The organism is Ralstonia sp. SET104 (assembly GCF_003851545.1).
Lineage (GTDB): Bacteria > Pseudomonadota > Gammaproteobacteria > Burkholderiales > Burkholderiaceae > Ralstonia.
The window spans coordinates 1-57,049 of record NZ_BHVX01000006.1; the positions used below are offsets into that span (position 1 = coordinate 1).

Sequence of the window (57,049 nt, forward strand, 5' to 3'; positions counted from 1 at the left end):
GCCGTTATGTATCGCGCTCAGCCTGGGCAGAGCACGACCTCAACAGTTTATTCAGACATAGCCATAAGAAATGGGCGCCGCATTGCTGCTGGCGCCCATTTGACGTTCTGCGCGGCTGATTGTGGAGCGCGTCTCGCCGCGCCGCAACCTGTTCGCTCAGGCAGCCACGGCTTGGCTCACGACGTCGCGCAGGGCGGCGCGTGCGGCTTCCAGGGCTTGCGCGCGGGCGTCTGGGCCCATCGCCAGGCCTTCCGCGCGCACGAACTGCACGTCGGTGATGCCGAAGAAACCGAACACTGCCTTCAGATAGGCTTCCTGGAAATCCAGGCCGGCGGCCGGTCCGACTGAATACACACCGCCGCGCGTCGACGCGACGATGACCTTCTTGCCACCTGCCAGGCCAACCGGGCCGTTGGCTGTGTAGTTGAACGTGCGGCCGGCTTGCGCCACACGGTCGATCCAGGCCTTGAGCTGGCTCGGCACCGAGAAGTTGTACATCGGCGCGCCGACCACGATCACGTCGCTGGCGAGCAGTTCGTTCACCAGCGCTTCCGAGCGGGCGTGCTCGGCGCGGGTGGCGTCGTCAAAATCATCGGTGCCCGTGGCGCGGAAGCCGGCGGCGATGGCGCCATCCAGGTGGGGAATGGCTTCGACCGACAGGTCGCGGCGGACGACGCTGGCGCTGGGGTTTTCGCGGCGCAGCTCGTCAACAATGGCGGCGCTCAGCAGGCGCGAGGCCGAGGCGTCACCGAGGATGCTGGAATCAATGTGAAGGACTTGCATGGTGTCTCTCCAAGAAAAAGGTGGGTTGCTGCAAAGATAGTGCGGCGCAGCAAGTTCCAGTAGTGGGTCAAATCGGCACACATCGTTCTATAAGTGAGACAATGCGCCAACTCTTTGGAGAGCGGCCATGGAAGACCTGAACGACCTCGTCCTGTTTGCCAGTGTGGTGACACACGGTAGTTTTTCCGGTGCCGCGCGGGCGCTGGGGATTCCCAAATCGCGTGTAAGCCGCCGCGTGGCCGATCTGGAAACGCGTTTGGGTGTGCGGCTGCTCCAGCGTTCAACGCGGGCCGTGCACGTGACGGACGTAGGTTCGGCGTTCTATACGCATTGCGAATCGATGACGCAGGCCGCGCGCGCCGCCTTCGAGGTGGCCGAGCATGCGGGCGAAAAACCTTCGGGCCGCTTGCGCGTGAGCTGCCCAGTGGGCGTGGCACACGTGTTTATCGCCCCGGTGTTGTCGAAATTTCTGCACGCACAGCCCGACGTGCGGCTGGAACTGGACGTGACGAACCGCCGTGTCGATGTGATTGGTGACGGCTACGACGTGGCGCTGCGCGTTCGCTCGACGCTGGACGATTCCAACCTAGTTGTGCGCAGCTTTGGCGTGAGCGATCAGGTGCTGGTGGCCAGCCGGTCGTTCGTGGCCGAGCACGGCCCGTTCGAGACACCGGAATCGATGCACGGCGTCATGGGCGTCGGCATTGGCGGTGCGGCCGGCGAGCGGACGCGCTGGCGTCTGACCGCACCGGAAGGCGGCGCGGTCGATATCGACTACATCCCAGCACTTGTGACGGACGACTTGTACCTGATCGGGCAGACCACCCTGGCGGGCGTCGGCGTTGCGCAATTGCCGTTCAACCTGTGCGCAGAGCCGGTTCACGATGGCCGGCTGGTCGTGTTGCTGCCGGAATACCGCCTGCCGGCGCACCAGTTTCACGCGGTGTTTCCGTCCCGCCGGGGGCTTGTGCCGGCTGTGCGGGCGTTCATCGAGTTCTTGGCCGAAGAGCTGCCTGATATGACGGCAAACGTCGGCCGGTGTTATGAGGACATTGTCCGAAAACCAGATCGTTGACTCTGCAACGAATGCGAATCGGCAGTATCATCAACGGCTTCGCTTTTCCCATTGGCACGCGGGCATGCGTGCCTCGAGCGGCATTCGCGCACATTCTCATGTCTTCCCGCCCCAGCATTGAACCGCCCCAGCCCGATACGCCCGCCGCGCACACCGCGCCCATTGTTGCGCCCATTGCGCCGGTATCCAGCCCGCTGGATACGCCACCGGTGGCCGAGATTCCCGTGATGGCAGTGATGGGCGGGCTGATGCTTGCCATTCTGCTGGGCGCGCTGGAGCAAACGATTGTGGCCGTGGCGTTGCCGGTCATTGCGGGCGAATTCAACGGTTTCGCGCTGATGGCGTGGTTGGTGTCGGCGTATCTGGTGGCGTCCACCGTTGTCACGCCCATCTACGGCAAGCTGAGTGACCTCTACGGCCGCCGCGCCATGCTGACGACGGCCATCATCCTCTTCGTGCTGGCTTCTGTGGCGTGTGCACTGGCGACCAGCATGCCGATGCTGCTGTTTGCGCGCGTGTTGCAGGGGCTGGGCGGCGGGGGGCTGATCTCGGTGTCGCAGGCGACGATTGCCGATGTGGTGCCGCTGCGCGAGCGTGGGCGCTACCAGGGCTACGTGAGCGGCATGTGGGCCATGGCCAGCCTGGCCGGCCCCGTGATTGGCGGCTATCTGACGCATTACCTGTCGTGGCGCTGGATTTTCTGGATCAACCTGCCGCTGGGCATCGTCGCGCTGTTGGTCGTGCGGCGCACGCTGCGGCATCTGCCGGTGGCGCACCAGCGTCGCCCCATCGACGTGCCGGGTGTGGTGCTGTTTGCCGTGGGCCTGACGGCATTGCTGCTGATGATTACCCGCGTGGGGCAGGGCGCGCCGCTCGCGCAGCCGGAAAACCTTGGTCTGCTGGCGGGAGCCGTGGTGCTTCTGGGTGCGTTCGTCTGGCAAGAGAACCGCGCTGTCGAGCCAATCATTCCGCTGTCGATGTTTCGCGTGCGCACGGTCACGATCTGCTGTCTGGCGTTGTTCTTGTGCTTCTTCCAGTTGATCGCCACGTCTGTGCTGATGCCGTTGCGCTTCCAGATGGTGGCCGGCGCCAGCCCTGATGCGGCCGCCCTGCGCCTCGTGCCGCTCACGCTGTCGATTCCGTTGGGGGCCTTTATTGCTGGCAAGTGGATGACGCACAGCGGCCGCTACAAGCCGCTGATGCTGATCGGCGCATGCGTGGTGCCGTTTGCCGTGGCTTCGCTGGGGTTGCTTGATCCGCACAGCGTGTTGCCATTGACTCTGGCGATGATCGTGCTGGGCCTGTCGATTGGCGTGCAGTTCCCGACCGGGCTGGTTGCCACGCAAAACGCCGTGCCGCCGCAGACAGTGGGGCTGGCCACGGCACTCACGGCGTTCTCGCGCCTGCTGGGCGGCGCGGTGGGCGTAGCGGTGCTGACCTCCGTGCTGATTGCGCTGCTGCGTCAGGCGGCACCCGAAGCGCAGGTGGCAGCCGGCGGCGATGTGCTGATGGATCTCTTCCACGCAGCGCTTGCCAGCAGCGGTGCCGATGCACAGGCCCTGCAGCGCGCGGGCGAAAGCGCCTTCCGGCATCTGTTCTTCTTTGCTGCTGCGGTGTCGGTGGTTTCGCCGCTGCTGATCATGCGGCTGGAAGAGAAGGTGCTTCGCGGCAAGGTGTCGCTCGCAGAGGCCATTGAGTAACGCGCAGGCGCGCTAGCTCGTGGCAGGCGCCAGCGCGCGCCGCCGAGCGCGTCGCGCCACGCTGCCCTCATACAGCGCCCAGCGTAGCGTGGGCGCCACGGCACGCATGGCAGCCGACGCAAAGGCCGCCTGCAGCGGCGGCCGCTCAAGATCAAGCATCTGTATTGCCCACGGCGGCAGCAACTGGATGCCGGCATCGAGAAACAAGCGCACTGCCGGACGCAGCCCCGGGCGCGGCGCCTGCCACGTCGTCAACACCTCCACCACCGTGCGCGTGCGATCGCTGACCACCAGCTCGGCGCGCATTGCATTCAGGTAGGCCTGGATGGCTGCTCGCGATTTCGGCACCTCGCGCGCGCCGAGCATCTCGGCCACCAGTGCGGTCTCTTCAAAGTAGCGATCCTGCTGTGCGCTGCTCAAGTTGTTGTCCACATAACGCAGATAGCCTGCCAGGAAGCTCGACATCTCGGCCACGTGCACCCAGGTGAGCAGATCCGGATCGTTGGCCGAATAGGGTCGGCCATCGGGCGCGGTGCCTTGCACGCGGTCGTGGATCGTCTTCACGCGCTCGATGAGCGCCAGTGCATCGCGCCGGCTGCCGTATGTGGTGCCGGCCACGAACTGCGCGGTGCGGCCCAGGCGCCCTTGCAGGTCTTCGCGAAAGTTGGAGTGGTCCCACACGCCCGCCAGCGCGCGCGGGTGCAGCGCCTGCAACAACAGGGCGCTGATGCCACCGGCCATCATTGCCGGAAAATCGGCGTGTACCTTCCAGCAGATTGCATCGGGGCCAAACAGGCCGGGGTCGCCGGGCGGCGAAGCAATGTCGAGAGTGAGGCTGCCGGTCGCACGCGTGAGGCCGCGGACCTGGTTGGCGATGCGTTCGCGAATTGCGACGAGGAGGGTGGGCATGGTGCCGAAAGCGCCGGAAGGCACGAGGCAAGGAAGCGCTCATTTTACCGAGCCGCGCCGGGCCGCACCGCGCCAGCGTGATGACAGAACGCCGCATGGTTGGTTGCATCCGCAGGACCATTTGTTGCGACTGCGTGTCTATCAGCGGCCCCTAGAATGAAGAACAACTGCACGAGAACGCCATGTCCATGACCTTCCACCGACATACCGCCTGGCGGGGCCCGGTTGCCCTGCTGGTTTTGATGGTTGGCCTCTGCCTGAGCCCCGTCTTGCGCGCGGCAGACAACGCCCAGGGCCTGCGCGACAAATACCAGAGCGTGGCGCCCGAACTGGCTGACAACCCGTTCCACCGCCCGCTGGCGCTTGAATCCACCGAGACGCCCAACCTGCTCAAGGGCGACATCTACAGCGTGGTCGACTATCCGTTTGCCACCGTCAGCAGCGCGCTGAGCGACGCGGCGCAAGGCCCCGGCAACTGGTGCGACGTGCTGATCCTGCATCTGAACATCAAGTACTGCCACGCCGTGCCCAGCACCAGTGGCACCGTGCTCGACGTAAACCTCGGTCGCAAGATCGAGCAGTCCTTGTCCAGCAGCTATCGGCTTGTGTTCAACTACCGCCCCGTCGCCAGCAGCGCAGACTACTTCCGCGTGGAACTCAACGCCGCATCCGGCCCCTTCAGCACGAAGGACTACCGCATCATGCTGGAGGCGGTTCCTGCCCCAGCAGGCGGCAATCACACCTTCCTGCATCTGACGTATTCGTATGGCTACGGCACTGCCGGCCGGCTGGCCATGCGCACGTATCTGGGCACAGTGGGCAGCGACAAGGTGGGCTTTACGAAGACAGCGGAATCGTCAGCCGCCGCACCTGAATACGTGGGCGGCGTGCGCGGCCTGCTTGAGCGCAACACGATGCGCTATTACCTCGCCATCGATGCCTATCTCAAGGCGCTGTCTGCGCCGCCGGACAAGCGCCTGCAGCAGCGCCTGAATACGTGGTTCAACGCCACTGAGCAGTACCCGCGTCAGTTGCATGAAGTGGAGCGGCAGGACTACCTGCAGATGAAGCATCACGAAGCCGAGCGCCAGCAGACGGCGCAATAGCGCTTCAGGCGGGCCGGTAGACCTTGGCGAAGCGCTGCGCCTGCACGACGCCGTAGTCGCCGGGGGCGTATTGGAGTACCCAGTCGCCGGCCTGACCGTGCAGCACATCGCCGGCTTCGGAGCGCGCCATCGAAAACGCTTCGCTCATCTGCTTGGCCAGCACAACGCTCGGGCGGTTGCGGTAGGCACCGGCTTGGCCGTGCGTGAGCGATGCATCGGCGGGGGCGTACTTCGCGTTGAAACGCTCGCGCGAGACCACCCAGCGGTCGCCTGTGGAGCCGGTGATGAGCGCATCGCCGGGGGCGTAGCGGTTGGGGCCTTCCAGGCTCATCAGCTCGCCGTGGGCAGCGGCAAAGTCGACGTGGACAGTCTCGTCCTTGATGAAGGGGCGGGCGGCGGTGTCCGTGCGCAGGTCGACGTGTTGCAGGGTGGGCATGAGGCGGTGCGAAAGCGATGAAAGCCAGATCAGGCGAAAGGCCGTAAGCGTACCGCGAATAGGTTGAAAGCGCGTTGAAAGCGCGCTGAGAGCGCGCGAGAAACGTCTTAGTGCCGGGCACTGGGTGCCCGGCGTCTTCATCAAGCTGTCAAGCCGCTTGTTAGTTGATCGCAGCCCGCGAGGCAGCAAGCCCCGCGGGCCGGATCAGCGTGCCTTCCCCGTGTGCACTATGTATCAGCGGTCGTATTCGACCGAGGTGGTGAATGTCAGGTCGAACGGATCGGACCACAACAGATTGGTGAATGAGAAGTCTGATGTGCCCGTCCAGCCCGCCACCGACGGGAAGGCCGCACCCTGGTCGCCCGGCACATTGACCGTGAGCGTGGTGCCTGCCGCTGCCGGTTTGGCACGTGCTGAGCCGTTGACGAAGACGGTTTGGGTTGTCGTGGCGCGAATCTGCGCGTCGGCACGCCTCACGAAGGGCACGCCGGCCTTGGCCGTCCACGTGACCGGCAGCGTGGTGCCGCCTGCAAACGTAGAAGCCGTGCCCGGGGTCTGGATGTCGCGCGTGGCTTGCGAGACGTCCTGCCACGTGTACTGACGCATCGCGATGGGCGCCGGTGCCGGCGTGCGCAGCCGCACTTTGTAGGTCTTGGCCGGCGCAGCCTGATTGCCGTTCTGGTAGATGGCAATCTGATATTCGCTGAATGGCGTGATGGTCGCCAGTTCGGTCGCGCTCAACGGGGGATTCGACCACGCGGTGTTGGCCGTGGGCCAGGTGAACGCGCCGTCGTTGGCCGGATCCTGTGCCACGCCTGCCAGCCGGTAGTTATTGCGGCAAGCGCCTTGCTTGGGCAACGCGGCAAGCTGCGCAATTGTCTGGCCAGAGGCAATCTGCGCGCGGATATTGAGCGTGTTGCATGTGCCGGCAGACGGCTGGAGGAACACCCCGTTGCGCAGGCCAGGGCCGGTGACGATCCCAAAGTCGACCGGCGCATTGGCGTTGTCCACCGTGCCGACCGACATGGAGATCGAGCTGACAAAGGCGTTGGTGCCTGTCATCGGCTTGGCCGTGTTCAGCCAGTCGAACTTCTTGGCGTTGGCGTTGATGCTGGAGAGCACGGCGCGCTGGTTGCCGACCACGCGCCAGCCGTTGTCGCCGCTGGCGCGGGCAGCCGGGACCACGGCAATCTGCGCGATCTGCTGCATGCCGTCGCGGATGCCGTCGGCGCGGGTCCAGGAGAACTTGATCCACAGCCTATCGACGACACCCTGGCCGTTGGCAATCAGGCGGATGATTTCCGGCGTGCTGAAGCTGGCGTTGTTCATGGCATCGTCCGCCACAATGCCGGGCGTGCCGCTGCTCGACGGGCCGAATTCCTGGGCCACATTCAGGCCGTTGCTGAGGTAAGTGGCGGGCACGCCTGTGCTCAACGAGCCGGCCGGCACATCGTCCACGACAATCTGGTGGCAGGCCGCTGGCGCGTTGCTGCTCGTGCGCGTGGCGGCTGTGGAGCCGCTAAAGCACTGGTTGAACGCGGTCTGCAGCGCGGCCAGGTCGGTGGCCGTCGGCAGGTTGGAAACCGTTGTGCCGCCGATGGTCGCGGTGCTCGGCAGGCTGGAGGCATCGCTGGCTTGCGGCGCCACGCCTTTGGCAAGCTGCAACTGCACGGGCGTGTCGCTCGACGCGCCGGCCACCGAGCTGATCTGCACGCTGCCGTCGGGCAGCACATTCACCTTCACCTGATCGAGCAGGCGGTCCAGCCCCGGGCCGCCGGCTGTCAGTGGGCCGGAGATCAGGTTCACCCCCGTGTTGCCCGTGGCCGCCAGCAGATTGGCCAGCGCGGCGGAATACGCTGCCACCGTGCTGGAGACGGCCTGCGCGGTCACCTTGCTTTGCAGCAGGCTCGTGTTGTTCAGGAGCGTGCCGGGGTTGTCGCCCACGATGGTGGCGGCAATGGCGTTGGTGATGGGCGTGATGTTGATCGTCTGCGTGCCCGCGGTGGCGGACAGCGCGATCAGCGTGGCTTGTGAGTCGGCCACGTTGCCCAAGGCAGACAGCACGAACGGTGCCGTGAGCCCCGTCACGTCGCATTTGAAGGCCCCCGTGGTGGCGTCAGCCGGACAGTTGCCCGATTTGCCATTGGCGTCCATCAACGTGACGGTGGCGCCCTGCATGGCGGCACCCGTGGCGGCGACGCCGCTGACGGTCTGTGTCGTCAGGCCGCCACCGCCGGATGATCCGCCGGTGTTGCTGCCGGAATCGCCGCCGCCGCATGCGGACAGGGCGAGCGTGGCCAATGCGAGTGCAATGGGCGTGAGTTTCATGAAGATCCTCCGTGGGGTGTTGTGGGTGTGCCGTCTGTGCGGCAACGTGGCTCTGCACGGAGATTCTGAAAGGCGGCCTCGTGGCCGGCATCATTCATTTGGAGGAAATGTTCCCCAAAAAGAGGGATGTTGATGCATGCAAGCGCGTGTTACGTTCGCGCACACAATATGCCCGGCGCCGACCACCACGGCGAGCGCGACGGGCGACATGGCCGGACAGCCATCCTTCGGGGGAGGGAAGTGTGCTCAAAGACCAGCTCATTGGTGATCTGTACGAAGCCGCGGTGACACAGGATGGTTTCCTGGACGTGTTCCATGACGTCACCGAAGCCCTGGGTGCCAACGTGTTCCACATGTTCAGTTGGGACGCCGCTCGCAATGCGCCCCATCTTTCGACGTACTCCCCCGGGAGGGGGTGGGACGAGGTCATTGCCCTCTACGACCAGTATTACGGTGCGCTCGACCCGCGTCGCGAGCATGTTCAGCGTGCTGCCATCGGCGAGTTCGCCTTCTGCCAGGACTACGTGTCCGATGCATACGTCGAGCGCAGCGAGTTCTATCAGGACTATCAGATTCCGTCGGGCTTTCGTTACCTGATGGGCGTGCGCTTGGCGCGCCCGGGCGGCAGCGACATCCTGCTCGGCATGTTGCGTGCAACCGGGCGCACGCCGTTCTCAGAGGAAGACCGCTTTAACGCCGTTAGCATGACCGGCCACCTGCAGCGCACGATCAACCTGTGGCAAGACACGCGCGTGCTGCATCGCGATGCCGCCGTTGGTGCGGAACTGATGGAACAGCTTGGCCTGGCCGTGTTCGCACTCGGGCGCGATCAGCGTGTGCTGTTTGCCAACGCGCAGGCTGAAGCGCTGCTGCGCGCGTCGACCTGTTTGCGGCTCGAACACGGGCGGCTGTGCGCCACGTTTGCGGCCGACAACGATGGCCTGCAGGCCGCATTGGCGCGCGTGGCGAAGTCCCGCAGGGGCGAGAGCTTTGCCGTACGGCCGGTGCTGGGGGCTCCGCACGAAATCTTCCTGGGGATCTCACAGTTGCCGGCCAACGCGGCGCACGCGGCGTTTGGCGATGCTGCGATGCTGGTGACAGCGCGCCGCCGTGGCGATGCCGCGCCTGTCACGGCGATGCAGTTGCGCCAGGTCTTTGGCTTGTCGGCTGCAGAGGCTGCAGTGGGCGAAGCGCTGATCGCCGGCAAGACGCCCGACGAATACGCCGCCAACGTCAATGTCGCCATGTCGACGGTGCGCTCGCAACTGCGTGCCATCTTTGAGAAGACCTGCACGCGCTCGCAGGCGGAAGCAGTGGGCGCGATGCTGTGGGTGCTGTCGCAGCAGAAGCAGTTGGGCTAGGCGTGCGTCAGGAACGCACCGGGCGGAAGAAACTGCGCTCGTCGCTGGTGATGTAGCGGACGTAGCCGGTGATCCTGGCGTGTGGCGTGTGGCGTGTGCACTTGGGTAGATGAGCGCATGAGCCTGAACGTCCGCCCGCGGTCCGGTCAATGCCGGGTGTGCGGGTGGCGTGCTCAGTAGTACCGCAGCTCTGTCGCTTTGCCGTGGAAGACCTTGTACGAGTAGATCGTGTAGGCCACGATGGTTGGCAGCACGATGGCCACACCCACCAGCATGAACTCGAGCGACTCCGGCGCGCTGGCGGCTTGCCAGATGTCGAGCCGATCCACCACCAGGTAAGGGAACAGGCTGTAAGCCAGGCCATTGAAGGCCAACAGAAAGATGGCTCCGGTGCCGACGAACGGCGCCCATACGAGGTGCTCGTCGCCGCGGGCGATCTGCTGCGGCAGGCGGCGCAGCACCCAGTCGATCAGGCCGAACAGTACGATCGTCACCAGCGGCACAGGCGCCAGCAGAATGATGTTCGGCAGTGCAAACCATTTGTCGAACACACGCGTGCTGACCCACGGCGTGGCCAGCGACACGGCGGCCACGCCCAGCGCGGTAAACCACAGGCTGCCGCGTGCCCACTGCACTGCGCGCAGTTGCAGCGCGCCTTCGGTTTTCATGATGAGCCACGTGGCGCCCAGCAGCAGGTAGCCCGCAATCAAACCGCCTGCGGTGCAGATCGCAAAGACAACGTTGGCCGCGTCGTACTGGAAACCCGTGATGTACAACCCGAGCATCAGACCTTGCGCCGCGGTGGCAATGACGGAGCCCGCATAGAACGCGCGGTTCCACCACGGCTTGTGGTGCGCGCGCGCCTTGACGCGAAAGTCGAATGCCACGCCACGCAGGATCAGCCCGAACAGCATGATGGCGACGGGCAGATACAGCGCGCCCAGAATCTCGCCATGCGCGGCGGGAAACGCCACCAGCAACAGCCCGACACCAAGCACGAGCCAGGTTTCGTTGGCATCCCAGAACGGTCCGATGGACGCGATCATGGTGTCTTTCTCGGCGTCGTCTGCGCGGCGCAGCAGGATGCCGACGCCGAGGTCGTAGCCATCGAGGACAACGTAGGCCAGCACGGCAATGCCCATCAGGGCCATGAACACCACCGGCAGCCAGCCGGCGGGTTGGGTGAGGTCGGGGAGGGTGTTCATGCTTGGGCTCTGGCGGCGGAAAGTTGCGAGGCGTGTGTGCTGGGGATGTCTGCGTCGGTCGGGTCAATGGCGCCGCCGGCCTTGCGGGCCAGGTAGAACACCACGCCGATATACGAGGCGATGAGGAAGGCGTACAGCGCGAGATACATCGCCAGCGTGCTGCCGATCATCCTGGCGGGTACCGAAGACGCAGCCTGCGCGGTGGTCAATACGCCGTAGACGAGCCACGGCTGGCGGCCGATTTCTGTGACGTACCAGCCGGCGACCACCGCCACCCAGCCGGAGAACGTCATTGCCACCAGTGCGCGCGCCAACCCGCGCGGCAATTCGCCACCACCACCGTTACGAAAGAGGCGCCAGGCGCTTGTCCACGACACCGCCAGCATCAGCAGCCCCACGCCCACCATCAAGCGGAAGGCGAAGAACACCGGCAGCACGGGCGGATGCTGGTCGAATTGGTCCAACCCGCGCACCTCGCCGTCGAGCGAGTGTGTGAGGTACAGCGATGCCACCTTCGGCACCGCGATCTCGTAGCGGTTGCTGCGCGTGGCCGCATCGGGAATGCCGAACAGCACGGCTGGCACGCCACGCCCGGTCTGCCAGATGCCTTCCATGGCGGCCAGCTTGGCCGGCTGATGTTCCAGCGTGTTCAGGCCGTGCGCATCGCCGGCGGCAATCTGCAGCGGGATCAGCATGGCCGCGAGCATCACACCGGTTTTGAGTGCGGCGCGCACGTCGGCACCCCGGTCGTTGCGCAGCCAGCGGTAAGCGGACAATCCGGCCAATAGAAACGACACTGTCAGCCCCGAGGCCAGCAGCATGTGCGTGAACCGATACGGAAACGACGGGTTGAAGATGATTGCCAGCCAGCTTTGCGGATGCGCGCGCCCATCGATCATCACGTAGCCGGCGGGCGTCTGCATCCACGAGTTGAGCGCGATGATCCAGAACACCGAAATGGTCGTACCCAACGCGACAAGGAAGGTCGCCAAGGTATGGATACGCTGGCTCACGCGGCCCGTGCCGAACAGCATGATCCCGAGAAAGCTGGCCTCTAGAAAGAACGCGGTCAGCACCTCATAGGCCAGCAGCGGCCCGGCGATGTTGCCGACGGTATTCATGTAGCCCGGCCAGTTGGTGCCGAACTGAAAACTCATCGTCACGCCCGACACCACGCCCAGCGCGAACGTCAGTGCAAAGACTTTTACCCACAAGCGATACGCGGCCATCCAGGCCTCGTCGCCGGTTTTGCGATAGCGCAGCTTGAAGAACAGCAGCACCCATGCGAGCGCGATGCTGATGGTGGGAAAGAGAATATGGAAGGTGATGTTGGCGCCGAACTGGATGCGCGCCAGGACAACAGGATCGAGCGACATGGTTCTTCTTGGGAGCGGACTACTTTGATTTGCCGCCAACGACAACGGCAAGCTTGTTCTTCATTTCCAGCAGCTTGTGCACCTTGGCACCCATCTTCATGAGCTGCTGCAGGGATTCGGCGTCCAGCTTCTGCACGTCGTCAAACCAGTTGGTCATGAGCGTGATGAGCTGGTACATCTCTTTCATGCGCGCCTGGGCATGGCGGTCATCCGGGTCGGTGGGGGATTCGAGCATCACGTCGCGCAGCAGCGACAGCGTGGGGTCGATCTCGCGCTTGCGGCGCTCTTCGGCCAGCGTGCGGAAGATCGTCCAGACGTCGTCGGGGGCCGAGAAGTATTCGCGCCGGTCGCCCGGCTTGTGCGACAGGCGCACGAGCTTCCACGACTCGAGCTCTTTCAAGCCAATGCTCACGTTCGAGCGCGAGAAGCCCAGCGCCTCGGCAATCTCGTCTGCGTTGATCGGCTCGCGTGCTGCGTAGAGCAGGGCGTAGATCTGCCCCACGGTACGGTTGATGCCCCAACGGCTGCCCATCTCGCCGAAATGCAGAACGAAGCGCTGTTTCAAGGGGGAAAGTTGCATCGTTTTGATTTTTCTCAATCTTCATGAATTTCTGAAAGTTTAGGCGGGCTTGCCGGGCTTGGGATGTGACGTGCTGTCGCACTGCAGCATGCGCGTTAAATTGCAAAAACCCCGTCGAACGCACATGGAGATTGTGCTGTCTTCGCCTACTATGCCTATGCAGCAAAGTCCCTCAAAAAACCTGCTCGCGATCCTGCTGCGCGGCCCGAGCTTGGCATTGCGATGCTCACCGTACACCTGTACGGCTGCGCGTCTCGTGCCAACCTCGGGTCGCTCGCTACGGATCGAGATCGGGTTTCAAGAACGCACATTTCTTTGGAGCGCAAACATGGCCTCACACGGTTTGATTGCCTGGCTGATCATCGGTGCAGTGGCTGGCTGGCTGGCCGGCATCCTGGTCAAGGGCGGCGGCTTTGGCATCTTTGTCGACATCGTGGTTGGTATCGTCGGCGCGTTCATCGGCGGATGGCTGGCCGGTGTGCTGCACATCTCGCTGGGCAGCGGCTGGATCGGCTCGATCATCACGGCGGTGATCGGCGCGGTGATCCTGCTGTTCATCATCCGGCTGATCAAACGCGCATAGCGCGGCACGTGCAGCGCCCACACACGGCGGTGGGTGCGCGTGCCATCCACCCGCCGGATTCCAACGTGCACACCATCACCTAGACTGGTTGAACCAAGGGCAGCTGCGCCGCGCCACAAGCGCCGGCGCAGCAGGTACACGCTAACCCAGCGAGGCCACCATGTCTGACCAGTTCATCACCGCGCCGCAAGAACTCTACGAAGGGTTCGAGATTCACGTCGTGCCAAGCCCGACGCGGACAAACTCCACGCGCTACACCTACACCGGCTACGTGTGCCACCCTGGCGCCGATCCGCAATTGCCGGGCCATGTCGTGCCTTTTCATGCTGATGGCGACGACACCTTCCGCAGCCCGGAAGAGGCCATGGAAGAAGCCGTGCACGTGGCGCGCAGCATCGTTGACGGCACGCATCCGGATCTGTCGGTGCTGTCGATCGTGACGCACGGCTACTGACTTCGAAGCCTGGTCAGGCAGCTTCCCTTCCGTTGAGTCGGCACACGTGATGTGCCGGTCGCCATTGGCTGTGGCCGACGCATTTGCTGTGCCGCACCATTCCGAATCGCGCCTGCACCGAAACCGTGCGGCGCGGTGCTCGCGCATGAGGCATGCGCGCCAGCCGCCTTCTGTTCAGTTTTCTGCAAACCCAGGCAGCACAAGGCTTTGCAAGCCTGGCATGCCTGTTGCATAGCACCATTGCGCGGGTCAAAGGCGATTCGCGCACTTCGTGGTGAAGGCCCTGGTGATCAGGGTGACTTGGACAACGGCGTCCCAGACCCTGGCTAGTACAGCCGGGTTCTCGGACGCCTTTTTTTTTCGCGGCCCCTGAGTGGAATTCAACATGACCGGCAAAGCCACCCGAATCGATCTGTTCAGCCTGCGCACGCCGCAGATGCGCGCCTTTCATCTGACGTGGCTCGCGTTCTTTGTGTGTTTCTACGCATGGTTTGCCTGCGCGCCGCTCATGCCGGTGCTCAAGGGCGAGTTCCACCTCACGCCAGGGCAGATCGCCAACATCAACATCGCGGCGGTGGCGGTGACGATCCTGGTGCGGTTGATTGTCGGCCCGCTGTGCGACCGCTTCGGCCCGCGCAAGACCTATACCGGCTTGCTGCTGCTGGGCGCCATCCCTGTGCTGGGCGTGGCGCTGGCGCAGAGCTACGAGACGTTCCTGTTCTTCCGCCTGGCGATTGGTGCGATTGGCGCGAGCTTCGTCATCACGCAGTACCACACGTCGGTCATGTTCGCGCCCAACGTGGTGGGCACCGCCAATGCGGCCGCCGCCGGTTGGGGCAACGCGGGCGGCGGCGTGGCGCAAGGCACGATGCCGCTGCTGCTGACTGCCATTGTGATGATGGGCGTGACGCAGAGCATGGGCTGGCGCCTGGCCATGGTGGTGCCGGGCGTGGCCATGCTGATCGTTGCCGCGCTGTACTGGCGCTATACGCAGGACTGCCCCGAAGGCAACTTCAGCGCGCTGCGCGCTGCGGGCAAGAGCATCGAAGGCGGCAAAAAGGGCGGTTGGGGCAGCTTTGTGACCGCTGCGGGCAACTACCGCGTGTGGCTGCTGTTCATTACCTACGGCGCGTGCTTTGGCGTGGAGATCTTCATCCACAACATCGCCGCTACCTACTACGTCGATCACTTTGGCCTGTCGCTGTCGGGCGCGGGCATGGCTGCGGCCAGCTTCGGCCTGCTGGCGCTGTTTGCCCGCGCGCTGGGCGGCATCGTGTCGGACCGCGTGGCGGCCCGGCGCGGCCTGGATGCCCGCACTCAACTGCTGTGCGTGCTGATGGTGGGCGAGGGCCTGGGCCTGTTCGGTTTTGCTCACGCGGGCAGCGTGCCGGTGGCGATTCTGGCAATGCTCGGTTTCGGCCTGTTCACCCACATGGCGTGCGGTGCCACGTATGCACTGGTGCCGTTTATCGATCGCCAGGCGCTGGGCGGCGTGGCCGGCATCATCGGCGCGGGCGGCAATGCCGGTGCGGTGGCCGCGGGCTTCCTGCTTAAAGGCATGGGCGACACGCAGGCCACGCTGTCGGTGCTGGGCGTGTTCGTGGCGATCTCGGCCATCTGCGCCATCGCCGTGCGCTTCTCGGCAGAACACAAGGCGCGCGAACAAGCGCTGTACGACAACACGCTGGCGGCCGCCGGCAACGCCTAAAGCAGTCAAGGAGACATCACCATGACCATGAAGATCGTCGTCATTGGCCACGGAATGGTGGGCCACAAGTTTCTGGAAAGCCTGCTGCACGCGCCGGGCCATCACCTGCAAGTGACGGTGCTGTGCGAAGAACCGCGCCCCGCTTACGACCGCGTGCACCTCTCGGAATTTTTCTCGGGCAAGACGGCGGAAGACCTCTCGCTGGTCACTCCGGGTTTCTTCGACCGCGATGACGTGGTGCTCAAGCTCAACGCCAGCGCTACCGCCATCGACACGGTGGCCAAGCAAGTTACCGTGTCTACCGGCGAGGTACTTTCGTACGACAAGCTGGTCATCGCTTCTGGCTCGTCGCCGTTCGTGCCGCCGGTGCCGGGCCGCGACCGCAAGGATTGCTTCGTCTACCGCACCATCGAAGACCTGCAAGCGATGGCCGAATGCGGCCAGCGCGCCAAGACCGGCGTCGTGATCGGCGGTGGCCTGCTGGGCCTGGAATGCGCCAAGGCCCTGCGCGACATGCACCTGCAAACACACGTGGTCGAGTTTGCCGGCCGCCTGATGGCCATGCAGGTGGACGACGGCGGCGGCCGCATGCTGCGCCGAAAAATCGAAGACCTGGGCGTGACCGTCCACACGCAAAAGAACACGGTGGAGATCGTTGACGGGGAAGACGGCACGCACCGCATGAAGTTTGCCGATGGCACGCACCTGGACGCGGACATGATCGTGTTCTCCGCCGGTATTCGCCCGCGTGACGAACTGGCACGCGCGTGCGGCCTGGAAGTGGGCGAGCGCGGCGGCATCGTGATCGATTCGGAATGCCGCACCTCGGCGCCGGACGTGTACGCCATTGGCGAATGCGCGCTGTGGGGCGGCAAGGTCTACGGCCTGGTTGCGCCAGGCTATGAGATGGCGCGCATCACCGCCAAGCAGATACTGGCCTCGGATGGCCAATCCACCTTCACCGGCGCTGATATGAGCACCAAGCTCAAGCTGATGGGCGTGGACGTTGCCAGCCTGGGCGATGCGCAAGGCGCGACGCCGGGCAGCCGCAGCGTGCAGTTCACGGATGAGCGCAAGCAGATCTACAAGAAACTGGTGGTGTCGGAAGACGGCAAGTACCTGCTGGGCGGCGTGCTGGTGGGCGACGCCGCCGAATACGGCACGCTGCTGCAGATGATGCTCAACCGCATTGAACTGCCCGAAGCGCCGGAGTTCCTGATCCTGCCGCAAGCCGATGGCAAGGCACGCGCGGGGCTTGGTGTGGATGCGCTGCCAGACAGCGCGCAGATCTGCTCGTGCAACGATGTGTCGAAGGGCGCGCTGTGCCAGGCCGTTTGCGCGGGCGCCACCACCGTGGGCGCGCTCAAGGATGCAACCAAGGCCGGCACCTCGTGCGGCGGCTGCGTGCCGCTGATGACGCAAGTCATGAAGGCCGAGATGAAGAAGCAGGGCCTGGCCGTCAACAACCACCTCTGCGAGCATTTTCCGTATTCACGCCAGGAGCTGTATCACCTCGTGCGTGCGGGCCGCATCCAGTCGTTCGAGGCGCTGCTGGACGCGCACGGCCACGGCATGGGCTGCGACATCTGCAAGCCTGCGGTGGCAAGCATCCTGGCCTCGTGCTGGAACGACTTCGTGCTCAAGAAGGAGCACGCCGGCCTGCAGGATTCCAACGACTACTTCCTCGCCAACATCCAGCGCGACGGCACGTACTCGGTCGTGCCGCGCATGCCGGGCGGCGAGGTGACGGCGGACGGCCTGATTGCCGTCGGTCAGATCGCCAAGCAGTACGGGCTGTACACCAAGATCACCGGCGGCCAGCGCGTGGACCTGTTCGGCGCGCGGCTTGAGCAACTGCCGCTGATCTGGGAAGCGCTGATTGCGGCGGGCTTTGAGTCGGGCCACGCGTACGGCAAGTCGCTGCGTACGGTGAAGTCGTGCGTGGGCTCCACGTGGTGCCGCTACGGCGTGGGCGATTCGGTGGGTTTTGCCGTGGCGCTGGAGAACCGCTACAAGGGCTTGCGCTCGCCGCACAAGCTGAAGTTTGGCGTGTCGGGCTGCACGCGCGAATGTGCGGAAGCGCAGGGCAAGGACGTCGGCATCATCGCTACTGAAAAGGGCTGGAACCTGTACGTGTGCGGCAACGGCGGCATGAAGCCCCGCCATGCCGAGCTGCTGGCTGCCGATTTGGATCAGGCCACGCTCATCAAGTATGTCGATCGCTTTCTGATGTTCTACGTGCGCACGGCAGACCGTCTGCAACGCACCAGCACGTGGCGCGACAACCTGGAAGGCGGCCTCGACTACCTGAAGGACGTCGTCGTCAATGACAAGCTGGGCATTGCCGCCGAGTTGGAGGCCGAGATGCAGCACGTGGTCGACACCTACCAGGACGAATGGAAGACCGCGGTGACCAACCCCGAGGTACGCAAGCGCTTTCGCCACTTCGTCAACAGCGATGTGGCCGACGCCAACGTCGTGTTTGTTGAAGAGCGCGGGCAAATCCGCCCGGCCACGCCGGAGGAGCGCAGCAAGACGACGCGCCCGGTCCGTATTCCTGTTGTTGCTGAAGCCGCCTGAACTCAGAAGGAGATCGCCATGCAAGCCAATCACTGGACCCCCATCTGTGCCCTGGACGACATCGTGCCCAACACCGGCGTGTGCGCGCTGGTGGGCGATGATCAGGTGGCCGTGTTTCGCGTCGCGGGCAGCGCGCCGCAACGCGTGTATGCCATTGGCAACTACGATCCGAACTCCGATGCGGCCGTACTGTCGCGCGGGCTCGTTGGCAATCTGGGCGAGCGCATCGTTGTGGCTTCGCCAATCTACAAGCAGCACTTTGATCTGGCGACAGGGGAGTGCCTGGAAGCGCCTGCGAACTCGGTGCACGCTTACGCTACGAAGCTGGAAGACGGCAAGGTGTGGGTGTCTGTATGAGTCCCAAGTCCGCGCGCCCCAAGCTCGTCGTCATCGGCAACGGCATGGCCGGCATGCGCACGGTCGAAGAGCTGTTCAAGCTGGCGCCGGACCTGTACGACATCACCGTGTTTGGCGAAGAACCGCATGGCAACTACAACCGCATCTTGCTCTCGCCGGTGCTGGCGGGTGAGAAGCAGGTTGACGACATCATGCTCAACACGCGCGAGTGGTACGACCAGAACCACATCACGCTGCATGCGGGCGACCCGGTGGTGGCCATCGACCGCCCGCGCCGCGTGCTGCGCTCGCGCGATGGCGTGGAGATGCGCTATGACCGCCTGCTGATCGCCACCGGCTCGCGGCCCTTCATCCTGCCAGTGCCTGGGCACCTGCTGCCGGGCGTGATCGCCTTTCGCGACATTCAGGATGTGGAGACGATGCTGGAAGCGGCGCGCAACCACCGGCACGCCGTCGTCATCGGCGGTGGCCTGCTCGGCCTGGAGGCCGCCAATGGCCTGATGCGCCAGGGCATGGACGTGACAGTGGTGCACCTGCCGGACAGCCTGATGGAGCGCCAGCTCGACAAGCCCGCCGCCAAGCTGCTGCAGAAGGCGCTGGAGGCCAAGGGGCTGCGCTTTCTGCTCGGCGCGCATACGGCGGAATTGTTGGGCGCCGACCGCGCGGATCGTGTGCAGGCCGTGCGCTTTAAAGATGGCACGGAGATTCCCGCCGACCTTGTTGTCATGACGGCTGGCGTGCGCCCAAACATTGAGCTTGCCAAAGCGGCCGGCCTGCGTTGCGAACGCGCCATCATCGTGGATGACACGCTGCAGACCTACGACCCGCGCATCTACGCCGTGGGCGAGTGCGTGCAGCATCGCAGTGCTACGTTCGGCCTGGTCGCGCCTATCTGGGACCAGGCGCGAGTGTGTGCCGCGCATCTGGCCGGTGCCGGGCACCGCCGCTATATCCAGCAAGCCACGGCAACCAAGCTGAAGGTCACTGGCGTCGATCTGTATTCCGCCGGCGACTTCATCGGCGGCGACGGCACGGAAGACATCGTGCTGCGCGATCCGCGCCGTGGCGTCTACAAGCGCCTCGTGCTGAAGGAAGACCGCATCGTCGGCGCGGTGTTGTATGGCGACGTGGCCGATGGCCCGTGGTACTTCGACATGATCCAGCGCCAGACACCCATCACACCGATTCGCCAGCGCCTGTTGTTTGGCCGTGCGCTGTGCGAGGTGGAAGCCGCCTGATCTCTGTCCAGCCTGAAACCCAAGGCCATCTCATGACGATGACGACCATCCCCATCCACCCGGCCGATACAACGGCTCGCCCGGTGCGCACCACCTGCCCGTACTGTGGCGTGGGCTGCGGCGTGCTGGCGAGCCGCCAAGCGGATGGCAGCGTCGGCATCGCGGGCGATCCGGCACACCCGTCCAACGCAGGGCGCCTGTGCGTGAAGGGCTCTGCGTTGGGTGAGACGATCAGCCTGGATGGCCGCTTGCTTTACCCCGCCATGCGGGAGCGCTCGCATGACCTGGAAGCCACGCGGTTGGCAACACCTGCACCGCTGCAACGTGTGTCGTGGGATACCGCGCTCGACACCGTAGCGCAAGGCTTTCGCCGCATCGTGGATGAGCACGGCCCCGATTCCGTTGCGCTGTATGTCTCCGGCCAGTTGCTGACCGAGGATTACTACGTCGCCAACAAGCTGATGAAGGGCTTTATCGGCTCGGCCAACATCGATACCAACTCGCGGCTGTGCATGTCGTCAGCGGTGGCGGGGCACAAGCGCGCATTTGGCGAAGACCTCGTGCCCGTTTGCTACGACGATCTGGAAGCGGCGGACCTCATCGTGCTGGTCGGCTCCAACACCGCGTGGTGCCACCCGATCCTGTTCCAGCGCATCGTGCGCGCCAAAGAGGCGCGGCCCGAGATGAAGGTGGTCGTGGTTGACCCACGCCACACAGCCACGTGCGAACTGGCCGATCTGCACCTGCCTATCAAACCTGGCACGGATGTGTGGCTGTTCAACGGCTTGCTGTCGTTTCTATCGCGGCGTGGCGTGGTAGACCGCAATTTCATCACCCTGCACACCAACGGCCCGGACGCTGCGCTGGAAGCCGCCGGCACCCAGAGCGATGACGTTGAAACCGTCGCCCGCGCCTGCAAGCTCAAGCTCGACGATCTGCTCACGTTCTACAACTGGTTTGCCGATACCGAGCGCACCATCACCGCGTTTTCGATGGGCGTCAACCAATCGACGGCGGGCACGGACAAGGTCAACAGCATCATCAACTGCCACCTGCTCACGGGCCGTATCGGGCGTGCGGGCATGGGGCCGTTTTCGATCACCGGGCAGCCAAATGCGATGGGCGGACGTGAGGTCGGCGGCCTCGCCAACATGTTGGCGGCGCACCTGGAGCTGAACGAGCCAGCACATCGTGACCTTGTGCAGACGTTCTGGAACGCGCCTCGCATGGCTGACAAAGTGGGCCTCAAGGCGGTGGACCTGTTCAACGCGATCGAAGAAGGGCGCGTGAAGGCGGTGTGGATCATGGGCACCAACCCCGTGGTCAGCCTGCCCGATGCAGACCAGGCACGCCGCGCGTTGACCAAGTGCGAACTGGTTGTCGCCTCCGACATTGTGGAAGCCACCGACACCAACGTATTTGCCGACATCGTGTTGCCCGCACTCGGCTGGGGCGAGAAAGATGGCACGGTGACGAACTCCGAGCGCCGCATCTCGCGCCAGCGTGCCTTTCTGCCCGCACCCGGCGAAGCGCGCGCCGATTGGCACATCATTGCTGACGTCGCCCGCCGCATGGGGTACGACGGGTTCGACTTCAAGAGCCCGCGCGATGTGTTTGACGAGCACGCGCGCCTGTCTGCCCATGCCAACGATGCCAGCGGCATTCGCCGCGCGTTCCATCTTGGCGGCCTGACGGGGCTCGATGCCGACGCGTACAACGGCATGGCACCTGTGCAATGGCCTATTGCAGCGTCGGGCGGCGGCGAAGCGCGCCTCTTCAGCGATGGCCGCTTCGCCCACGCCGATGGCCGCGCGCGTTTCGTGCCAACGCAGGCCCGTGCGCCCGCGCATGCAGCGGATGGCGAATACCCGCTCATCCTCAACACGGGCCGCGTGCGTGACCAATGGCACACCATGACGCGCACAGGCCGCGCGCCTAAGCTGGCTGACCATGTGCCCGAGCCGTTTGTCGACCTGCACCCGCACGATGCGCTGCTGGCAGGCGTGCGCGAAGGCAACCTGGCACGCGTGTCGTCACGCTGGGGCAGTATGGTGGCGCGTGTGCGCATGACTGGCGGTATCGCGCGCGGCAGCGTGTTCGTGCCGATCCACTGGAACGGCCAGTTCGCGTCTGATGCGCGCGTGGGGGCGGTGGTCAATCCGGTGGTCGACCCGGTTTCCGGCGAGCCCGAGTTCAAGCACACGCCGGTGATGGTCGAGCCGTTTGATGTGGCGTGGCACGGCTTTGTGCTCACGCGCCACACACTCAACACGGAAGACGCAACGTGGTGGACGCGCATTCAGGGCAAGCAGTTCGTGCGCTATGAATTGGCTGGACGCCAGCATTTGGGCTCCGTACACGATTGGGCGCGCACGTTGCTCGGCGTGAGCGATCCGCATGCTGATTGGCTCGAATACGAAGACACCACTGCGCGTGTCTACCGCGCCGTGCACGTGGTGGACGACCGCATCGAAGCCTGCGTGTTTCTCTCGCCGCGCCCAGACCTGCCATCGCGCAACTGGCTGGCGGGCCTGTTCGCACAAGAACGCCTGGAAGACCTCGATCGTGCGGGCGTGCTGCTCGGGCAGCCCATTGAGGCCGGCGTCGACGTGGGGCCGACCGTGTGCTCGTGCTTTGGCGTGGGCCGCAACACCATCTGCGATGCGATCCGCGCCAAGGGCCTGCAATCGACCGGCGAGATCACGGCCTGCCTGAAGGCGGGCGGCAATTGCGGCTCGTGCGTGCCGGAACTCAAACGGCTACTGGTGGAGGTGCGTGTGCAGCAGGCCGCATGACGTGTGCGCCATGTTACGCATAACACTGCTTTTATGCCCGGGTAATATTGACATCAAATTAAGCCCGGGTAAAATGCGTTCCTGTTGAAACTTCAGCAGGAGCGCTTCTCATGGAAGCCGCAGCAATCCACACGTGCACGGCCTTTGCCGGCAATCAACGCCTGGCTGGCGGGCTCGTTCACGACGTCGCCCGGGCCCTCAAGCTCCATCTCGACTCGCACCCCGAATCGCAGGTGCTCGTGTTCGACAACACCAGCGCGCAGCCTGTGGAATTCGACTTGCGCGGCACGGTTGAAGACGTGCTCGCGCGCCTGGACCAAGCCGCCCCATCTGCCACTGAGCCCGCTGAATCCGAAAGCCGCCCGCGCGGCCCTGGCCGCCCCAAGCTGGGCGTGATTGCCCGCGAGGTGACCTTGCTGCCGCGCCATTGGGATTGGTTGGCCGCGCAGCCAGGCGGGGCGTCGGTCACGCTGCGCAAGCTGGTAGAAGATGCGCGCCGCGCTGCTGAAGGCGATGACCGCCGCCGCATTGCGCAAGAGGCGGCGTACCGCTTCATGTCGGCCATGGCCGGTAACGCCGCGGGTTTTGAAGATGCCACCCGTGCATTGTTTGCCGCAGACGCCGTCGCATTCGAATCCCTTACCCAATCCTGGCCGGCCGACGTGCGTGACTTTGCCCGCGAACTGGCGAGCCGGGCATTCCATCCTCAACAGGAGGCGGCATGACAGCGCCTGCTGCTCGCCCGTTGTGGCGAACATTCATTGCATTCCTCGGCCCGCTGATTCTGGCCAACATCCTGCAATCGTTGTCGGGCACGCTCAACAACGTCTATGTCGGACACATGTTGGGCGTGAAGGCGCTCGGCGCGGTGTCGGCGTTCTTCCCGATCCTGTTTTTCTTCATCGCCTTCATCATCGGGCTGGGGTCGGGGGCGGCGGTGTTGATCGGGCAAGCCTGGGGTGCCAAGAAGCCCGAGGCGGTCAAGACCGTTGCGGGGACCACGCTATCGGTAGGCTTTATCGCAGGGCTGGCGGTGGCGCTGCTGGGCGGCCCGTTCGCGCACGCGCTGCTGGGTTGGCTGGGCACACCCGCCGACATCCTGCAAGACGCCACGCTCTACGCCAGCGTCATGCTCTATGCCATGCCGGGGCTGTTCGTCTACCTGCTTGCCACGGCGATGATGCGCGGCGTGGGTGACACACGTACGCCGCTGCGCACCCTTGCGCTGTCGACATCGATCGGGCTGGTGCTGACGCCAACCTTGATTCGCGGCTGGTTCGGCTTGCCGCAACTGGGTGTGGCAAGCGGCGCCGTGGCCACCATCATCTCGTTCACGGTTGCGCTGGCGTGGCTCGCCTTCTTCCTGCGCCGCCGCAATCATCCGCTCGCGCCTGATGCCGTTTTGGCGCGGCACCTGTGGGTCGATTTTGGGGTGCTCAAAACCGTGCTGAAGATCGGCGTGCCGACGGGCGTGCAGCTTGTAGTGATCTCGATTGCCGAACTGGCGCTGCTGTCATTCGTCAACGGTTTCGGCTCCGACGCAACGGCCGCTTACGGCGCCGGCACGCAGATCATCAGCTACGTGCAGTTTCCCGCCATGTCGATTGCGATTACGGCGTCCATCCTTGGTGCGCAAGCCATTGGCTCGGGCAATACGGAGCGGCTCGACGCCATCACTCGTACCGGGCTGTGGCTCAACGTGGCGATTACCGGCGTGCTGGTGATGATGGCGCTGCTGTTTTCGCGCGCCGTCATCGGCTGGTTCACCACGAACACCGAAGTGATGCGCCTTGCCCAGAGCCTGCTGCATATCTCGCTGTGGAGCTCGGTCATCTTTGGCATGGCGAGCGTGTTCTCGGGCGTGATGCGCGCCAGCGGTACGGTGATGGCGCCCACGGCCATTTCCATCCTCGCCATCGCGGCGGTGGAAGTGCCGGTGGCGTGGATGCTGAGCCGACACATCGGCACCGACGGCATCTGGGCCGCATACCCCGCCGCGTTCATCGCCATGTTCGTGATGCAGGGGCTGTATTACGGGCTGGTATGGCGGCGTCGCGCGCAGCGGTTCGGCATCCGCCGCATGGTTTGACGGCATCGCCGCCGGCAGCCACAGGTGCGGCCGGCGGTGGAGCGCGTGCGGGACTTACGCCGCGTTCTCGCGCAAGGCCTTCTTGTTGATCTTGCCGACGCCCGTCTTTGGGATTTCCGCCACGAAGGCGATGCGTTCGCGAAACGTGCGATAGCTGTAGCGCAGTGCGCCGCGATAGGTGATTTCCGGCTTACGGTAGAGGCATTGCGCGTTGGTCAGCCAGTGCTTGACGAGCAGCGCATACGTGTACGCAGTAGATGTCGGGGTGATGAGGTTTGCATGCATGCATGGTCTGGAAGCCCTTGTTCGGTATGCAGGTTCGTATGGGGGAGATTCAGGCTGCGTCTTCCAGCTGGATGACGACGTGGCCATCGGTCTCCTGAACCGCGTAGGTCTTCAGGCGCAGGCCGCCGGGGCCGGGCATGCAACCGGTGGCGAGATCGAAGCGCAGGCCGTGCGCCGGACACTGCAATACGCTGCCGTCCAGGCGTGCGCCCGCCAGCGAGGCGCCGTTATGCGGGCAGCTGTTGTCGATGGCATGAAGCCGGCCTTCGACGTTGAACAGGACGATGCTGCGGCCGTTGACGAAGACAAGCTTTCGTTCTCCGGCGCCCAATTCGCCGGCCGACGCCACGGTGACATTGCAAGCCTTGGTGTTCACTGCGCTTGCTCGTGCGGTTGCATCGGCGATAGCGACAGAGCATTCCGCCTGGTGCGCCGACGGTTCGCCCCGGCGGGTCTTGCCTGAGCGGGCGAATCAATCGAGTTCATGGATCAGCGCTTGCGCCATGGGCCACGGGCCAAAGCCGGCGGCGGGGTTCAAATGGCCGACATCTCCCAGATCGACCAGACTGCTGCCCCAGTCGGCGGCCATGCCGGCCACGCGCTCGAACGATGCCAGCGGATCGTTCCGGCTGGCGGCGACGATGCTTGGAAACGGCAGCGGACGCCGGGGGCAGGGCAGCCAGCCATTTTTTTGCAGCACGTCCTGCGTGGGGTAGCTCGATGGCAACGGCGTGTCGAGATCGGCCGGGGTGGCCAACAGGGCACCGTGGATCTTGCGCGCATGCCGCTTGACCCAATGCACGGTGATCATCACGCCTGCGCTATGCGCCACCAGGATCACCGGCCCTTCGATGGCGCTGACTGCCCTGTCCAACGCCGCGACCCGTGCCGCGCAACTCAGCCTGTCGACCTCCAGCGGCGGGACCGACGCAGCCTTGTGGCCTGCCGCCCGGAGTTTGGCTTCGAGCAATGTTTGCCAGTGTTCGGCCACGTGGTCGCGCAGGCCGGGCACCATGAGGATGGTGGAAGAGGTTTTGGATAACGTCATGATGGAACGCCACGAAGAAAAAACGAGGAGGTCGCCCTCCTCGAATGCCGACCGGGGAGACGGCGGGGCCAGCCTCCCGTGGTGTAGGCCGCTCAGAACTTGTGGCGGATGCCGACGGCCGCGCCCAGCATGCTGGTCTTGCCCGTAGCCAGGCCATAACCGGTGGCGTTGAGGTCCACCGTGGCCTGGTCCAGCGCCAGGCCTGCGTTGCGCGCATAGGCCGTGGTCAGGTACAGATCGGTGCGCTTGGAAAGCGTGTAGTCGGCAATGAACGCAACCTGCCACGGGTTGGCCTGCGTGGACGACGCGCTGTTGATGGTCTTGATCTTCTGATACGAGTATTCAAGCGAGAGCATCAGCGCGTTCGTCGCCTGATAGTTGGCACCGGCCCAGAAGTAGTCGTCGCGCAGCGCCACGCTGCCGCTAGCGTTCTTGTTCTGACCCCAGCGGTAGCCGCCCATGATCTTGAGCACATCGCCAAAGAGGTAGCTGCCCGCCAGCGCAGCCTTGCGTACCGTGCCGGAGCTGAACGCGCCGCCGCCCAGCGGGGTGCTGGGGTTGTACTGGTCATACGCGAGCGTGGCACCCAGCGGGCCCGCCGAATACGCCACCCCCGCGCCGTAGCCGCTGTCGCGCCGGCCTTGGCCCGGCACCTCGCCGTTGCCGCCGCCGTTCGGGTTCGCGCTTGGGGCGCCGCTGCCGAACGACCAATGAGCCTGCGTAGTCACCGGGCCGAAGGTGCCCGTGTACATGGCGGTGTTGTCGGACCGGAAATTGACGCCAGTCTGCACGGCGGCCGGTTCGTACTGCGTGGAATACGCCATCGGCTCGAAGTTGGCCAGCAACTGGAAGAGCGTCGTGTACTGGCGGCCGAAGGTGAGTTGCCCCATCGTGCTGTTCTTGAGCCCGACATAGGCCTGGCGCCCGAACAACCGGCCGCCCTGCTGCGATTGGCCCGTGTCGCTTGCAAAGCCGCTTTCCAGCACGAACAGCGCGCTCAAGCCGCCGCCCAGGTCTTCCACGCCGCGCAGGCCCCAGCGCGAGCCCGACAGGCCGCCGCTTTGCATCGACACGCGGTTGCCGGAGCTGCCCGGCGTGGCGCCCGCCAGGTTGGTCGCGTATTCGATGTTGGTATCCACCACGCCATACAGCGTAACGCCCGATTGTGCGCAGGCCCCGCCGGCGCAGGCCAGCAGTGCAGCGGGGGCGATGTGCTTGGTCTTCATGTTGCAGGGTCTCCTCTTGGTGTTATTGCCGACGGGTCCGATGTGTCCCGACGATCGTTAGAACGGCTTGCCGCCGATGATGCCGGCGCGTTCCATCTTGCGATGGCACGGGGCGTAATCCATGACCGCGTAGTGCTGCGTGGCGGTGTTGTCCCAGATGGCCACGCTGTTCGGTTTCCAGCGCCAGCGCACCTGGTATTCGGGAATGTAGGCCTGGCTGATCAGGTAGCGCAGCAGCTCAGATGCACCTGCCGTGGCGTCCTGCCCGTAGCGCACGCGCCCAGGGGTGTGGTAGTTCGTGAAGTGGGTCGTGAAGCCGTTGACGTAGAGGACCTTCTCGTCGGTTTCAGGGTGCGTGCGCACCACGGGGTGTTCCGGATCGGGGTACTGCGCCTTGAGTGCGAGACGCTTTTCGATCGGCATGACGGCACCAAAGCTGGCCTCGATGCTGTGGCGGGCGCGCAGGTCGGCAATGTCGCGCTTGACGTCTTCCGGCAGCTTCTCGTAGGCCAGCACCATGTTGGCCCACATGGTGTCGCCGCCCACGGGCGGGCATTCCGCGCATCGCAGCACGGCGCCAAACTGCGGCGCTTCCCGCCAGGTGGTATCGGCGTGCCAGCAGTTCTCGTAGCGGTCGTTCGGGTGATCGGGCGTCTTGTAGATGCGCACGAGGCCGGGGTGTTCGGGGTCGCTGCCGGCAACGGGGTGGTCTTCCAGATCGCCAAAGCGGCGGGCGAACGCGACGTGCTGCGCGCGACTTAGCTCCTGATCGCGCAGGAAGATCACGCGGTGCTTGAGCAGCGCGGCGCGGATCTCCGCAAACAGGCCATCGTCATGGACTGCATCGGCCAGCTGAACGCCGATGAGTTCGGCGCCGAGTGCATTGGTCAGTTGTTCGATATGCATGACGGCCCCCTCAGATGACGAAGACGGACGAACCCGTCGTCTTGCGCGATTCCAGATCTCGGTGTGCCTGTACGGCATCTTCCAATGCGTAGCGCTGGTTGATTTCGATCTTGATGCGACCGGCGGCCACGTGATCGAACAGCTCGCCAGCAAGCTCGGCCTTCTCGGCCGGATCGGCGATGTAATCGGCCAGGGCCGGGCGCGTCAGGTAAAGCGATCCCTTCATCGCCAGCAGTTGCGGGTTGAATGGCGGGATCGGGCCCGACGCCGTGCCCACGCACACCATCAGACCGCGTCGCTTGAGCGAATCGAGCGACGCATCGAAGGTGGCCTTGCCCACGCTGTCGAACGCCACGTTCACACCCACACCGTCGGTCAGTTCGCGCACGCGTTTTGCAACATCTTCGTGCGCGTAGTTGATGACGTGGTCGCAGCCGTGTGCGCGTGCGATGTCCGCCTTGGCTTCGCTCGACACCGTGCCGATCACCGACAGCCCGAGCAGCTTGGCCCACTGCGAGACGATGAGCCCCACGCCGCCCGCGGCCGCATGCAGCAGGATCGTATTGCCCTTTGCAAACGGGTAGATGCGGCGCAGCAGGTAGGCCGAAGTCAGGCCGCGCATAGTCATGGCGGCAGCCGTTTCGCAGGCGATGTCGTCTGGGAGCTTGATGAGCGGCGCGGCTGGAATCAGGCGTTCGGTGCTATAGGCGCCGAGCGTGTTGATGAAGCCCGTGTAGGTCACGCGGTCGCCCACGGCCACATTGGCCACGCCATCGCCTACCGCTTCAACGATGCCCGCCGCTTCCACGCCCATGCCGGCGGGGCGGGGTACGGGGTAGAGTCCAGAGCGGAAGTAGGTATCGGCAAAGTTCAGGCCGACGGCTTCGTGGCGCAGGCGCACCTGCCCCGGGCCGGGCTGGCCGACTACGACGGTCTCGCAGCGCAAGACCTCGGGGCCGCCGGTTTCATGAAAGCGGACTGCGGTTGCCATGGATATCTCCTGGATTCTTTTTTCAGATGTTTTGGGATGCACGCCGCCCGCGCGGCTCGCTTGGCGAGACGCGGTCAAGGCGGGAGAGGGGTGAGATACCTTGAGCGGCGGCGCGCGGTTAGTGGAGTCAGGCCGTCATGCGGAAGCCACGGCGGCTGGTGCGGCGGCGCGCGCTGCGTCGATCGACACGTTGGCCACGCGCTTGAGTTCAGCTTCGTAGCTGCGTGCGGCCAGCAGGAAGCAGCCTGCCGCAACCACGCTGAAGATCGGCATCACCGCCAGGGCGGTCTGCAGGCCCCATGCATCGGACATGGCGCCGCCCACAAATGGCCCGATGGCAAGGCCGAACAGGTTCTGGAACAGTGAGAGCACCGCAGCGCCTGTTGAGCGCACGCCGGGATGCACTACGTCGAACACCACGCTTGAAGCCGGGGCCACCGTGCACGTCATCAAGAAGCCGCCGAAGGCGATCAGGAGGAACTGCTGGTTGGCCGGCATGACGCTACCGAAAGCCGTCATGAACACGAGCAGCGTGACCACGGCCAGCACAGCGACCACAACGAGCCGGTTGCGCTGGCGGCGTGTTGCAACGACATCGGCCACCACACCCCACACGAAGGCGCCGAGCGCGCCGCACAGCACCACCAGTGCGGCTTGCATTGCGGCACGGTCCGGCGGCGTCCCGTGATAGCGGTTCAGGTAGCTCGGCAGCCAAGACCAGATGGTCGACACGACGATCAACTGGAAGGCCGCGCCCAGGCAGGTCCACCACAGCGTACGCGAACTGGTAAGCGCGCCCGCCACGCGTTGCAGCAGCGTGCCTGCGGGCTGCCGCAATTGCGTGCTGCCAGGTGCCATCGCCACCGTTTGATAGTCCGGCACGAACATATAGAGCAGCGCCAGCAGCAGACCCGGTACGCCCACCACGCCAAATGCCGCCTGCCAGCCCCAGCGCGCTGCAATCACGCCACCGAGCAACACGCCCAATACCGAGCCGACGGATGCCGCAGCAAAGAAAGCGCCCATCAACGTGGCGCGCAGGCGCTTGGGGAACAGGCTGGCAATGAGCGCCGCGCCCACCGAGCCGTAGCCTGTCTCACCCACCCCCACGATGGCGCGGGCGGTGAAAAGCTGTCCGTAATTGCGCGTGAACATGCAGGAGATCGTTGCCAGGCTCCATACGGTGGCCATCACGACGATGCTCTTGACGCGGCTGAAGCGGTCGGCCATCAGCGCCACCGGCAAGCCGCCCACCGCCACCACGATCGAGATGATCGAGACGAGCGCGCCAAGTTGCTTGTCGGACAGCTCCCAGGCTGTCTTCAGATGCGGAAACAGCGACACGATGACTTGCCGGTCGATGTAATCGAACAGCATCAGCGCAAAGGTCATTGCAAACGCAAACCACGCCTGGGGGCGGCTGACGAGGTAGTCGTCATGGTGGTCTGGGCGCGGGTCGGCGGCATGCAGATTCATGGTTGTCTCCGAGTGGCGGCGCTTGCGTTGAGCGCCGCCTGTGTTGGCCCGGTGATACTGCGGCTTCTAGTTTAGGCCGCGCGCAGCGGCAGGTTTCTCACGTTCGGGGCACGGTTGGGCGACATCCCGTTCTTCGCCAGCGTTTCTTCTACGCTGTCGTATTGCACGCCGATGCGGTAGATGGCGCGTGCTTCCTTGCCGCTGGCGATCTCGCGGCCCAGCTCACGGGCCACGCGCACGCACTGCTCGATCTGCTGTACCGACGTCATGCGGTTGCCGTGCTGGTCAATGATCGTGTCTTCAATGCCGCAGCGCGGATGCAGGCCCATTGCCATGGCCATCATGTTGAAGGGCAGCACGTTTTTGAGCAGCGACTCGGCCGTCAGCGTGCAACCATCCGGCGCGCGGTGGATGAAGTTGAAGAAGTTGAACGGGTTGGGGCCGTCGAAGCCGCCGCCAATGCCGATCCACGTCAGGTTGAGCGGACCCTTATAGACGCCCTTGCGGACCACGCGCTCCAGCGTCTCCAGCGCGTGGATGCCGGTCAACTGGAAGTGCGGTTGCACGCCAGAGGCCTGCAGGCGGCGCAGGTGCTCCTCCAGCCAAGCAGGGCCGGCGGGAACGGTCATTTCCGCGTAGGCCGCGGCCAGCGCAGGATTGGCCAGCGACGTGCCTTCCAGATACGCCGGATACAGCAGCTCCATGATGTTCATCTGCGTGGTGTTGACCGCCACGGTCACCTGATCCGGCGACGGGGTCAGGTCGGCCAGCATGTGGCGCGTGTCGTCCGACAGCCACTTGGCTGCTTGCCCTTCGTCTTCCGGCGCAAATGAAATCGAGCCGCCGACCTGGATGATCATGTCGGGCACCGCCGCACGCACGCCGGCAATCAGCTCGTTGAATTTCGAGAGCCGCTTGGAACCCTTGCCGTCCAGTTCACGCACGTGGAGGTGCAGCACGGTAGCGCCGGCGTTGTAGCAATCGACGGCCTTCTGAACCTGTTCTTCCATCGTGACCGGAATGTCTTCGGGAAAGTCTTCCGGCATCCATTCCGGGCCGTACGGCGCAACGGTAATGACGACTTTGTCCTGGTTTTCCGGGTGCAGCGAATCATCAAGGAATTGCATGTTGGGGGCTCCTGTAGGGGATGTCTCGGCTGGACTTCACTATAGGGAAGCGGTAGCTTTGGATTTCTCAATTGGCGCCAAATTTTTCTCTTCGCGCGCCATTCAGCGTAAACACCAAGACGGTTCGAAGCCCCCTTGAAACCTACGGAAACGATGGTGCGTGCCCGGTCGCTCAACGGCTACTTCCAGGTCGTGCGGCGGCTGGGTTTCAACCCACAGGAAGCGTTGCGGCAGGTGGGGCTGGCCCCGGCCAGACTGGCCGATCCCGAGCAACCCGTGTCAGTCGTGGCGACGTGCCAGTTGATGGAGATCACCGCTGCCAGTGCCCCATGCCCGACGCTCGGCCTGCAGATGGCTGAGGCGCGCCAGGAACTGGATTTCGGTGTGCTCGGGTTATTGCTGGCCCACAAGCGGACGCTTCGTGAGGCGCTGCAGGCCATCATCCAGTACCGCCACCTGCTGAACGAGGCGCTGGCGATCTACTTGGAATCCGACGGCGACATGGTCGTCATCCGCGAAGAGGTCGTCACCGAGACGCCGGTGCCGTTGCGGCAGGCGAACGAGCTGGCCGTCGGCGTGCTGGCCAGGACGTGCAGCGCGCTGCTGGGCACGCACTGGAAGCCCCGCAGCATCCATTTCGCCCATGGCGCGCCCAGTGACGTCAGCCTGCACAGGCGCGTGTTCGGCTGCCCCATCGTGTTCGGCAGCGACTTCAACGGCATCGTCTGCGCGGCGGCCGACCTGGAGACGCCCAACCCTGCCGCCGACCCGGCACTCGTGCGTTATGCGGAAAGCCTTGCCGAACCGCTCAATGCATCGGCGCAGGAGGCGGTGGTGCAGGACGTGCGTCACGCGATCTACCTGCTGCTTCCGCTGGAGCGAGCCTCGGTCGAGCAGGTGGCTGATCATCTCAACCTGAGCGTGCGGACCTTGCAGCGCCAGTTGGAATCGGCCGGCATGACGTTCTCTGACCTGGTGGACGAGGTCCGGCACAACCTTGCCGTCCGCTACATGGCGAACCCCAGCTACCGGATCGGGCGGGTGGCTGCATTGCTCGGCTATTCGCGGCAGGCATCGTTCACGCGCTGGTTCATCGCCCACTTCGGCATGACGCCGCGCGCGTGGCGCGATGTGCAGCGCGGCGATCGCAGTGCCGACGCGGCTCAGGCAGGTTCGAGCCCGGCTGACGCATCGTCCGCGCGGGGCTGACGCACCAGCCGCACGGCGGGCGATTGCAGGATGCACAGCAACTGCAGTGCAAAGCCCACCACCGCCACCAGCAGGCATGCTCCCACACCGGCCCGCGCAGCGAGCCATGCGGCCATCGCTGCGCCGACCGGCCGAGCGCCATACGACATCACATTCACGGCGGATACGCGTGCCAGCAACGCGGGCGGCGTCACCGTCTGCCGCAGCGTGGTGGTGCTCACCACCCAAAGAATCGGCCCACAACCTAGCAGAAAGAGCCCCGCTTGTGCCAGCGCCGGCCATCAATGCGCGCTTGGGCCAACGATCGGAATGACAAACAGCACAAACGGCAGCGTGAGCGCCACTTGCAGCCAGCTCGCCGTGCTGGTGTCGGCATGCAGGGTGAGCACCGCAACCATTGGCATGGCGGCCAGCGCAATCTGCTCGGCTGACTGCGCGGCCAGGTTTGAACCCGCCAGCCGGTTGAAGCCCGGCGTCTGACAATCGGCAGCAGGGTCATGGGGATCGGACATCGTGCACTCCTGAAAACGTTGGCTTCAGGGTAGGAATGGCGGTGTCTGGATGCGCAGCGCTTCTTGCGGGCGAATTCGAAGCGTGATTACAAGATAGGCGCGAACAGCTTGGCCACATGCAGGATCACGCGGCGCAGCGGATGTGCCCGCTCGTATTCGTCACGGCCAATGCGGGCGGCTTCGGCAAAGTCCGCTTCGAGCATCTGTGCGACGTCGTTGGCGAAGCGCGCGTCGGCGGTCATGATCATCAGCTCGAAGTTCAGGCGGAACGAGCGGTTGTCGAGGTTGGCGCTGCCCACGGCGGCGGCCTCGTCGTCGATCAGCACCACCTTCTGATGCAGGAAGCCGGGCAGGTAGCGGTAGATCTTCACGCCAGCGCGAATCGCCTGATACGCATACAGCGTTGACGCCAGGAACACCATGCGATGGTCCGGCCGCGAGGGGATCAGGATGCGTACGTCTACGCCGCGCAGCACGGCCAGGCGCAGCGCGGCAAACACGGCCTCGTCTGGAATGAAGTACGGCGATGTGATCCACAGCCGCTTGCGTGCCGATTGAATGGCCTCCATGAAGAACAGCGAGCAGGTTTCCTGTTTGTCAGCCGGGCCGCTGGCGACCACCTGGCAGACCATGTCTTCTTCGGGCCGCAGCTCGGGCACGATCAGTTGCGGCACTTCGTGGGCAGCCCAGTACCAGTCTTCGGCAAAGGTGAGTTGCAGGTCCATCACCGCCGCGCCAACGATCTCGATATGCGTGTCGCGCCACGGTGCGAGCGGCGGCTTTTCACCCATGTATTCGTTGCCGACGTTGTGGCCGCCTATGTAGGCGCGGTCGCCATCCACCACCACGAGCTTGCGGTGGTTGCGGAAGTTGAGTTGGAAGCGGTTGACGAAACCGGCATGCGTGGAAAACGGCTTGGCCTGCACGCCGCCTTCAATCAGGCGCTGCACGTAGCGGCGCGGCAGGGCATGGCAACCGATGCTGTCAAAGAGGAAGTACACGCGCACCCCGGCACGCGCGCGGTCCAGCAGCAATTCGGCCAGGCGGCGGCCGAGCGTGTCGTCATGCACGATGAAGAACTGCACGATCAGCACGCGCTGCGCCTGCGCAATGGCCGCAAAGATGGCGTCAAAGGTTTCCGCGCCGTTGACGAGCAGTCTCACGCGGTTGCGTGCCAGGCAGGGCGTACCGGTCAGGCGCGGCAGGGCTTGCATGCAGGTGTGTTGCGGCGCAACCACGCTCGATTCATGGTCGCGCAGGCGGCGCCAGTCGTCGGAGAGGGTGATCTCACGCAGGCGGGCGTTATGAAAGCGTCGCGCATCCACGTAACCGGCAAAGGTGCTGCGCCCAAAGATCAGATAAGGGATCAGCGTGAACTCGGGCAGCGTCACCAGCGAAATGGCCCACGCAATGGCGCCCTGCGATGTGCGTACGGTTAGCACGGCGTGCATGGCCGCGAGCACGCCAACGCAGTGCACAACAAAGATGAACGCAGCAAACGCCGTGGTGTTGGTCAGCATCGGAAGCAGCAGGAGAGAGCACGCCTTTGGGCATTCTGACACGCCCCGGGTGGCGTCGGACAAACACGGATACTGCCCAGGCTGACGCTTGACGTAGTCTGGCCACAATGTTGGCCTGGGCACGCCGCATGCTGATGTGCTGTTGTCGTCCTGTCGTCCTGCGAACCAAAACCCGACATTGAACATGCAAGGGCATCCGAGGAACCCATCGATCGTGCAACTGCGCGCTTGGTTCGCCTGCCTGGCGGCAGTGCTGCTGGCCGCGTGTGCCAGCCTGCCCGAACATGTGGAGCGGCCTGTCGCGGCAGCGCTGCCCAACGCAGAATCGGCCACCGCGCTGGGGCGCTTGGCGCAGTCAAATGCGCCGTCGGCGGATGTCTCTGGCTTTCGGCTGATCCCGTCGGGCGAAGAAGCCTATGCCACCTTGCTCACGCTGGCCGACCGCGCCGAGCGCACGCTGGACTTGCAGTACTTCATCATCGAAAGCGACAACAGCGTGCGCGAGCTGATGCGCCACGTGCTGGCGGCGGCTGACCGTGGCGTGCGCGTGCGCATGCTGGTCGATGATCTGCACAGCGATGGGCGTGATCTGGCGTTCCTCAAGTTTTCGTCGCATAAGAACATCGACGTACGGCTGTTCAACCCGTTTCCGGGCGGCCGCATGTCAAACGTCACCCGCTACCTGAGCGGCGCGGCGGAGTTCCGGCGCGTCAATCGGCGCATGCACAACAAGGCGTTCATTGCAGACAACGCGCTTGCCGTGACGGGCGGCCGCAACTTGGGTGCCGAATATTTCACGCAGAACCAGACCACCAACTTCGTTGATCTGGATGTGCTGGCGGCGGGGCCGGCGGTGCGGCAGTTATCGCTGGCGTTCGATGCGTACTGGAACAGCGAATTCGCGTACCCGGTGCAGGCGCTGGCGCCCGAGCCCGGCACGGCGCATCCGCCCGAGCAGAAAGATGGCAACTATCCGCCGCCTGTGGCGGTGCCGCCCCGGCCTGCGGGGCCGCCGCAGCATATCGACGTGCCCACCCGGCCTATCGACATGGGCTCCGGTTCAAGCAAGCCTGCATCAGACGAGAACCCCTCCGACCTTGAGCAGCGCCGCAACCTGACCGATCTGGCAAGCCCGGCGCCGGAGCAGCCACTGCCGCTCAAGCCCGCACCGCGCGACTGGTTCCTGGCCGACCAGATCGCCCGCGGCCGCCTGCGTCTGGAGTGGGCGCCCGCGCAGGTCATCGTCGATCGTCCGGCCAAGGTGTCGGGTGATGACGTAGAACCGGGTGGCGAGCGTCTCGCCCAGACGCTGCTGCATCTCATTGACGAGGCCAAGCACGAGGTGGTGCTGATCTCGCCTTACTTCGTGCCGAGCAAGCGCGGCGTTGAGGTGGCCAAACATTTGGAGGCGCGTGGCGTGCGCCTGCGCGTGCTGACCAACTCGCTGGCGGCGACTGACGCGCCCATCGTGCACGTGGGCTATGCCAAATACCGCGGTGCGCTCGTCGACGATGGCGTCGAGCTGTATGAACTGCGCCCCACGCTGGGCGATCGCCCCAAGATGATCGGCACGTTCCGTTCGTCGCAGGCGAGTCTGCATGTGAAGTCGGTGGTGGTCGACCGCAGCACGCTGTTCGTCGGCTCGATGAATATCGACCCGCGCTCCATTGGGCTGAATACCGAGACGGGGCTGATCATCCGTAGCCCGGTGCTGTCGCAGGCGGTGGCCAAGCTGTTTGACGATTCGGTGCGCGATAGTGCGTACCGGGTGACCAGGGAGGACGGCCGCCTGCGCTGGACCACGCATCAGGATGGCAAGGCGGTTGTCGTCGATCACGAGCCGGAGGTTGGCCTGGGCCGCCGAACGTGGATCCAGATGTTGGCGCCGTTTACGCCCGAAGAGCTGCTGTAGCAGCCCCAAAAGAGAAAACGCCGCGGATTGCGGCGTTTTTCAACTCAGACAAGGGGGAGGCCCTGCCTTCGCGTCATTACATCTTCTGCTTGGTATTGTCGGCAGCGTTTTCCAGCTTCTGGCCACCCGTCTGGATGTCCTTGCCCATGCCTGCCATCGTGTTGCAGCCAGCCAGGAAAACGCAGCCCAGAGCCAGCAGTGCGATCAGTTTCTTCATCTTGATCCCCTTGTGAGCCGTGCGGTATCCCGCACGATGTTCGCGTGATTGCCACCAGGGCGGTGGCGCAACCCGCATTTTAGTGCCACCCCGCATACGTGGGGTGCGCGGAGCGCATCTTTTTTACCTTCTTGTAAATCACTTGCGATGCATCTTGGACATTTGTGGGCGAGCCCTCTATTTCCGCCCGCCCTTGCCGTTAGCACTTTTCAGGAGTGAATCGGGTGCCGGAAGACGGCGCGCTAGAAGCGTCACCGCGCCACACACGGCCGAACCATGCAGGGGAAAACACATGTGGAAATGGATGGATACGAGCATTCGCACGCGGCTGACCTTCCTGGTCGCAGCGTTTGCAGTGATGATTGCGGTGGTGGGCGCGGCGGGCATCAGCACCGGCCGGGCCACCAACGCCGATTTGCGCGCGGTGTATCTGGAAGATGCCAAGGGCTTGGACCTGTTGGCGAAAGACACCATCAACCTGTTGTGGGCGCGCATTCACTTGACCAATTTTGATTCGGTCTCGTCGCCCGAAGAACTCAAGAAGCTGCTGTCTGATGCGCACACCATGGTCAACTCGGCCAATGACGCGTGGGCGCAGTTCATGAAGCTGCCGATTGCCGAGGCCGACCGCGCCCAACTGCAGGCTGCTGACGCCGCGCGCACCAGGTTCGTCAAGACGGCACTGGAGCCGGCCATTGCGGCGCTGGAGCGCAGTGACCTCACGACCTACCGCGACCTGAACACGACCCAGGTGCCGAAGCTGTTTGTCGACTATGACGCCGCGCTCGGCCCGCTGGTCGGGGCACGCTTCAAATATGGGCAGGAACGCTTTGACCATTCCCAATCACGCTACACCATGAGCATCTGGATTTCGGGCGGCTTGCTGGCCGCCGCGCTGGTGCTGTCGGTGCTGGCGCGCAGCGTGCTCGGCCGCACGTTGGTGCGTCCGCTGGAGCGCGCGATTCAGGTGTTCGAGCGCATGGCCTCGGGTGATCTCGCTACGCGCATGGAAGGGCAGACCGCTGCTGGCCGCCGCGACGAAGCCGCACGCCTCATGCACGCGGTGTCGTCCATGCAGACGAACCTGCAGCAAATCATCGGCCAGGTGCGCACAGGCTCGGATTCGATCGCCAGCGCCACCAAGCAGATTGCCGCTGGCAATGCCGACCTGTCGCAGCGTACGGAGCAGCAGGCGTCGTCGCTGGAAGAAACAGCATCGAGCATGGAAGAGCTGACGAGCATCGTGCGCCAGAACGCTGACAACGCGCGTCAGGCGAGCACGCTGGCCGTTAACGCATCGGACATCGCCGTCAAGGGCGGGGAAGTCGTGGGCCGCGTGATCGAGACCATGTCGGGCATTAACGACAGCAGCAAGAAGATCGCCGACATCATCGGCGTGATCGAAGGCATTGCCTTCCAGACCAACATCCTCGCGTTGAACGCTGCGGTGGAAGCCGCACGCGCGGGCGAGCAGGGCCGTGGCTTTGCCGTGGTGGCCGGCGAGGTGCGCAGCCTCGCGCAGCGCAGCGCCACAGCGGCCAAGGAGATCAAGGCGCTGATCGGCGATTCGGTGGGCCGCGTGCAGAACGGTTCGACCCTCGTGGCCGAAGCCGGTACGGTAATCGAAGAGGTGGTCGTGGCCGTGCGTCGCGTGACCGACATCATGGGCGAGATCAGCGCTGCGTCGGAAGAACAGAGCAGCGGTATTGAGCAAGTCAACCAGGCCGTTACACAGATGGATCAGGTGACGCAGCAGAATGCCGCGCTGGTCGAGCAGGCCGCAGCGGCTGCGGAATCCCTGGAAGAACAGGCCGAGGCACTGCGCAGCGCGGTGGCGGTCTTCCGCGTCGAGCACGCATAAGCAGCACACGCGCAAGCAACAACGCCCTTGCGCATCGCTGCGCAAGGGCGTTTTCTTGTTTTCTCGTTTTCTCGTTTTCCTTTACGGCATCAGATCGCGTGCGCGCTCGGCAATCACGTCTTGTGTGTCGTCGATCCAACGTGCGGGAAAGGGCTGCGACAGGAGGTAGCCCTGGATCACGTCGCACCGGCAGGCGCGCAATGCGTGAAGCTGCGCGGCGGTTTCCACGCGTGTGGCCGTGACGGGCACACCGGCGCCGTGCGCGGCAGCCACCAGGCGCTGCAGCACTGCGTGATCGCTCGCATTGGTCACAGCGTTGACAACGGCCTGATCGAGCTTGACCTGATCCGGGCGGAAGGTTGCCAGGCAATCAAGGCTGCGCTCGGTGGCGCCAAAGTCTTCCACGGCCACGCGTGCGCCGCAGGCGTGCAGGGCCTCGACGGCTTTCTGTGCCGCACCGTTGGCACGGTGCAGCGTGTGCTCCGATATCTCGAAGACGAGGCGAGCGGTTGGCACTGCGTGGCGTGCGGCAATGTCGCGCACGACGTCGCTCAGTTGCGGATCGAGCAACTGCGCAACCGACAAATTGACGGCAGCATGCACGCCCGGCTGATGCCGGCTGTTGCGCCCCGCACGCTGGGATTCTTCACGCAGCAGCCCGGCCAGCATCTGCGCCGCGTTGTCGAGCACCCAGCGGCCCACCTCGCGAATGTCACCCGTCTGCTCCAGGATCGGCAGGAAATCGGCCGGCGCCACTCCGCCCAGTTCGGGTGAAATCCAGCGCAGCAGGAATTCGTAGCCGACGATGCAGCCATCGGCGAGGCTCAGTTGCGGTTGCAGGTTCAGGCTGAACTGATGCCGCGCGAGTGCATGACGCAGTTGCGCGGCCAGGCGCGGGTGCTGGGCTACGGCGTCTTCATCGTCGGCAGATGCAGTGTTGCCGCCGGAGTGCGGCGGCATGGCGGCCGGGGCGTACAGCGCAGGGCTTTGTTCAGCGCCGTGCTGAGCGCCGTAGAGCGCACGGTCAGCCTGTTCGATCAACCGTGCCGCATCGGAAGGCGTGCTCTCAAAGAGCGTCATGCCGATGCTGCACGAGCAGACCAGCTCGTAGCCGTGCGTGATGAAAGGCCGCGTAAGCGCGGCAGAAATCTGCCGCGCGAGATCGTGAACATCCTGTGCCGAGGCGAAGTCTGCGCAGGCAACGGCAAAGGTTTCAGGGCCGATGCGCCCGACGATGGGCGCGGCGCCATCAGCATCCGGCACGCTTAGCGCTCCGAGCCGCGATGCACATTCGACGATGACCTCACGCGCGGCCAGCGGCCCGAGCGTGTTGGTGGCCTCGGCAAAATGATCAAAGCCGATCAGCAACAGTGCGCCGATTGCGCCCTGGCGTGCGGGTTGCGGCATGGCAGCCAGCAGTTGGACAAATCGTTCGCGCTCCAGCAATCCGGAGATGGGATCCAGACTCGATGGCGCGACAGACCTTGCGCGGCTCATAAATGGGGATCGTCCTGCAAATGCCTTTAAAACAAAAATGCGTGCGTTCGATACGCGGTCAATCGTATTGCTTTGTCACAAGCAAGCCTGCGGCATCATAAGCCGAAAGTTGGCTATGGTGGCCGCTTCACAGCATGTTTTCGTGTGAGGGCGGCAGGCGTTTTTAATATTCAATGGTAATTAATTCTGATAAAAGTGACGCGAATATCAGTGCTATCTGCACGTTACACCATGCGCTGGCCGCCCCAAAGCAATTGTTCATAGATGAAGCATTGCAGCAGCATTTTTTGGGCTGCGACCAGTTCGATGAACTCCACGCCGTATTGATAGACGTTGGGCAGGTCAGACGGCTTTTCACTGCGCACGAGTGCAGCGGCCACCAGCTCGGAGTGGTAGTCGCGCGTTTTCACCCGGAAGCGCAGACGCGCCGGTGCGCCGCTGACTGCTAACCGATGTGCGGAACGGAACGACGCGCCCGTCGTGCTGATGTCCGAGATATGGATCATGCGCGGCGGGTCGCCACTCACCAGCATCTTGCCGACCACGTTGGCGCGCACGCGCAGCGATTTGCGCAACGTTCGGTTCTTGATCCGCCGCGGCGGCGACAGCACGACGTATTCGAACGGGATGCGGCAGACGGCCATCACCGTGCATTCGAAGCTGGCGATGCCCTCGCCCGAGAATGCGTGGATCTCCACCAGTTCGTCCTTGACCGGCATGACCGTGCGGCCGCTGTCGGTGGGCATGGTGATCAGCAGATGACGCTGAGGGCTGTAGCCAATCACGCGGGCGGCGCCCTTCGTCTGGCCGGCGCCAGCGGTCAGGCGCACCGTCAGCATGCCGCCTGGGCGCAGGCCCAGCAGCTCCATCGCGATCGTGCGTTCGCCGTCCGGGTCGTCGCCCATGTCGGGGAAGCTCGTGTTCGGGAACTGCGTGTTTGCAAACGCTGGCGCAGGCGCGGGCGTGCCATCAGGCCGACGATGCGGGCGGTGCAGCGTGAACAGCAGGTCGATCTCCTCTGGCGAGTTGATGACGTCGCCCTTGGGGACGAGTAGCTGCCCGTCGGCGTCAAGCATCGGCCACGGCAGAGGGATCGCAAGCGGAATATCGAGAGGTTGAAGTTCGAGCATGGCAATGGGGAGCCCACAGCCGCACGGGGCCCCACGTTTCTATACGGCCAAATGTCGCACAACTTTAAGCGCACTTATTGTGCAGGGGCGGTGGCACGCGGGTTGCGGCCCGGCAACCATGATCGAGCACAATGTCAGTTCCAAAGCGGATGGGGTGGGCGCGACCATGGCGTCTCGGCAGCATTTCTGGGCAGCGGTGGAGCAGTTTGCGCGCTATGTCGTGATCGGCGGCGGTGCAACGCTGGCGCATTATGTGGTGCTGTTCGGGCTGGTGCAGGCGGGGGTCTCGCCGTGGCGGGCGTCGGTGGTGGGCAGCGTGATTGGCGCCACGCTCAACTACTTCATCAGCCGGCAGGCTGTGTTCAACAGCACACGCGGGCACATCGGGGCGATGGTGCGCTTTGGCCTGGTGGCTTTCCTGGCGCTGGGGTGCAACGCCACCATCATGGCCATCGGGCTGGGGCTCGGGCTGTACTACCTGATTGCGCAGGTATTCGCCTCAGCCCTCACGGCAATCTTCAACTTCCTGGTGCACCGGTACTGGACGTTCCGTGACGCTGCGGCCGTGGGCGCACCCACTGAGCCGCAACCGGCCATCGTGCCGGAGCGGCCCATACGCGAGGGGCCTGAGCGGCCTTAGCGTGCTTAATGCCGACCGGCGGCACTTCGCAGGCCAGCGGGGGTTTCGGCCACGAACGTGACCTCGCCGATGCCGTCGCCGGGCGGGGTGGGGCCCTCGCCGTGCAGGCGCTCAACAACCAGACGCACATCGATCACATCGGTCACGCCGGCAGCTTCCAGCGTGACAAGTGCGGCCAACTGCGCAATCGCAAACGTATCCGCGAGCAGAGGCGTGTCGTCGTGGAGATCACCAGCAACGCGAGCGGGTGCGGTGTTGCTGGCGGCACGCGCAGAATGCTGCGCTGCATCACGTGCGCGATAGGCGAGATAGGCATCGGCAAAGTGCACGCGGTGCGCATCGAACACGCGCACGGCGGCAGTAAGGGCATCGTCAACCCAGGCCGGGTCGATCCATTGAGCGCCGGGCTGGGTACTTTCTGGCAGGCCCGCAAGCTTCAAGGCATAGCGGTGCGTTTGCGTGCCGGGGGCGACAAAACTCAATTCCATACAACCTCCCACAACCGCGTGCGCATGTGCCGCGGCTCGCCGTGTTTGATCTCGCCCCCCCGAAAGCGATATTGAAGAATAGTAACGGAGCTGGCCGCCCGCGCGTTTCGTTCTTCCGGATGAGGGCCGAGGCTTTGTCGTCACCTACAGGCAACCACAGTGTGGAATTTGCTGCGCAACCATAAAGCAAACGGTTGCGCGGGCAGCAGCGATCGCACTACCTAACCGAACGGCTAGCTGTTCGGCCCGGTGCGCCAGTGTAGAGTTGCCGGATGTCCGGCGACGCTGGGCAGGTGTCGACAATCGATGTCGACAAACGCAGACGGGAATGACGCGGGGCGCGTTTCCTTCGCGTCATTTCGCGTATGAGGGGACCTACGGCGCGCACGCGGTCCCTGTCCCCTCGCGGGAAGGGATTGCCCCGTTAACTTGCGGCTTCTATAGTCCGCCTCGATTCGTGCGCTTGCAACGCACCAAGGTCTGTCATCGCCGGCCACCAACCGGACCACACAGACCACGAGACCGGTCACGGGGATCACGCCAGCCGCCACCGCAACGAGCCCAACGCAGGTCATTGCGTCATGGAGCACCCTGCGGCGCGATGGCCATCACATCAGCTACCCCCGGGACTGCCGCATTCGCGAAACAGCATCGCCATGCTTGAGGACCACCACTTGTACAAGGCTGCGATCGAACATTCGCCGATAGGAATCGGCCTGTGCGCGCCGGAGGGTCGCTTCCTCGACGTGAACCGTGCGCTGTGCGCGCTGACCGGTCACGAGGCACAGGCGCTGCGCACGCGCGATCTGTTCGACCTGTGCCACCCCGATCACACGGAACGTACGCGACATGGTATCGAGTCGCTGCTCGCCGGTCAGCGCGATTCGCTGTCAATGGAAACGCGCCTGGTGCGCCAGGACGGCACCACTGTGTGGGTGCAGACCGACGTGGCGGTGGCGCGCGACGGTGGCAATACACACCTCGTGGTGCAGATGCAGGACGTGACCGCGCGGCGCTTGGCGCTGGAATCGCTGCGCGCGTCGGAGCAACGGTTGGCCTATGTGCTCGACGGCGCGGGGCTCGGTACGTTCGATTGGTCCACGCGTGCGCGGCATGTGTCGTTTAACCGCCGGACGGCCGACATGCTCGGCTACGAGCCGATGGATCTGTCCAACGATCCGGATGCCTGGTTTGCCATGGTGCATCCGCAAGACGTCGCGTTGAGCGCGCGACGCATCTATCGCCATATGCGTGGTGACGCCGAGGGCTTTGAAATCGAGCAGCGCATGCGTGCGCGCCATGGTCAATGGATCTGGGTGGCTGCGCGTGGCCGTGTGACCGAGCGCGATGCACGCGGCGCGGCCACGCGCGTGAGCGGCACGCTGCTTGACGTGACACAGCGGCGAACCGCGCTGGATCAGGCACACCATCTTGCGCTGCATGATCCGCTGACGGACTTGCCCAATGCGCGCTTGCTGCGCGATCGGCTGTTCATTGCCATTCAGACCGCACGTCGCGCGCGCGGTCAGGTTGCCGTCGTGTTCATCGATCTCGATCGCTTCAAGCCCGTCAATGATGAGTATGGTCATGCCGTGGGCGATCTTGTCCTGAAGGCGACGGCCATGCGATTGCGCAGCGGGCTGCGTGCATCGGACACCGTGGCCCGTCTTGGCGGCGATGAATTTGTTGTCGTGCTTACGCACTGCGCTACGCGCGACGATGTGTCGCAAACCGTGGAACGCCTGATCGAGCAGTTGCAGACGCCGTTCCGTGTGGAAGGCCACGTGTTGTCGATGGGCGTGAGCGCCGGCGTGGCGCTGTATCCGACCGACGGGCGCGACGCGCCAACGCTCATCCGCAATGCCGACGCTGCGATGTATGAGGTCAAGCGTGCTGGCGGCAACGGTTTCGGCTTCCATGCCTCGCTCAACTACGAGCGGTTGATGGGCATGCGACCGCGCGCTCGCGATCTCGACGGCGAAGCCGACGCGCGTTAATCAACCATCGCGCAAAACAAAACGGCCCGCCGCAAGGGCAGGCCGCGTGTCTGAAAACGCAGACGCTCAGACTTTAGAACGTGTAACGCAGGTACAGCTCGTTCAGATCGGTGCCCGGGTTCGGGCGCTTGATCGATGCGTTCGACAGGTGTTCAAAGCGATAGCCCATCTGGAACTGTTGCTTGCTGCCGAAGGCCACACCCACGCCGATCATGTCGGAGAACTGGAAGGCCGTGCTGAAGTTGTGCTCATCCGACGTACGGGTGTGCGACAGCAGACGCGGGCCAACCCCGGCTTCAATGAACGGCACCCACGAGCCGCCGCGCTTTTCGATGCGGAACAGCGGCGTCACCCCAAACTCGGTCAGGTTCTGGCGATTGGTGCCCTTGGTCGAGCGCCATTGGCCCAGCGCGACTTCCCAATCCAGGTTCACGAACCAGCCTTCCGGGTTGCCCCAGTGGAAGCCCGAATCGAAATCCAGATCGACGCCGTACTTCTCGATGCCGTGGCGGTTGTCCTTGCCGTAGATGGCGCGCACGGACGGGTCAGCCTGCGCAGGCAGGGCGGAGAACAGCGTGGCGGCACCCAGGGCGGTGGCCAGCAGCTTGGCGGAACGAGGAAGCGCGGATCGGATCATCAGAGAGAGGCGGAGTCAATTGAGCGGCGCGCGTGAATCTGGGCAACAGCGTCGGCAACCACGCGCGCGGCGGACATGGCGGCAGGCAAACAGACGGTCGGCATAGCACCGGGGCGGGCTTGCAGGGCACCCAGCGACGCAATTTACGCGCCTGCTGCTGCACCAGCACGCCCGGAGGATCAGGGTCGTCTGAAATAAATTCTGACGATTATAGGGGGAACTATCCGACTGCGTGCGTGCTTAGGCACAAGAGGATATTGCCGATGGCGAAACGTCGTCGGCCACCGGCAACAAGGGGATGCCTATTGAGCAGCCGGAGCGGATGCCGGCTGCAGCGCTGCCTGGCCGACCACTGGCACCTCCCCATGCCAGCCGCCGCCCAGCGCCTTGACCAGCAGCACCGCTGCCGAGTACTGCTTGCCCTGCAGCGTGAGCAGCGTGCGCTCGGCACTGTAGGCAGTGGCTTGTGCGGTGATGACTTCCAGGAAGCTCACGGTGCCCGCGCGGTAGCGGTTCAGGTTGAGTTGCGCGGCTTCCTGCGCGGCCTTGACGGCATCGGCTTGCACGGCAAATTCCTGGGTCTGCCAGCGCAGCGCGGCGAGGTTGTCTTCAACGTCCTGGAAGGCGCCGAGCACGGTCTGGCGGTACGTTGCGACCGACGCATCGTAAGCAGCGCCGGCCTTGTCGACGGCAGCCGCGCGAGCGCCCCCATCAAACAGCGTTGCGGCCAGCGTCGGGCCGATCGACCAGACGCGGCTGGGCAGCGTTGCCAGGCGCGACAGCGTGTTGGCCGCCAACCCGGCCGATGCCCCCAACGTGAGCGTCGGGAAGTACGCGGCCTTGGCCACGCCGATCTGCGCGTTGGCGGCGGCCATGCGGCGTTCAGCGGCAGCAATGTCGGGACGGCGCTCAAGCACGGCCGACGGCACTTGCAGCGGAATGGCTGGCAAGGCCGGCAAGTCAGCCGCGCTGGCGGCAGTGGCAGGCGCCAGCGAGAATTCCGCCGGCGGCTTGCCGATCAGCACCGCAATGGCGTGCTCCAGTTGCGCACGCGTGACTTCGGTATCCAGCAGCAGCGCTTGCGACTGCTTGAGTTGCGTCTGCGCGGTCAGCACATCCGAGCGCTGCGCCACGCCCACCGCGTACTGATTCTGCGTGAGCTTCAGGAAGCGTTCGTAGTCGGCCACGGTGCGCTGCAGGACGGCCTTCTGGGTATCCGTGACACGCAATTGGAAATAATTCTGCGCAAGCGTCGCCTGTGCCGAGAGCAATGCGGACGACAAATCGCCGGCGCTGGCTTGCGCGCTGGCCTTGTTTGACTCTACCGACCGGCGGATGCGGCCCCACAGATCCAGCTCCCAGCTTGCGTTGAGCGACAGGCTCTGCGAGTTGAGCAGGCTCGGGTTGCCGGTCGAAAGGCTGCCATCGGAGTTGACCGAGGTGCGCACCGAACGGCTGCGCGTGGCCGATGCACTGGCACCGAGCGTGGGGAAGAACGAAGCCTGTGCCGATTGCACCAGCGCTTGTGCCTGGCGGTACTGCGCCTCGGCTACCCGGATGTTCTGGTTGGCGGCGGCCACTTGATCTTCCAGCGCGTTCAGTTGCGCATCGTTGAAGATCTCCCACCACTTGCCGCGGGCGATGGCGTCGCTCGGGCTGGCAATCTTCCAGCCATCGACGTCCTTGGCTTCCTTGTATTGCTGCGGCACCTGCGTATCCGGCCGCTTGTAATCCGGGCCGACCGCGCAAGCGCCCACGAGCGCGCACGCGGCCAGCGCGAGCAGTGAGGTACGGAGGGCTTGAGTGCCTCTTGTCATGTTCAGCTTCCTTGCGAGTCCAATGCGGGCAGCGGTGTGTCTTTTGTACGGCCGGCGCGGCGCAGGCGCAGCCGGTCCAGTGCCAGGTAGACCACCGGCGTGGTGTATAGCGTGAGGATCTGGCTGACCAGCAGACCGCCGACGATGGAGATGCCCAGCGGCGTGCGCAACTCCGCGCCATCGCCATGGCCTAGCGCCAAGGGCAGGGCGCCCAGCAGCGCAGCCATCGTCGTCATCAAGATGGGCCGGAAGCGCAGCACGCACGCGTGGAAGATGGCGTCTGCCGGGCTCATGCCCTGGCTGCGCTCCGCTTCCAGCGCGAAGTCGATCATCATGATCGCGTTCTTCTTGACGATGCCGATCAGCAGAATGACGCCGATCAGCGCGATGATCGAAAAATCCGTATCCGTGACGATCAGCGCCAGCAGTGCACCCACGCCGGCCGAGGGCAGCGTCGAGAGAATCGTGATCGGGTGCACATAGCTCTCATACAGCACGCCCAGAACGATGTAGATGGTGATCAGCGCAAACAGGATCAGCACCGGCTGGCTGGAGAGCGAATCCTGGAACGCCTTGGCGGTGCCCTGGAAACTGCCGTGCACAGAGGACGGCACGCCGATGCGGTTCATCGTGTCCTGAATGTCCTGCGTGGCACCTGACAGCGACGCCCCCGGTGCCAGATTGAACGAGATCGTGCTGGCCGCGAACTGCCCCTGGTGATTGACCGCCAGCGCGGTGTTGGTCGGCTCGTAGTGCGAGAAGGTCGACAGCGGCACCTGCGCGCCCTTCGAGGTGATCAGGTAGATGTCGCGCAGGCCTTCCGGGTTCTGCCAGTACTGCGGGGCGGCTTCCATCACCACGCGGTACTGGTTGAGCGGGTTGTAGATGGTCGACACCTGGCGCTGCCCGAAAGCGTTGTTCAGCGCGTTGTCGATATCGCTGGGGTTGATGCCGAGCGACTTCGCCTTGTCGCGGTCGATCACGAGCGAGGTCTGCAGGCCCTTGTCTTGCGTATCGGTGTTGACATCTGTGAGCGACTTGACCTGCGTGAGCGCCTGCTTGATCTTCGGATCCCACGCGCGCAGCTCGTTCAGATCGTCCGCCTGCAACGTGTATTGGTACTGCGCATTGCTGGCCCGGCCGCCCACACGAATGTCCTGCACCGATTGCAGGAACAGGCTCGCGCCCGGTTCTCGCGCCAGCTTGCCGCGCAGGCGGTTGATGACCTGGTCGGCAGACATCTTGCGCTCAGCCAGCGGTTTGAGCTGGATGAACATCTGCCCGGTATTGCGCTGGCTGCCGCCCGTGAAACCCACCACGTTCTCCACCGCCGGGTCTTGCCGGACGGTGGCGATGAAGTCGGTCAGCTTGGTGCGCATTGCCTGAAACGAGATCGACTGGTCTGCCTGGATGAAGCCGATCACGCGGCCCGTGTCCTGCTGCGGGAAAAACCCCTTGGGCACGATGATGTACAGATAGACGTTCAGGCATACCGTCGCAAACAGGATCAGCAGCGTGAGCCAGCTATGGCGTAGCGCCCACGCCAGCGAGTTGCGGTAGATGTCGAGCAGGAAGGTGAAGAAGCCTTCAGTCTTGCGGTGGAACCAGCCGTGTTCTTCATCGGCGGCGGGCCTGAGCAAGCGCGCGCACATCATTGGTGTGGTGGTGAGCGACACGACCAGCGACACCAGAATGGCCACCGACAACGTTACCGCAAACTCCCGGAACAGCCGGCCCACGATGCCGCCCATCATCAGCAGCGGGATGAACACGGCAATCAGCGAGAGGCTCATCGACACCACGGTAAAGCCGACTTCACGTGCGCCCTTGAGCGCCGCCTGCATGGGCCGCATGCCGTTCTCGATGTGGCGCGAGACGTTCTCCAGCACCACGATCGCATCGTCCACCACAAAGCCTGTGGCCACCGTCAACGCCATCAGCGAGAGGTTGTCGAGGCTGTAGCCGCACAGGTACATCACCCCGAACGTGCCGATGAGCGAGACCGGCACCGCCACGCTGGGAATGAGCGTTGCCCGCACATTGCGCAGGAACAGGAACACCACCATGATCACCAGCGCGATCGACAGCACCAGCGTGCGCTCCACATCCTTGAGCGAGGCGCGGATGGTGGGGGTGCGGTCCATCATCACATCAAGGTTGATCTGCGCGGGAATGGTATTGCGCAGGTACGGCAGGATGTCGTTGATGCGGTCAACCGTGTCGATGATGTTGGCGCCCGGCTGCCGGCTGATGATGAGCAGCACCGATGGCTTGCCGTTGGCTGAGCCGTAGTTGCGGATGTCCTGCACGCTGTCGCTGACGTCCGCCACGTCGGCCAGTCGCACCGGCGCCCCGTTGCGCCAGGCAATGATGAGCGACTGATATTCGACGGCCTTTTTGGCCTGATCGTTGGCATAGATGGTCCAGACGCGCTCGCCGGATTCCATCATGCCCTTGGGCTTGTTCGCGTTGGTGCTGGTGATGACGGCGCGCACGGTCTCCATCGAGATGCCGTACTTGTTCAGTGCCATCGGGTTCAGCTCCACCCGCACCGCGGGCAGTGACGCGCCGCCAATGTTCACCTGGCCCACGCCGTTGATCTGCGACAGCTTCTGCGCAAGGATGGTCGACGCCGCGTCATACAGCTCGCCGCGCGACTTGGTGTCGGAGGTGAGCCCCAGGATCATGATCGGCGCATCGGCCGGATTGACCTTGCGATACGTCGGGTTGCTGGGCAAGCCCGAAGGCAACAGGCTGCGCGAAGCGTTGATGGCGGCCTGCACATCGCGTGCCGCGCCATCGATGTCGCGCGACAGATCAAACTGCAGCGTGATCCGCGACGAGCCGAGCGAGCTGGACGATGTCATCTCGCTAATGCCCGCGATGCGGCCGAGCGAACGCTCCAGCGGCGTTGCCACGGTGGCCGCCATGGTTTCGGGGCTCGCGCCCGGCAGCGACGCGCTGACCGAGATGGTCGGGAAATCCACTTGCGGCAGCGGCGACACCGGCAGCAGGCGGAACGCCGCGATACCGGCCAACGCCACACCGATGGTCAGCAGCGCCGTGGCGACCGGCCGCGCGATAAAGGTGGCGGACAGGTTCATCGCGGGCCGCCGGATTGGTTGGCACCGGGGGTGCCGTGACGTCGCGCAGCGCGGCGCGCACGCCAATCACGCAGGCGTTCGCCCAGGCTGTCGAAGGCCAGGTAAATGACCGGCGTGGTGAACAGCGTCAGCACCTGGCTGACGAGCAGGCCGCCCACCATCGTGATCCCCAGCGGCTGGCGCAACTCGGAGCCCACACCTGTGCCCAGCATCAGCGGCAGAGCCCCCAGCAGTGCCGCCATCGTCGTCATCAGGATCGGGCGGAAACGCAGCAGACACGCCTGGTAGATGGCATCGCGCGGCGTCATGCCTTGCTCGCGCTCCGCTTCCAGCGCGAAGTCGATCATCATGATCGCGTTCTTCTTGACGATGCCGATCAGCAGGATGATCCCGATGATGGCGATGATGCCCATGTCCTTGCCCGACACCAGCAGCGACAGCAGCGCACCCACGCCGGCCGACGGCAGCGTCGAGAGAATCGTCACCGGGTGGATCGTGCTTTCGTACAGCACGCCCAGCACGATGTACATGGTGATGATGGCCGCCAGGATCAGCCACAGCTGGTTCGACAGCGATGCGCGGAAGGCCAGCGCTGCACCCTGGAAGCTGGTCTGCATGCTGGCCGGCAGGCCGATTTCCTGTTCGACAGCGTTGATCGTATCGACCGCCGCGCCCAGCGAAGCGCGCGGCGCCAGGTTGAACGAAATCGTGGCTGCAGGGAATTGGCCCTGATGGTTCACCACCAGCGAGCCTGGCTGTTCCACGACGGTGGCAAACGCGCCCAGCGGGATCTGCTGGCCGCTGCTCGATGCCACATGCAGGTCATAGAGCGATTGCAGCCCAAGCTGCATCTTCGGGTCGGTCTCCAGCACCACCCGGTATTGGTTCGACTGCGTGAAGATGGTCGAGATCAGGCGCTGGCCGTAGGCGCTGTACAGCACGCTGTCGACCGCCGCCATCGTGATGCCGTACACCGCCGCCTTGTCGCGGTCGACCTGTACGTAGGCGCGCAGGCCGTTGTCCTGCAAGTCGCTCGCCACGTCGCGCAGTTCGTGGGTCTGCTGCAGGCGTTCAACCAGCTTCGGCACCCATTTCGACAGGTTGTTCGGGTCCGGGTCTTCCACCGTGAACTGGTATTGCGTGCGGCTGACGCGGTCTTCAATTGTCAGATCCTGCACCGGCTGCATGTACAGCGAGATACCCGCCACCTTGGCAAGCTCCGGCTGCAGGCGCTGGATAATCTCGGTGGCGTCGGCGTCGCGCGCATCCTTCGGCTTGAGGTTGATGAGCATGCGGCCGCTGTTGAGCGTGGTGTTCACGCCATCCACGCCAATGAACGACGACAGGCTCTCCACCGCCGGGTCTTTCAGCACCACCTCGGCCAGCTTCTGCTGCCGCTCGGCCATGGCCGAGAACGAGATCGACTGCGACGCATCCGAAATGCCCTGGATCACGCCCGTGTCCTGCACCGGGAAGAATCCCTTGGGCACGGCCACATACAGCACACCCGTCAGCACCAGCGTGCCGATGGCCACCAGCAGCGTCGTCTTCTGGCGCTCGAGCACCCATTGCAGCATGCGGCCGTAGCGCGCGATGACGTTGTCGAAGAACGCGCCGGCCGCGTGATAGAAGCGCGATTGTTCAGCCTCGGGAATGTGCTTGAGCAAGCGCGCGCACATCATCGGTGTGAGCGTGAGCGACACCACGGCCGAGATCAGGATCGATACCGCCAGCGTGATCGCAAACTCGCGGAACAGCCGCCCCACCACATCGCCCATGAACAGCAGCGGAATCAGCACCGCAATCAGCGAGAACGTAAGCGAGATGATGGTGAAGCCGATCTGCTTGGCGCCCTTGAGTGCGGCTTCCATGGGCGGCTCGCCGTCTTCAATGTAGCGGGCGATGTTCTCGATCATGACGATGGCGTCGTCCACCACGAAGCCGGTGGCAATCGTGAGCGCCATCAGCGTCAGGTTGTTGATCGAAAACCCGGCCATGTACATCACGCCAAACGTGCCCACCAGCGACAACGGCACCGCCACCGCCGGAATGACCGTGGCCGGCACGTTGCGCAGGAACAGGAAGATGACCATCACCACCAGCGCCACGGCCAGCAGCAACTCGAACTGCACGTCCGACACCGATGCGCGGATGGTCGTCGTGCGGTCGGTCAGCAGCGACACCTCAACATTGCCGGGCAGCGTGTCTTTCAATTGCGGCAGCAGCGCCTTGGCGCGGTTCACCACTTCAATCACGTTGGCACCGGGCTGGCGCTGCACGTTCAGGATGATCGCGGGTGTGGTGTTGGACCAGGCAGCGAGCTTGCTGTTTTCGGCGCCGTCGACGATCTGTGCCACGTCGGTCAGGCGGATGGGCGCGCCGTTCTTGTAGGCGACGATCATCTTGCCGTACTCGGCGGCTGACTTGAGCTGGTCGTTGGCGTCAATGGTTGAGGCGCGCATCGGGCCGTCGAAGCTGCCCTTGGCGCCATTCACGTTGGCCGTGCCGATGGCGGTGCGGATGTCGTCGATCGACAGGCCCAGCGCCGCCAGCGCCGACGTGTTGGCCTGGATGCGCACGGCTGGCCGCTGGCCGCCGCTGATGCTCACCAGGCCAATGCCCGGCAGTTGCGACAGCTTTTGCGCAATGCGCGTGTCGACCAGGTCTTCCAGCTTGGGCAACGGCAGTGTGTTGGAGGTGATCGCCAGCGTGAGGATCGGCGCGTCGGCCGGGTTCACCTTGCTGTAGATCGGCGGCATCGGCAGGTCGGTCGGCAGCAGGTTGCCGGCCGCGTTGATGGCCGCCTGCACTTCCTGCTCGGCAATATCGAGCGAGAGCGACAGATCAAACTGCAGCGTGATGACCGAGGCGCCGCCGGAGCTTGCCGACGTCATCTGCTTCAGGCCCGGCATCTGGCCGAACTGCCGCTCCAGCGGCGCGGTGATGGACGACGTCATCACGTCGGGGCTTGCACCGGGGTACAGCGTCGTCACCTGGATGGTCGGGTAGTCGACCTCGGGCAGCGCAGAGAGCGGCAGCATCCGGTACGCCACCAGGCCCGAGAGCAGGATGGCGACCATCAACAGCGTGGTCGCCACGGGCCGGAGGATAAAGATTCGGGAGGGATTCATGCCAGCTCGGAACAGAAGACTTCGTCAGGCGCGTGCAAGCGGTGCACGACTCACGGCTTACGGCTTACGGCATGGCGGCCGGGGCACTCGCAGCGGGTGCCGAAGCACCGCCCTGGCCACGGCGATGACGCCCGCCTTGTTGCGCTTGGCCAGCGGCAGGTGCGCTGGCAGATGCGGCACCAGGTGCGGCACCAGGCTGGATCACCTCCACGGGCGAGCCGTCGCGCAGCTTGTCGGCACCATCGATCACCACGCGCTCGCCAGGCTGCAGACCTTGCGCCACGGATACACGCTCACCTTCGGTCACGCCCAGCTTGACCACGCGCAGCGCCACCTTGTTGTCTTCGCCCACGACGTAGACGAAGGTGCCTTGCGTGCCGCGCTGGATGGCGGCGCCTGGCACGATCACTACGTCGCGCAGCGTATCCACGCGCATGCGCACGTTCACGAACTGGTTGGGGAACAGCATGGCGTTCTGGTTCGGGAACTGCGCACGCAGCTTGACCGTGCCGGTCGTGTTGTCGATGGTGTTGTCTACCGTCATGAGCACGCCGCGCGCAAGCTGCGTGGTCTGGGCGCGGTCCCAGGCTTCCACCGGCAGCCTGTCGCCGGATTTCAGGCCAGCCTGCAGGCGCGGCATGACCTTGGGCAGGTTGTCTTCGGGGATGGAGTAAATAACGGTGATCGGATCGATCTGGGTGATCACCACGATGCCGTTGGTGTCCGACGCATGCACGATGTTGCCCGGATCCACCTGGCGCAGGCCAACCCGGCCCGCCACCGGCGCGGTGATGCGCGTATAGGAAAGCTGTACGCGCGCGTTATCGACGTTGCCCTGATCGAGCTTGACCGTGCCCTCGTATTGGCGCACCAGTGCGGCCTGCGTATCCACCTGTTGCTTGGAGATCGAATCCTGTGAGAGCAGCGTCTGATAGCGTTGCAGATCCAGCTTTGCGTTTTGCAGCAACGCCTGATCGCGCGCAAGTTGACCTTCTGCCTGGGCGAGCTGCGCCTGATAGGTGCGCGGGTCGATCTCGGCCAGCAGGTCACCGGCCTTGACGGTCTGGCCTTCCGTGAACGCCAGGCGCACGAGTTGGCCGTCCACGCGCGTCTTGACTGTCACGTTGTTGACCGGGGTGACATTGCCCAGCGCCGACAGCACCACATTGATGTCGCCCTTGGCAGCCGTACCGATCATCACCGGCATCGGCTTGTTGGCCATGGCCGCGCCGCGCCCACCGGCGCCGCCTCGGCCACCGCCTGCACCCCCGGGGCCGCTGTTGCGGTGCGACGCGTGGTAGATCGCATAGCCGATCAAGGCCAGGATCACGATCACCAACCAGATGCCCCAGCGGCGGCGCTTGCCACCCTCACGCGGAGGCGGCAGCAACGTCGAAGACACCCCTTGAGGCGTCTCTCTCCCGTCGTCTGTATGGCGACCGGCATCGAATTGGCCGGGTTTCTGGTCCTTGGGATCGGACATATTGGCGTTCCTGTTCTTAACGATGTGGGGACGAGCGCACATGATACCGAGCGCCCGTGCCGGTCAGATCGCAGCTTAAGGGCAACGTCTTTGCGCAGAATTAGTCGCGCTGTGGGTTCTATTACGTGAGATTACAAACCCGTTGCGGTGTTACCGAGAGAAACAATATGGCGAAAGTGCGCCGGATTTGTGGTGGCCACAATCGCTATCATGAGCACACCTTCCTGCGCCTACCAGACACTCCACCAGACAGATGAGCGGCACCAAGATCCTGGTCGTCGACGACGACGTCGAACTGCGCGACCTCCTGCGCGAATACCTGACCCAGCAGGGTTTTGCCGTTTCTGTGCTGCACGACGGCGATGGGCTGGGCGCCCGGCTCGAGCGCGAGCGCCCGGCGCTCGTGGTGCTCGACCTGATGATGCCCAAGGTTGACGGCCTGTCGGCCCTGCGCGACCTGCGCGCCCGCAACGACGACGTGCCCGTCATCCTGCTCACCGCCCGCAGCGACGAGATCGACCGCATCATCGGCCTGGAGATCGGCGCCGACGACTACCTCGGCAAGCCGTTCTCGCCGCGCGAGTTGCTCGCTCGCATCAACGCCGTGCTGCGTCGCCGCCTGGCGGTGCCGGCCTCCGCGCCAGAAGACCGGGACAGTTTCAGCTTCGGCCCGTTCAAGCTCAACTTCCGCATGCGCACGCTGTTTCGCGGTGACCGCGCGCTTTCCATCAGCGACACCGAATTCGCGCTGCTCAAGCTGCTGATCGCGCATGCGATGCAGGTGCTCACGCGCGAGCACATTGTCGAGCTGATGTACGGGCCGGGCAGCGGCGTGTCAGATCGCGGCATCGATGTGCAGATCTGGCGCCTGCGCCGCGTGCTGGAAGAAGACGCCCAGCGCCCGCGCTATATCCAGACCGTACGCGGCCGCGGCTATACCTTCGTGCCGGACGAGCGGGAAGAGCAGGAAGCGCGTGATGAAGTTCAAGACTAGATTCGACACGCTGTTCGGCCGTCTGGCCGTGCTGATCGTGGTGGTGCTGGTGCTGAGCCATTTCTCGTGGCTGGGTGTGTTGCGCACCGAGCGGCGCGAGCGGCAGTTCCAGGCCTCGGTAGACCAGATGGCGTTCCAACTGCAGGCGTTTCAGGCAGCGATGGATGGTCATCTGCGCGTGAAGTTGCCTGACCTCGTGACCGAAACCGATGAGCCGCCCCAGGGCGACGCGTTGTCGGCATCGGACAAGTCTGCGGAACTGGTGCGGCAGCTTGCGCACCGTTTGCCATCTGACACGCAACTGCGGCTGGAGGCGGGCCCCACGCCGCGCGTATTCGTGCGCTTTCCGCAGCGCAGCAAGTGGATCGCCATGCCGCTGGTGTGGGTGCACGCGCCGCCCACCATCTCGGCCGTGGTGCCGGGGATCATGGTGGTGCTGGCGATTGCCATTGCGTTCTCCTTGTTTGCCGCGTGGCAGATTCAGCGCCCGGTGCGCGCGTTGGCTGCTGCTGCCGGCGCACTCGCCCGGCGCCGTTACGTGGCGCCGCTCAAAGAGCGTGGCCCATACGAACTTCGCCAGTTGACCGATCAGTTCAACCATATGGCTGCCGAGCTTTCGGCCACCGATGAAGAGCGCAACACCATGCTGGCCGGCATTGCGCATGATCTGAAAACGCCGCTGTCGCGCCTGCGCCTGCGCGCCGAAATGCTGGCTGACCCGAAAGCAGGCGCCGGTATCGAGCGCGACGTCGAATCCATGTCGGCCATCGTCGAGCAGTTTCTCGCTTATGCGCAAAGCGGCGACAGCGAGGTGCGCGAGGTGTCGGTCGATCGCCATCTTCGCGGCCTGGTGCAGCCGTTTGCCGAGCAAGGCAAGCATGTCGTGCTGGATCTGCACGCCGGAGACCGCTTCCGCCTCAAGCCGACGCATCTGGAGCGCATCATCGTCAACCTGCTCGACAACGCGTTCGCATATGGCGCCGAGCCCGTCAACGTGCGCACCGCTGCGGATGAGACCGGCTACACATTGACGGTGGAGGACCATGGCGCGGGCATCCCTGCCGCTGACTTTGACCGTGTCATGCGGCCGTTTGTGCGCCTGGACCCGGCGCGTGGCGGTAACGCGCACTGCGGGCTCGGGCTGGCGATTGTCGACCGGCTGGTGCGCCACCTGGGCG

Annotated in this window: 47 protein-coding genes (1 of these 47 cut by a window edge); 20 read left to right on the top strand and 27 right to left on the bottom strand. The window is 64.5% G+C overall.

Annotated elements, in window-relative coordinates; genetic code table 11:
- Positions 1-156: 156 nt before the first annotated feature.
- Entirely contained in the window at positions 157-783 is a 627-nt protein-coding gene (locus PSUB009319_RS09325) for an FMN-dependent NADH-azoreductase (RefSeq protein ID WP_124381953.1), read from the bottom strand.
- A gap of 127 nt (positions 784-910) precedes the next feature.
- On the opposite strand from PSUB009319_RS09325, the gene PSUB009319_RS09330 reads away from it, so the two are divergent.
- Positions 911-1,858, top strand: a complete 948-nt coding sequence (locus PSUB009319_RS09330; RefSeq protein ID WP_124381954.1) for a LysR substrate-binding domain-containing protein — start codon at positions 911-913, stop codon at positions 1,856-1,858.
- A gap of 98 nt (positions 1,859-1,956) precedes the next feature.
- Complete coding sequence (locus tag PSUB009319_RS09335; RefSeq protein WP_124381955.1) at positions 1,957-3,558, top strand: MDR family MFS transporter; 1,602 nt, start codon at positions 1,957-1,959, stop codon at positions 3,556-3,558.
- Positions 3,559-3,570: 12 nt separating this feature from the next.
- Here PSUB009319_RS09335 and PSUB009319_RS09340 read toward each other — a convergent pair whose 3' ends face one another.
- On the bottom strand, positions 3,571-4,467 hold the full coding sequence (locus PSUB009319_RS09340) for an oxygenase MpaB family protein (protein WP_124381956.1): 897 nt from the start codon (positions 4,465-4,467) through the stop codon (positions 3,571-3,573).
- Positions 4,468-4,649: 182 nt separating this feature from the next.
- Between PSUB009319_RS09340 and PSUB009319_RS09345 the strand changes: the two genes are divergently transcribed.
- Positions 4,650-5,573 (top strand): hypothetical protein, encoded by a 924-nt coding sequence (locus PSUB009319_RS09345; RefSeq protein WP_124381957.1) that lies wholly within the window; start codon positions 4,650-4,652, stop codon positions 5,571-5,573.
- Between the two features lie 4 nt (positions 5,574-5,577).
- Here the strand turns inward: PSUB009319_RS09345 and PSUB009319_RS09350 are convergent, their stop codons facing one another.
- Together PSUB009319_RS09350 and PSUB009319_RS09355 are read right to left on the bottom strand one after the other, a co-directional pair.
- Positions 5,578-6,009, bottom strand: coding sequence for a PGDYG domain-containing protein (locus PSUB009319_RS09350; protein WP_124381958.1), 432 nt, complete (start codon positions 6,007-6,009; stop codon positions 5,578-5,580).
- 234 nt (positions 6,010-6,243) lie between these two features.
- Entirely contained in the window at positions 6,244-8,337 is a 2,094-nt protein-coding gene (locus PSUB009319_RS09355; protein WP_124381959.1) for a hypothetical protein, read from the bottom strand.
- Positions 8,338-8,579: 242 nt separating this feature from the next.
- On the opposite strand from PSUB009319_RS09355, the gene PSUB009319_RS09360 reads away from it, so the two are divergent.
- Positions 8,580-9,698 (top strand): helix-turn-helix transcriptional regulator, encoded by a 1,119-nt coding sequence (locus PSUB009319_RS09360; RefSeq protein ID WP_124381960.1) that lies wholly within the window; start codon positions 8,580-8,582, stop codon positions 9,696-9,698.
- 173 nt (positions 9,699-9,871) lie between these two features.
- Here PSUB009319_RS09360 and PSUB009319_RS09365 read toward each other — a convergent pair whose 3' ends face one another.
- From PSUB009319_RS09365 to PSUB009319_RS09375, 3 genes are read right to left on the bottom strand one after another with little or no spacing between them, the layout of a single operon-like run.
- On the bottom strand, positions 9,872-10,903 hold the full coding sequence (locus PSUB009319_RS09365; protein ID WP_124381961.1) for a cytochrome d ubiquinol oxidase subunit II: 1,032 nt from the start codon (positions 10,901-10,903) through the stop codon (positions 9,872-9,874).
- Positions 10,900-12,279: a cytochrome ubiquinol oxidase subunit I gene (locus PSUB009319_RS09370; RefSeq protein WP_124381962.1), complete on the bottom strand. Its 1,380-nt coding sequence runs from the start codon at positions 12,277-12,279 to the stop codon at positions 10,900-10,902. Before PSUB009319_RS09370 ends, PSUB009319_RS09365 begins: the two co-directional genes overlap by 4 nt.
- Before the next feature lie 19 nt (positions 12,280-12,298).
- Positions 12,299-12,859, bottom strand: coding sequence for a GbsR/MarR family transcriptional regulator (locus PSUB009319_RS09375; protein ID WP_024978557.1), 561 nt, complete (start codon positions 12,857-12,859; stop codon positions 12,299-12,301).
- A gap of 328 nt (positions 12,860-13,187) precedes the next feature.
- Between PSUB009319_RS09375 and PSUB009319_RS09380 the strand changes: the two genes are divergently transcribed.
- The 9 genes from PSUB009319_RS09380 to PSUB009319_RS09420 all read left to right on the top strand — a co-directional run bounded on the left by PSUB009319_RS09380 (position 13,188) and on the right by PSUB009319_RS09420 (position 24,663).
- The gene (locus PSUB009319_RS09380) at positions 13,188-13,442 is read left to right on the top strand and encodes a GlsB/YeaQ/YmgE family stress response membrane protein (protein WP_124381963.1); all 255 of its coding nucleotides are present in this window, start codon (positions 13,188-13,190) and stop codon (positions 13,440-13,442) included.
- 160 nt (positions 13,443-13,602) lie between these two features.
- Positions 13,603-13,896, top strand: a complete 294-nt coding sequence (locus tag PSUB009319_RS09385) for a hypothetical protein (protein ID WP_124381964.1) — start codon at positions 13,603-13,605, stop codon at positions 13,894-13,896.
- Positions 13,897-14,281: 385 nt separating this feature from the next.
- Entirely contained in the window at positions 14,282-15,604 is a 1,323-nt protein-coding gene (locus tag PSUB009319_RS09390) for an MFS transporter (RefSeq protein ID WP_124381965.1), read from the top strand.
- A gap of 21 nt (positions 15,605-15,625) precedes the next feature.
- On the top strand, positions 15,626-18,184 hold the full coding sequence (gene nirB, locus PSUB009319_RS09395; protein ID WP_124381966.1) for a nitrite reductase large subunit NirB: 2,559 nt from the start codon (positions 15,626-15,628) through the stop codon (positions 18,182-18,184).
- A gap of 18 nt (positions 18,185-18,202) precedes the next feature.
- Positions 18,203-18,541 (top strand): nitrite reductase small subunit NirD, encoded by a 339-nt coding sequence (gene nirD, locus PSUB009319_RS09400; RefSeq protein WP_124381967.1) that lies wholly within the window; start codon positions 18,203-18,205, stop codon positions 18,539-18,541.
- Positions 18,538-19,779, top strand: coding sequence for an NAD(P)/FAD-dependent oxidoreductase (locus tag PSUB009319_RS09405; protein ID WP_124381968.1), 1,242 nt, complete (start codon positions 18,538-18,540; stop codon positions 19,777-19,779). The genes nirD and PSUB009319_RS09405 overlap by 4 nt, the downstream gene beginning before the upstream one ends.
- Before the next feature lie 32 nt (positions 19,780-19,811).
- A complete protein-coding gene (locus PSUB009319_RS09410) occupies positions 19,812-22,574 on the top strand; it encodes a nitrate reductase (RefSeq protein ID WP_124381969.1) in 2,763 nt (920 codons plus the stop codon).
- Positions 22,575-22,684: 110 nt separating this feature from the next.
- Positions 22,685-23,299 (top strand): DUF2239 family protein, encoded by a 615-nt coding sequence (locus tag PSUB009319_RS09415; RefSeq protein WP_124381970.1) that lies wholly within the window; start codon positions 22,685-22,687, stop codon positions 23,297-23,299.
- Entirely contained in the window at positions 23,296-24,663 is a 1,368-nt protein-coding gene (locus PSUB009319_RS09420; protein WP_124381971.1) for an MATE family efflux transporter, read from the top strand. The genes PSUB009319_RS09415 and PSUB009319_RS09420 overlap by 4 nt, the downstream gene beginning before the upstream one ends.
- A 54-nt stretch (positions 24,664-24,717) precedes the next feature.
- On the opposite strand, the gene PSUB009319_RS09425 is transcribed toward PSUB009319_RS09420, so the two are convergent.
- The 8 genes from PSUB009319_RS09425 to PSUB009319_RS09460 form a co-directional block, all read right to left on the bottom strand.
- The gene (locus PSUB009319_RS09425; protein ID WP_124381972.1) at positions 24,718-24,948 is read right to left on the bottom strand and encodes a hypothetical protein; all 231 of its coding nucleotides are present in this window, start codon (positions 24,946-24,948) and stop codon (positions 24,718-24,720) included.
- 49 nt (positions 24,949-24,997) lie between these two features.
- Positions 24,998-25,324 (bottom strand): Rieske 2Fe-2S domain-containing protein, encoded by a 327-nt coding sequence (locus tag PSUB009319_RS09430; RefSeq protein WP_260392924.1) that lies wholly within the window; start codon positions 25,322-25,324, stop codon positions 24,998-25,000.
- A gap of 96 nt (positions 25,325-25,420) precedes the next feature.
- Entirely contained in the window at positions 25,421-25,996 is a 576-nt protein-coding gene (locus PSUB009319_RS09435; RefSeq protein WP_124381973.1) for an alpha/beta hydrolase, read from the bottom strand.
- 92 nt (positions 25,997-26,088) lie between these two features.
- Positions 26,089-27,222 (bottom strand): porin, encoded by a 1,134-nt coding sequence (locus PSUB009319_RS09440; protein ID WP_124381974.1) that lies wholly within the window; start codon positions 27,220-27,222, stop codon positions 26,089-26,091.
- Between the two features lie 57 nt (positions 27,223-27,279).
- Entirely contained in the window at positions 27,280-28,128 is an 849-nt protein-coding gene (locus PSUB009319_RS09445; protein WP_124381975.1) for a TauD/TfdA family dioxygenase, read from the bottom strand.
- A gap of 10 nt (positions 28,129-28,138) precedes the next feature.
- Positions 28,139-29,119: a quinone oxidoreductase gene (locus PSUB009319_RS09450; RefSeq protein WP_124381976.1), complete on the bottom strand. Its 981-nt coding sequence runs from the start codon at positions 29,117-29,119 to the stop codon at positions 28,139-28,141.
- Positions 29,120-29,254: 135 nt separating this feature from the next.
- A complete protein-coding gene (locus PSUB009319_RS09455) occupies positions 29,255-30,595 on the bottom strand; it encodes an MFS transporter (protein ID WP_124381977.1) in 1,341 nt (446 codons plus the stop codon).
- A gap of 71 nt (positions 30,596-30,666) precedes the next feature.
- Positions 30,667-31,722 carry a 3-keto-5-aminohexanoate cleavage protein gene (locus PSUB009319_RS09460; protein ID WP_124381978.1) on the bottom strand — a complete coding sequence of 352 codons (1,056 nt, stop codon included), beginning with the start codon at positions 31,720-31,722 and terminating at the stop codon, positions 30,667-30,669.
- A 153-nt stretch (positions 31,723-31,875) separates the two neighbouring features.
- Here PSUB009319_RS09460 and PSUB009319_RS09465 point away from each other — a divergent pair, with 153 nt between their 5' ends.
- Positions 31,876-32,931: an AraC family transcriptional regulator gene (locus PSUB009319_RS09465; protein WP_124382176.1), complete on the top strand. Its 1,056-nt coding sequence runs from the start codon at positions 31,876-31,878 to the stop codon at positions 32,929-32,931.
- Here the strand turns inward: PSUB009319_RS09465 and PSUB009319_RS23210 are convergent.
- The 3 genes from PSUB009319_RS23210 to cls all read right to left on the bottom strand — a co-directional run bounded on the left by PSUB009319_RS23210 (position 32,886) and on the right by cls (position 34,963).
- Positions 32,886-33,152: a hypothetical protein gene (locus tag PSUB009319_RS23210; RefSeq protein WP_260392925.1), complete on the bottom strand. Its 267-nt coding sequence runs from the start codon at positions 33,150-33,152 to the stop codon at positions 32,886-32,888. The genes PSUB009319_RS09465 and PSUB009319_RS23210 overlap by 46 nt on opposite strands.
- Positions 33,153-33,212: 60 nt before the next feature.
- Positions 33,213-33,443, bottom strand: coding sequence for a hypothetical protein (locus PSUB009319_RS23215; RefSeq protein WP_260392926.1), 231 nt, complete (start codon positions 33,441-33,443; stop codon positions 33,213-33,215).
- 86 nt (positions 33,444-33,529) lie between these two features.
- A complete protein-coding gene (cls, locus tag PSUB009319_RS09475) occupies positions 33,530-34,963 on the bottom strand; it encodes a cardiolipin synthase (RefSeq protein ID WP_124381979.1) in 1,434 nt (477 codons plus the stop codon).
- A 184-nt stretch (positions 34,964-35,147) separates the two neighbouring features.
- Between cls and PSUB009319_RS09480 the strand changes: the two genes are divergently transcribed.
- Positions 35,148-36,875, top strand: a complete 1,728-nt coding sequence (locus PSUB009319_RS09480; RefSeq protein WP_124381980.1) for a phospholipase D family protein — start codon at positions 35,148-35,150, stop codon at positions 36,873-36,875.
- Positions 36,876-36,951: 76 nt separating this feature from the next.
- On the opposite strand, the gene PSUB009319_RS09485 is transcribed toward PSUB009319_RS09480, so the two are convergent.
- Positions 36,952-37,092 carry an entericidin A/B family lipoprotein gene (locus PSUB009319_RS09485; protein WP_124381981.1) on the bottom strand — a complete coding sequence of 47 codons (141 nt, stop codon included), beginning with the start codon at positions 37,090-37,092 and terminating at the stop codon, positions 36,952-36,954.
- 292 nt (positions 37,093-37,384) lie between these two features.
- On the opposite strand from PSUB009319_RS09485, the gene PSUB009319_RS09490 reads away from it, so the two are divergent.
- The gene (locus PSUB009319_RS09490) at positions 37,385-38,953 is read left to right on the top strand and encodes a methyl-accepting chemotaxis protein (protein ID WP_124381982.1); all 1,569 of its coding nucleotides are present in this window, start codon (positions 37,385-37,387) and stop codon (positions 38,951-38,953) included.
- 81 nt (positions 38,954-39,034) lie between these two features.
- On the opposite strand, the gene PSUB009319_RS09495 is transcribed toward PSUB009319_RS09490, so the two are convergent.
- Both PSUB009319_RS09495 and PSUB009319_RS09500 read right to left on the bottom strand, forming a co-directional pair.
- A complete protein-coding gene (locus PSUB009319_RS09495) occupies positions 39,035-40,450 on the bottom strand; it encodes a bifunctional diguanylate cyclase/phosphodiesterase (RefSeq protein WP_124381983.1) in 1,416 nt (471 codons plus the stop codon).
- 224 nt (positions 40,451-40,674) lie between these two features.
- Positions 40,675-41,580: a flagellar brake protein gene (locus PSUB009319_RS09500; RefSeq protein WP_124381984.1), complete on the bottom strand. Its 906-nt coding sequence runs from the start codon at positions 41,578-41,580 to the stop codon at positions 40,675-40,677.
- Positions 41,581-41,698: 118 nt separating this feature from the next.
- On the opposite strand from PSUB009319_RS09500, the gene PSUB009319_RS09505 reads away from it, so the two are divergent.
- Positions 41,699-42,220: a GtrA family protein gene (locus tag PSUB009319_RS09505; protein ID WP_124381985.1), complete on the top strand. Its 522-nt coding sequence runs from the start codon at positions 41,699-41,701 to the stop codon at positions 42,218-42,220.
- A 5-nt stretch (positions 42,221-42,225) separates the two neighbouring features.
- Here PSUB009319_RS09505 and PSUB009319_RS09510 read toward each other — a convergent pair whose 3' ends face one another.
- Positions 42,226-42,708 (bottom strand): hypothetical protein, encoded by a 483-nt coding sequence (locus PSUB009319_RS09510; RefSeq protein ID WP_124381986.1) that lies wholly within the window; start codon positions 42,706-42,708, stop codon positions 42,226-42,228.
- Positions 42,709-43,364: 656 nt separating this feature from the next.
- Here PSUB009319_RS09510 and PSUB009319_RS09515 point away from each other — a divergent pair.
- Complete coding sequence (locus PSUB009319_RS09515; RefSeq protein WP_124381987.1) at positions 43,365-44,705, top strand: sensor domain-containing diguanylate cyclase; 1,341 nt, start codon at positions 43,365-43,367, stop codon at positions 44,703-44,705.
- A 73-nt stretch (positions 44,706-44,778) separates the two neighbouring features.
- Here the strand turns inward: PSUB009319_RS09515 and PSUB009319_RS09520 are convergent, their stop codons facing one another.
- From PSUB009319_RS09520 to PSUB009319_RS09540, 5 genes are all read right to left on the bottom strand, one after another.
- Positions 44,779-45,342, bottom strand: a complete 564-nt coding sequence (locus PSUB009319_RS09520) for an acyloxyacyl hydrolase (RefSeq protein WP_124381988.1) — start codon at positions 45,340-45,342, stop codon at positions 44,779-44,781.
- Between the two features lie 302 nt (positions 45,343-45,644).
- Complete coding sequence (locus PSUB009319_RS09525) at positions 45,645-47,159, bottom strand: efflux transporter outer membrane subunit (RefSeq protein WP_124381989.1); 1,515 nt, start codon at positions 47,157-47,159, stop codon at positions 45,645-45,647.
- Between the two features lie 2 nt (positions 47,160-47,161).
- Positions 47,162-50,263: a multidrug efflux RND transporter permease subunit gene (locus PSUB009319_RS09530; protein ID WP_124381990.1), complete on the bottom strand. Its 3,102-nt coding sequence runs from the start codon at positions 50,261-50,263 to the stop codon at positions 47,162-47,164.
- The gene (locus PSUB009319_RS09535) at positions 50,260-53,394 is read right to left on the bottom strand and encodes an MdtB/MuxB family multidrug efflux RND transporter permease subunit (RefSeq protein WP_124381991.1); all 3,135 of its coding nucleotides are present in this window, start codon (positions 53,392-53,394) and stop codon (positions 50,260-50,262) included. Before PSUB009319_RS09535 ends, PSUB009319_RS09530 begins: the two co-directional genes overlap by 4 nt.
- A 64-nt stretch (positions 53,395-53,458) precedes the next feature.
- Complete coding sequence (locus PSUB009319_RS09540; protein WP_124381992.1) at positions 53,459-54,877, bottom strand: MdtA/MuxA family multidrug efflux RND transporter periplasmic adaptor subunit; 1,419 nt, start codon at positions 54,875-54,877, stop codon at positions 53,459-53,461.
- 253 nt (positions 54,878-55,130) lie between these two features.
- Between PSUB009319_RS09540 and PSUB009319_RS09545 the strand changes: the two genes are divergently transcribed.
- Entirely contained in the window at positions 55,131-55,871 is a 741-nt protein-coding gene (locus PSUB009319_RS09545) for a response regulator (protein ID WP_124381993.1), read from the top strand.
- Positions 55,855-57,049 carry the 5' portion of an ATP-binding protein gene (locus PSUB009319_RS09550; protein ID WP_124381994.1) on the top strand. The gene runs 92 nt beyond the window's last position, so only the first 1,195 of its 1,287 coding nucleotides appear in the window; the start codon lies at positions 55,855-55,857; its stop codon lies beyond the right edge, outside the window. The genes PSUB009319_RS09545 and PSUB009319_RS09550 overlap by 17 nt, the downstream gene beginning before the upstream one ends.

What these genes read in the sequence shown, in the direction of transcription:
- PSUB009319_RS09325 (WP_124381953.1), bottom strand. Translation starts at nt 783, where the DNA reads ATGCAAGTCCTTCACATTGATTCCAGCATCCTCGGTGACGCCTCGGCC.
- PSUB009319_RS09330 (WP_124381954.1), top strand. Translation starts at nt 911, where the DNA reads ATGGAAGACCTGAACGACCTCGTCCTGTTTGCCAGTGTGGTGACACAC.
- PSUB009319_RS09335 (WP_124381955.1), top strand. Translation starts at nt 1,957, where the DNA reads ATGTCTTCCCGCCCCAGCATTGAACCGCCCCAGCCCGATACGCCCGCC.
- PSUB009319_RS09340 (WP_124381956.1), bottom strand. Translation starts at nt 4,467, where the DNA reads ATGCCCACCCTCCTCGTCGCAATTCGCGAACGCATCGCCAACCAGGTC.
- PSUB009319_RS09345 (WP_124381957.1), top strand. Translation starts at nt 4,650, where the DNA reads ATGTCCATGACCTTCCACCGACATACCGCCTGGCGGGGCCCGGTTGCC.
- PSUB009319_RS09350 (WP_124381958.1), bottom strand. Translation starts at nt 6,009, where the DNA reads ATGCCCACCCTGCAACACGTCGACCTGCGCACGGACACCGCCGCCCGC.
- PSUB009319_RS09355 (WP_124381959.1), bottom strand. Translation starts at nt 8,337, where the DNA reads ATGAAACTCACGCCCATTGCACTCGCATTGGCCACGCTCGCCCTGTCC.
- PSUB009319_RS09365 (WP_124381961.1), bottom strand. Translation starts at nt 10,903, where the DNA reads ATGAACACCCTCCCCGACCTCACCCAACCCGCCGGCTGGCTGCCGGTG.
- PSUB009319_RS09370 (WP_124381962.1), bottom strand. Translation starts at nt 12,279, where the DNA reads ATGTCGCTCGATCCTGTTGTCCTGGCGCGCATCCAGTTCGGCGCCAAC.
- PSUB009319_RS09375 (WP_024978557.1), bottom strand. Translation starts at nt 12,859, where the DNA reads ATGCAACTTTCCCCCTTGAAACAGCGCTTCGTTCTGCATTTCGGCGAG.
- PSUB009319_RS09380 (WP_124381963.1), top strand. Translation starts at nt 13,188, where the DNA reads ATGGCCTCACACGGTTTGATTGCCTGGCTGATCATCGGTGCAGTGGCT.
- PSUB009319_RS09385 (WP_124381964.1), top strand. Translation starts at nt 13,603, where the DNA reads ATGTCTGACCAGTTCATCACCGCGCCGCAAGAACTCTACGAAGGGTTC.
- PSUB009319_RS09390 (WP_124381965.1), top strand. Translation starts at nt 14,282, where the DNA reads ATGACCGGCAAAGCCACCCGAATCGATCTGTTCAGCCTGCGCACGCCG.
- nirB (WP_124381966.1), top strand. Translation starts at nt 15,626, where the DNA reads ATGACCATGAAGATCGTCGTCATTGGCCACGGAATGGTGGGCCACAAG.
- nirD (WP_124381967.1), top strand. Translation starts at nt 18,203, where the DNA reads ATGCAAGCCAATCACTGGACCCCCATCTGTGCCCTGGACGACATCGTG.
- PSUB009319_RS09405 (WP_124381968.1), top strand. Translation starts at nt 18,538, where the DNA reads ATGAGTCCCAAGTCCGCGCGCCCCAAGCTCGTCGTCATCGGCAACGGC.
- PSUB009319_RS09410 (WP_124381969.1), top strand. Translation starts at nt 19,812, where the DNA reads ATGACGATGACGACCATCCCCATCCACCCGGCCGATACAACGGCTCGC.
- PSUB009319_RS09415 (WP_124381970.1), top strand. Translation starts at nt 22,685, where the DNA reads ATGGAAGCCGCAGCAATCCACACGTGCACGGCCTTTGCCGGCAATCAA.
- PSUB009319_RS09420 (WP_124381971.1), top strand. Translation starts at nt 23,296, where the DNA reads ATGACAGCGCCTGCTGCTCGCCCGTTGTGGCGAACATTCATTGCATTC.
- PSUB009319_RS09425 (WP_124381972.1), bottom strand. Translation starts at nt 24,948, where the DNA reads ATGCATGCAAACCTCATCACCCCGACATCTACTGCGTACACGTATGCG.
- PSUB009319_RS09435 (WP_124381973.1), bottom strand. Translation starts at nt 25,996, where the DNA reads ATGACGTTATCCAAAACCTCTTCCACCATCCTCATGGTGCCCGGCCTG.
- PSUB009319_RS09440 (WP_124381974.1), bottom strand. Translation starts at nt 27,222, where the DNA reads ATGAAGACCAAGCACATCGCCCCCGCTGCACTGCTGGCCTGCGCCGGC.
- PSUB009319_RS09445 (WP_124381975.1), bottom strand. Translation starts at nt 28,128, where the DNA reads ATGCATATCGAACAACTGACCAATGCACTCGGCGCCGAACTCATCGGC.
- PSUB009319_RS09450 (WP_124381976.1), bottom strand. Translation starts at nt 29,119, where the DNA reads ATGGCAACCGCAGTCCGCTTTCATGAAACCGGCGGCCCCGAGGTCTTG.
- PSUB009319_RS09455 (WP_124381977.1), bottom strand. Translation starts at nt 30,595, where the DNA reads ATGAATCTGCATGCCGCCGACCCGCGCCCAGACCACCATGACGACTAC.
- PSUB009319_RS09460 (WP_124381978.1), bottom strand. Translation starts at nt 31,722, where the DNA reads ATGCAATTCCTTGATGATTCGCTGCACCCGGAAAACCAGGACAAAGTC.
- PSUB009319_RS09465 (WP_124382176.1), top strand. Translation starts at nt 31,876, where the DNA reads ATGGTGCGTGCCCGGTCGCTCAACGGCTACTTCCAGGTCGTGCGGCGG.
- PSUB009319_RS23215 (WP_260392926.1), bottom strand. Translation starts at nt 33,443, where the DNA reads ATGTCCGATCCCCATGACCCTGCTGCCGATTGTCAGACGCCGGGCTTC.
- cls (WP_124381979.1), bottom strand. Translation starts at nt 34,963, where the DNA reads ATGCTGACCAACACCACGGCGTTTGCTGCGTTCATCTTTGTTGTGCAC.
- PSUB009319_RS09480 (WP_124381980.1), top strand. Translation starts at nt 35,148, where the DNA reads ATGCAAGGGCATCCGAGGAACCCATCGATCGTGCAACTGCGCGCTTGG.
- PSUB009319_RS09485 (WP_124381981.1), bottom strand. Translation starts at nt 37,092, where the DNA reads ATGAAGAAACTGATCGCACTGCTGGCTCTGGGCTGCGTTTTCCTGGCT.
- PSUB009319_RS09490 (WP_124381982.1), top strand. Translation starts at nt 37,385, where the DNA reads ATGTGGAAATGGATGGATACGAGCATTCGCACGCGGCTGACCTTCCTG.
- PSUB009319_RS09495 (WP_124381983.1), bottom strand. Translation starts at nt 40,450, where the DNA reads ATGAGCCGCGCAAGGTCTGTCGCGCCATCGAGTCTGGATCCCATCTCC.
- PSUB009319_RS09500 (WP_124381984.1), bottom strand. Translation starts at nt 41,580, where the DNA reads ATGCTCGAACTTCAACCTCTCGATATTCCGCTTGCGATCCCTCTGCCG.
- PSUB009319_RS09505 (WP_124381985.1), top strand. Translation starts at nt 41,699, where the DNA reads ATGATCGAGCACAATGTCAGTTCCAAAGCGGATGGGGTGGGCGCGACC.
- PSUB009319_RS09510 (WP_124381986.1), bottom strand. Translation starts at nt 42,708, where the DNA reads ATGGAATTGAGTTTTGTCGCCCCCGGCACGCAAACGCACCGCTATGCC.
- PSUB009319_RS09515 (WP_124381987.1), top strand. Translation starts at nt 43,365, where the DNA reads ATGCTTGAGGACCACCACTTGTACAAGGCTGCGATCGAACATTCGCCG.
- PSUB009319_RS09520 (WP_124381988.1), bottom strand. Translation starts at nt 45,342, where the DNA reads ATGATCCGATCCGCGCTTCCTCGTTCCGCCAAGCTGCTGGCCACCGCC.
- PSUB009319_RS09525 (WP_124381989.1), bottom strand. Translation starts at nt 47,159, where the DNA reads ATGACAAGAGGCACTCAAGCCCTCCGTACCTCACTGCTCGCGCTGGCC.
- PSUB009319_RS09530 (WP_124381990.1), bottom strand. Translation starts at nt 50,263, where the DNA reads ATGAACCTGTCCGCCACCTTTATCGCGCGGCCGGTCGCCACGGCGCTG.
- PSUB009319_RS09535 (WP_124381991.1), bottom strand. Translation starts at nt 53,394, where the DNA reads ATGAATCCCTCCCGAATCTTTATCCTCCGGCCCGTGGCGACCACGCTG.
- PSUB009319_RS09540 (WP_124381992.1), bottom strand. Translation starts at nt 54,877, where the DNA reads ATGTCCGATCCCAAGGACCAGAAACCCGGCCAATTCGATGCCGGTCGC.
- PSUB009319_RS09545 (WP_124381993.1), top strand. Translation starts at nt 55,131, where the DNA reads ATGAGCGGCACCAAGATCCTGGTCGTCGACGACGACGTCGAACTGCGC.